The sequence below is a fragment of the Parasedimentitalea huanghaiensis genome (assembly GCF_009753675.1).
Lineage (GTDB): Bacteria > Pseudomonadota > Alphaproteobacteria > Rhodobacterales > Rhodobacteraceae > Parasedimentitalea > Parasedimentitalea huanghaiensis.
Genome location: NZ_WQLV01000014.1, coordinates 57672 through 114296 on the forward strand (window position 1 = coordinate 57672; position 56625 = coordinate 114296).

Annotated in this window: 57 protein-coding genes and 1 pseudogene (2 of these 58 running past the window's edge); 38 read left to right on the forward strand and 20 right to left on the reverse strand. The window is 51.4% G+C overall.

The annotated features are described in order from the left end of the window. The 4 genes from GO984_RS18645 to regB all read right to left on the reverse strand — a co-directional run. A protein-coding gene (locus GO984_RS18645; protein ID WP_157024101.1) for an aminoglycoside phosphotransferase family protein crosses the window boundary here: on the reverse strand, window positions 1-210 show its 5' end (the start). 780 nt of this gene lie to the left of the window's left edge; 210 of the gene's 990 nt are visible here — the first part of the coding sequence; the start codon lies at window positions 208-210; its stop codon lies beyond the left edge, outside the window. Continuing rightward, window positions 203-682 carry a tRNA (adenosine(37)-N6)-threonylcarbamoyltransferase complex ATPase subunit type 1 TsaE gene (gene tsaE, locus GO984_RS18650; protein ID WP_157024102.1) on the reverse strand — a complete coding sequence of 160 codons (480 nt, stop codon included), beginning with the start codon at window positions 680-682 and terminating at the stop codon, window positions 203-205. The genes GO984_RS18645 and tsaE overlap by 8 nt, the downstream gene beginning before the upstream one ends. Before the next feature lie 161 nt (window positions 683-843). Continuing rightward, window positions 844-2394: a PAS-domain containing protein gene (locus GO984_RS18655; RefSeq protein WP_157024103.1), complete on the reverse strand. Its 1551-nt coding sequence runs from the start codon at window positions 2392-2394 to the stop codon at window positions 844-846. Between the two features lie 88 nt (window positions 2395-2482). Next, entirely contained in the window at window positions 2483-3880 is a 1398-nt protein-coding gene (gene regB / locus GO984_RS18660) for a sensor histidine kinase RegB (protein WP_157024104.1), read from the reverse strand. 92 nt (window positions 3881-3972) lie between these two features. Here regB and GO984_RS18665 point away from each other — a divergent pair, with 92 nt between their 5' ends. Together GO984_RS18665 and GO984_RS18670 are read left to right on the forward strand one after the other, a co-directional pair. Continuing rightward, window positions 3973-4593: an SCO family protein gene (locus GO984_RS18665; protein WP_138162686.1), complete on the forward strand. Its 621-nt coding sequence runs from the start codon at window positions 3973-3975 to the stop codon at window positions 4591-4593. A 73-nt stretch (window positions 4594-4666) separates the two neighbouring features. After that, window positions 4667-5221 carry an ActR/PrrA/RegA family redox response regulator transcription factor gene (locus GO984_RS18670; RefSeq protein WP_138162685.1) on the forward strand — a complete coding sequence of 185 codons (555 nt, stop codon included), beginning with the start codon at window positions 4667-4669 and terminating at the stop codon, window positions 5219-5221. A gap of 19 nt (window positions 5222-5240) precedes the next feature. Here GO984_RS18670 and GO984_RS18675 read toward each other — a convergent pair whose 3' ends face one another. Beyond that, on the reverse strand, window positions 5241-5837 hold the full coding sequence (locus GO984_RS18675; protein ID WP_157024105.1) for an HD domain-containing protein: 597 nt from the start codon (window positions 5835-5837) through the stop codon (window positions 5241-5243). Window positions 5838-6046: 209 nt separating this feature from the next. Between GO984_RS18675 and GO984_RS18680 the strand changes: the two genes are divergently transcribed. Both GO984_RS18680 and ahcY read left to right on the forward strand, forming a co-directional pair. Further along, the gene (locus GO984_RS18680) at window positions 6047-6361 is read left to right on the forward strand and encodes a hypothetical protein (RefSeq protein WP_157024163.1); all 315 of its coding nucleotides are present in this window, start codon (window positions 6047-6049) and stop codon (window positions 6359-6361) included. 107 nt (window positions 6362-6468) lie between these two features. Further along, window positions 6469-7854, forward strand: a complete 1386-nt coding sequence (gene ahcY / locus GO984_RS18685; RefSeq protein WP_157024106.1) for an adenosylhomocysteinase — start codon at window positions 6469-6471, stop codon at window positions 7852-7854. Between the two features lie 73 nt (window positions 7855-7927). Here the strand turns inward: ahcY and GO984_RS18690 are convergent, their stop codons facing one another. Then, entirely contained in the window at window positions 7928-8578 is a 651-nt protein-coding gene (locus GO984_RS18690) for a hypothetical protein (RefSeq protein ID WP_157024107.1), read from the reverse strand. Window positions 8579-8582: 4 nt separating this feature from the next. After that, a complete protein-coding gene (locus GO984_RS18695; protein WP_157024108.1) occupies window positions 8583-8882 on the reverse strand; it encodes a hypothetical protein in 300 nt (99 codons plus the stop codon). A gap of 93 nt (window positions 8883-8975) precedes the next feature. On the opposite strand from GO984_RS18695, the gene GO984_RS18700 reads away from it, so the two are divergent. Beyond that, window positions 8976-9827 carry a LysR family transcriptional regulator gene (locus GO984_RS18700; RefSeq protein ID WP_157024109.1) on the forward strand — a complete coding sequence of 284 codons (852 nt, stop codon included), beginning with the start codon at window positions 8976-8978 and terminating at the stop codon, window positions 9825-9827. 126 nt (window positions 9828-9953) lie between these two features. Beyond that, entirely contained in the window at window positions 9954-10295 is a 342-nt protein-coding gene (locus GO984_RS18705) for a DUF2853 family protein (RefSeq protein ID WP_157024110.1), read from the forward strand. A 270-nt stretch (window positions 10296-10565) separates the two neighbouring features. On the opposite strand, the gene GO984_RS18710 is transcribed toward GO984_RS18705, so the two are convergent. From GO984_RS18710 to tsaD, 4 genes are read right to left on the reverse strand one after another with little or no spacing between them, the layout of a single operon-like run. Then, window positions 10566-10988, reverse strand: coding sequence for an EVE domain-containing protein (locus tag GO984_RS18710; protein WP_157024111.1), 423 nt, complete (start codon window positions 10986-10988; stop codon window positions 10566-10568). Continuing rightward, window positions 10988-11260: a YciI family protein gene (locus tag GO984_RS18715; RefSeq protein WP_157024112.1), complete on the reverse strand. Its 273-nt coding sequence runs from the start codon at window positions 11258-11260 to the stop codon at window positions 10988-10990. The genes GO984_RS18710 and GO984_RS18715 overlap by 1 nt, the downstream gene beginning before the upstream one ends. A gap of 1 nt (window position 11261) precedes the next feature. Continuing rightward, window positions 11262-12224, reverse strand: a complete 963-nt coding sequence (locus tag GO984_RS18720; protein WP_157024113.1) for an NAD(P)H-dependent glycerol-3-phosphate dehydrogenase — start codon at window positions 12222-12224, stop codon at window positions 11262-11264. Continuing rightward, window positions 12221-13318: a tRNA (adenosine(37)-N6)-threonylcarbamoyltransferase complex transferase subunit TsaD gene (tsaD, locus tag GO984_RS18725; RefSeq protein ID WP_157024114.1), complete on the reverse strand. Its 1098-nt coding sequence runs from the start codon at window positions 13316-13318 to the stop codon at window positions 12221-12223. The genes GO984_RS18720 and tsaD overlap by 4 nt, the downstream gene beginning before the upstream one ends. A gap of 88 nt (window positions 13319-13406) precedes the next feature. On the opposite strand from tsaD, the gene GO984_RS18730 reads away from it, so the two are divergent. The 3 genes from GO984_RS18730 to GO984_RS18740 are packed head-to-tail and all read left to right on the forward strand — an operon-like array spanning window position 13407 to window position 16893. Next, on the forward strand, window positions 13407-14120 hold the full coding sequence (locus tag GO984_RS18730) for a uroporphyrinogen-III synthase (RefSeq protein ID WP_245231174.1): 714 nt from the start codon (window positions 13407-13409) through the stop codon (window positions 14118-14120). Between the two features lie 51 nt (window positions 14121-14171). Then, the gene (locus GO984_RS18735) at window positions 14172-15404 is read left to right on the forward strand and encodes a COG4223 family protein (protein WP_342448110.1); all 1233 of its coding nucleotides are present in this window, start codon (window positions 14172-14174) and stop codon (window positions 15402-15404) included. Window positions 15405-15414: 10 nt separating this feature from the next. Next, window positions 15415-16893, forward strand: coding sequence for a heme biosynthesis protein HemY (locus GO984_RS18740; RefSeq protein ID WP_157024117.1), 1479 nt, complete (start codon window positions 15415-15417; stop codon window positions 16891-16893). Between the two features lie 93 nt (window positions 16894-16986). Here the strand turns inward: GO984_RS18740 and GO984_RS18745 are convergent, their stop codons facing one another. Continuing rightward, window positions 16987-17754, reverse strand: a complete 768-nt coding sequence (locus GO984_RS18745; protein ID WP_157024164.1) for a DeoR/GlpR family DNA-binding transcription regulator — start codon at window positions 17752-17754, stop codon at window positions 16987-16989. Between the two features lie 262 nt (window positions 17755-18016). Between GO984_RS18745 and GO984_RS18750 the strand changes: the two genes are divergently transcribed. The 6 genes from GO984_RS18750 to GO984_RS18775 are packed head-to-tail and all read left to right on the forward strand — an operon-like array spanning window position 18017 to window position 24556. Then, window positions 18017-19576, forward strand: a complete 1560-nt coding sequence (locus tag GO984_RS18750) for an ABC transporter substrate-binding protein (RefSeq protein ID WP_157024118.1) — start codon at window positions 18017-18019, stop codon at window positions 19574-19576. 15 nt (window positions 19577-19591) lie between these two features. Further along, on the forward strand, window positions 19592-20551 hold the full coding sequence (locus GO984_RS18755; protein ID WP_157024119.1) for an ABC transporter permease: 960 nt from the start codon (window positions 19592-19594) through the stop codon (window positions 20549-20551). Continuing rightward, entirely contained in the window at window positions 20548-21360 is an 813-nt protein-coding gene (locus tag GO984_RS18760; RefSeq protein ID WP_157024120.1) for an ABC transporter permease, read from the forward strand. Before GO984_RS18755 ends, GO984_RS18760 begins: the two co-directional genes overlap by 4 nt. Beyond that, on the forward strand, window positions 21360-22994 hold the full coding sequence (locus GO984_RS18765) for an ABC transporter ATP-binding protein (RefSeq protein WP_157024121.1): 1635 nt from the start codon (window positions 21360-21362) through the stop codon (window positions 22992-22994). The genes GO984_RS18760 and GO984_RS18765 overlap by 1 nt, the downstream gene beginning before the upstream one ends. Further along, the gene (locus GO984_RS18770) at window positions 22994-23833 is read left to right on the forward strand and encodes an alkaline phosphatase family protein (RefSeq protein ID WP_157024122.1); all 840 of its coding nucleotides are present in this window, start codon (window positions 22994-22996) and stop codon (window positions 23831-23833) included. Before GO984_RS18765 ends, GO984_RS18770 begins: the two co-directional genes overlap by 1 nt. Before the next feature lie 3 nt (window positions 23834-23836). Beyond that, entirely contained in the window at window positions 23837-24556 is a 720-nt protein-coding gene (locus tag GO984_RS18775) for an HAD family hydrolase (RefSeq protein WP_157024123.1), read from the forward strand. Here the strand turns inward: GO984_RS18775 and GO984_RS18780 are convergent. After that, window positions 24533-24931 carry an MAPEG family protein gene (locus GO984_RS18780; RefSeq protein WP_157024124.1) on the reverse strand — a complete coding sequence of 133 codons (399 nt, stop codon included), beginning with the start codon at window positions 24929-24931 and terminating at the stop codon, window positions 24533-24535. The genes GO984_RS18775 and GO984_RS18780 overlap by 24 nt on opposite strands. A gap of 569 nt (window positions 24932-25500) precedes the next feature. Next, window positions 25501-26187, reverse strand: a complete 687-nt coding sequence (locus GO984_RS18785) for a glutathione S-transferase family protein (protein WP_157024125.1) — start codon at window positions 26185-26187, stop codon at window positions 25501-25503. Window positions 26188-26307: 120 nt separating this feature from the next. On the opposite strand from GO984_RS18785, the pseudogene GO984_RS24015 reads away from it, so the two are divergent. Beyond that, window positions 26308-26484, forward strand: a pseudogene (locus GO984_RS24015) (helix-turn-helix domain-containing protein); the annotation flags it as partial. A 36-nt stretch (window positions 26485-26520) separates the two neighbouring features. Next, entirely contained in the window at window positions 26521-27231 is a 711-nt protein-coding gene (locus GO984_RS18790; protein WP_245231175.1) for a LysR family transcriptional regulator, read from the forward strand. A 2-nt stretch (window positions 27232-27233) separates the two neighbouring features. On the opposite strand, the gene GO984_RS18795 is transcribed toward GO984_RS18790, so the two are convergent. Then, window positions 27234-28439 carry an ROK family transcriptional regulator gene (locus GO984_RS18795; RefSeq protein ID WP_167740416.1) on the reverse strand — a complete coding sequence of 402 codons (1206 nt, stop codon included), beginning with the start codon at window positions 28437-28439 and terminating at the stop codon, window positions 27234-27236. A 126-nt stretch (window positions 28440-28565) separates the two neighbouring features. On the opposite strand from GO984_RS18795, the gene GO984_RS18800 reads away from it, so the two are divergent. Genes GO984_RS18800 through GO984_RS18825 form a run of 6 tightly spaced genes read left to right on the forward strand, consistent with a single transcriptional unit; the run spans window position 28566 to window position 34776 of the window. Then, window positions 28566-29807: an extracellular solute-binding protein gene (locus GO984_RS18800; protein ID WP_157024127.1), complete on the forward strand. Its 1242-nt coding sequence runs from the start codon at window positions 28566-28568 to the stop codon at window positions 29805-29807. A gap of 29 nt (window positions 29808-29836) precedes the next feature. Further along, window positions 29837-30724 (forward strand): carbohydrate ABC transporter permease, encoded by an 888-nt coding sequence (locus GO984_RS18805; protein WP_157024128.1) that lies wholly within the window; start codon window positions 29837-29839, stop codon window positions 30722-30724. A 2-nt stretch (window positions 30725-30726) separates the two neighbouring features. Further along, the gene (locus GO984_RS18810) at window positions 30727-31566 is read left to right on the forward strand and encodes a carbohydrate ABC transporter permease (protein WP_157024129.1); all 840 of its coding nucleotides are present in this window, start codon (window positions 30727-30729) and stop codon (window positions 31564-31566) included. Window positions 31567-31574: 8 nt separating this feature from the next. After that, window positions 31575-32729, forward strand: coding sequence for an ABC transporter ATP-binding protein (locus tag GO984_RS18815; protein WP_157024130.1), 1155 nt, complete (start codon window positions 31575-31577; stop codon window positions 32727-32729). Continuing rightward, window positions 32726-33748 carry a glucokinase gene (locus GO984_RS18820; RefSeq protein WP_157024131.1) on the forward strand — a complete coding sequence of 341 codons (1023 nt, stop codon included), beginning with the start codon at window positions 32726-32728 and terminating at the stop codon, window positions 33746-33748. Before GO984_RS18815 ends, GO984_RS18820 begins: the two co-directional genes overlap by 4 nt. Further along, window positions 33745-34776 carry an SIS domain-containing protein gene (locus GO984_RS18825; protein ID WP_157024132.1) on the forward strand — a complete coding sequence of 344 codons (1032 nt, stop codon included), beginning with the start codon at window positions 33745-33747 and terminating at the stop codon, window positions 34774-34776. The genes GO984_RS18820 and GO984_RS18825 overlap by 4 nt, the downstream gene beginning before the upstream one ends. 76 nt (window positions 34777-34852) lie before the next feature. Here GO984_RS18825 and argE read toward each other — a convergent pair whose 3' ends face one another. Then, window positions 34853-36007: an acetylornithine deacetylase gene (gene argE, locus GO984_RS18830; protein ID WP_157024133.1), complete on the reverse strand. Its 1155-nt coding sequence runs from the start codon at window positions 36005-36007 to the stop codon at window positions 34853-34855. 786 nt (window positions 36008-36793) lie between these two features. Between argE and GO984_RS18835 the strand changes: the two genes are divergently transcribed. The 5 genes from GO984_RS18835 (at window position 36794) to GO984_RS18855 (ending at window position 42649) form a co-directional block, all read left to right on the forward strand. After that, window positions 36794-37630, forward strand: coding sequence for a flagellar motor protein MotB (locus GO984_RS18835; RefSeq protein WP_157024134.1), 837 nt, complete (start codon window positions 36794-36796; stop codon window positions 37628-37630). A gap of 116 nt (window positions 37631-37746) precedes the next feature. Beyond that, window positions 37747-39048, forward strand: coding sequence for a flagellar hook protein FlgE (locus GO984_RS18840; protein ID WP_157024135.1), 1302 nt, complete (start codon window positions 37747-37749; stop codon window positions 39046-39048). A gap of 44 nt (window positions 39049-39092) precedes the next feature. Further along, the gene (gene flgK / locus GO984_RS18845) at window positions 39093-40538 is read left to right on the forward strand and encodes a flagellar hook-associated protein FlgK (RefSeq protein ID WP_157024136.1); all 1446 of its coding nucleotides are present in this window, start codon (window positions 39093-39095) and stop codon (window positions 40536-40538) included. Between the two features lie 3 nt (window positions 40539-40541). Then, complete coding sequence (locus GO984_RS18850; protein ID WP_157024137.1) at window positions 40542-41546, forward strand: flagellin; 1005 nt, start codon at window positions 40542-40544, stop codon at window positions 41544-41546. Continuing rightward, the gene (locus tag GO984_RS18855) at window positions 41546-42649 is read left to right on the forward strand and encodes a flagellar basal body P-ring protein FlgI (protein WP_157024138.1); all 1104 of its coding nucleotides are present in this window, start codon (window positions 41546-41548) and stop codon (window positions 42647-42649) included. The genes GO984_RS18850 and GO984_RS18855 overlap by 1 nt, the downstream gene beginning before the upstream one ends. Window positions 42650-43301: 652 nt before the next feature. Here the strand turns inward: GO984_RS18855 and fliP are convergent. Genes fliP through fliF form a run of 4 tightly spaced genes read right to left on the reverse strand, consistent with a single transcriptional unit; the run spans window position 43302 to window position 46588 of the window. Continuing rightward, window positions 43302-44045: a flagellar type III secretion system pore protein FliP gene (gene fliP, locus GO984_RS18860; protein WP_157024139.1), complete on the reverse strand. Its 744-nt coding sequence runs from the start codon at window positions 44043-44045 to the stop codon at window positions 43302-43304. Continuing rightward, window positions 44042-44338 carry a FliM/FliN family flagellar motor switch protein gene (locus GO984_RS18865; protein WP_138162646.1) on the reverse strand — a complete coding sequence of 99 codons (297 nt, stop codon included), beginning with the start codon at window positions 44336-44338 and terminating at the stop codon, window positions 44042-44044. The genes fliP and GO984_RS18865 overlap by 4 nt, the downstream gene beginning before the upstream one ends. Next, window positions 44331-44927: an ABC transporter ATP-binding protein gene (locus tag GO984_RS18870; RefSeq protein WP_157024140.1), complete on the reverse strand. Its 597-nt coding sequence runs from the start codon at window positions 44925-44927 to the stop codon at window positions 44331-44333. Before GO984_RS18870 ends, GO984_RS18865 begins: the two co-directional genes overlap by 8 nt. Beyond that, entirely contained in the window at window positions 44927-46588 is a 1662-nt protein-coding gene (fliF, locus tag GO984_RS18875) for a flagellar basal-body MS-ring/collar protein FliF (RefSeq protein ID WP_167740417.1), read from the reverse strand. The genes GO984_RS18870 and fliF overlap by 1 nt, the downstream gene beginning before the upstream one ends. Before the next feature lie 119 nt (window positions 46589-46707). Between fliF and GO984_RS18880 the strand changes: the two genes are divergently transcribed. From GO984_RS18880 to GO984_RS18925, 10 genes are all read left to right on the forward strand, one after another. After that, complete coding sequence (locus tag GO984_RS18880; protein WP_157024142.1) at window positions 46708-47229, forward strand: flagellar basal body-associated FliL family protein; 522 nt, start codon at window positions 46708-46710, stop codon at window positions 47227-47229. A 9-nt stretch (window positions 47230-47238) separates the two neighbouring features. After that, the gene (locus GO984_RS18885) at window positions 47239-47667 is read left to right on the forward strand and encodes a hypothetical protein (RefSeq protein WP_157024143.1); all 429 of its coding nucleotides are present in this window, start codon (window positions 47239-47241) and stop codon (window positions 47665-47667) included. Continuing rightward, window positions 47667-48278 (forward strand): MotE family protein, encoded by a 612-nt coding sequence (locus GO984_RS18890; RefSeq protein WP_157024144.1) that lies wholly within the window; start codon window positions 47667-47669, stop codon window positions 48276-48278. The genes GO984_RS18885 and GO984_RS18890 overlap by 1 nt, the downstream gene beginning before the upstream one ends. Window positions 48279-48355: 77 nt before the next feature. After that, entirely contained in the window at window positions 48356-49225 is an 870-nt protein-coding gene (gene motA, locus GO984_RS18895) for a flagellar motor stator protein MotA (protein WP_138162640.1), read from the forward strand. Continuing rightward, on the forward strand, window positions 49222-51603 hold the full coding sequence (locus tag GO984_RS18900) for a hypothetical protein (RefSeq protein ID WP_167740418.1): 2382 nt from the start codon (window positions 49222-49224) through the stop codon (window positions 51601-51603). The genes motA and GO984_RS18900 overlap by 4 nt, the downstream gene beginning before the upstream one ends. A 139-nt stretch (window positions 51604-51742) precedes the next feature. Further along, window positions 51743-52534 (forward strand): transglycosylase SLT domain-containing protein, encoded by a 792-nt coding sequence (locus GO984_RS18905; protein WP_342448111.1) that lies wholly within the window; start codon window positions 51743-51745, stop codon window positions 52532-52534. Window positions 52535-52606: 72 nt separating this feature from the next. Next, window positions 52607-54640, forward strand: a complete 2034-nt coding sequence (gene flhA, locus GO984_RS18910) for a flagellar biosynthesis protein FlhA (protein WP_157024145.1) — start codon at window positions 52607-52609, stop codon at window positions 54638-54640. Continuing rightward, the gene (locus tag GO984_RS18915) at window positions 54637-55413 is read left to right on the forward strand and encodes a flagellar biosynthetic protein FliR (protein WP_157024146.1); all 777 of its coding nucleotides are present in this window, start codon (window positions 54637-54639) and stop codon (window positions 55411-55413) included. Before flhA ends, GO984_RS18915 begins: the two co-directional genes overlap by 4 nt. Beyond that, the gene (locus GO984_RS18920; protein WP_157024147.1) at window positions 55410-56495 is read left to right on the forward strand and encodes an EscU/YscU/HrcU family type III secretion system export apparatus switch protein; all 1086 of its coding nucleotides are present in this window, start codon (window positions 55410-55412) and stop codon (window positions 56493-56495) included. The genes GO984_RS18915 and GO984_RS18920 overlap by 4 nt, the downstream gene beginning before the upstream one ends. After that, a protein-coding gene (locus GO984_RS18925; protein WP_157024148.1) for a hypothetical protein crosses the window boundary here: on the forward strand, window positions 56495-56625 show its start. Its footprint extends 265 nt past the window's final position; only the first 131 of its 396 coding nucleotides appear in the window; the start codon lies at window positions 56495-56497; the stop codon falls past the right edge of the window. The genes GO984_RS18920 and GO984_RS18925 overlap by 1 nt, the downstream gene beginning before the upstream one ends.

The following is a 56625-nucleotide window of genomic DNA, read 5'->3' on the forward strand; positions in this document are numbered from 1 at the left end:
ACACAAATAGCGGGCAATGTAGGTGAATGCCGTTATGTCTTCACCTTTTTCAGGGGGCGCATCCATAAGAACAGCGGTTTCCCCGGTTAAGGCATCAGTCAGTCTTTCATAGCATCGGTTTGAAGCATCGCCGGCCAGTGGTGCGCGGACGGCAGCACTCCAGGATGTCGTCTCCAAAAAAATAGAAGCCAGATGATAACGGTCAGTCATGTGTTGTCCGGTCAATGAGCGGCTGCCATTTGGCATCGCTCCAGGTGAAAGTCAGTTTGCGTGTATCTGCGTCATCTAGATCGAGTTCAAGGCGTAGATGCAGCGCGTTGCTTGGTGACAACTCCGCAAGTCTATCCGGCCATTCTACAAGACAAATGGCGGTTTCAAATGCTTCGATGAGACCCAGCTCTTCGATTTCGTCTAAAGACGTCAGGCGATATAGGTCGGCATGCCACAGTTCACCTGACGGGACATCGTAGGTTTGCACCAAAGTAAAAGTAGGTGATGGCACGTCTTCCGGAATATGCAACAGGGATTGGATAAGGTGGCGGGCAAAATGGGTTTTACCGGCACCGATGGGTCCTTCCAGCAAAATGCAATCGCCAGGACGAAGAGCCGCCGCGATAAGGGTGGCCAAATTGGCGGTTTTTTCAGGAGAAGAAAGCGTGCAAGTTACGGGGCTATGAATCATGCCCCTACAATGAACCCGCACGCCTGAGGCTGCAAGTTGGTTCGCGGACCTGCAACAGTTGTAAGTTAAGTGTTTCCACCTGACGTTCCGAGAGCGCTGTTAACTTCAGCACAGCCTCGAATCGTCAGGTCCATCAAGTAGAGATTGAGTTAGAAATCACGTTACCCGTTTTGGTGAGTAATCTTGAAGCGTTCCTGTTCCGGCGGCGCGATGGATGGGGCTGGGGTGCGGAATGTCACCATGGTTGCGCCATTCTGGACAGGGGATACCTTGCAAATAAGAGGGTTGCCGTTGCGTAGCTGGACGTGGGTCCACCATTGATCACGGTTCTCACGGCCACCGACGAAGTCACGCAATTCGCCCCAAGTCGGAGTAGCAGCGCACATGTTTTGCCAAACGCGGCAAGCATCAACCACCGATACCTTGGCAAAGCTGGCATCGGGATCCATTTGCCACAGATCGTGGTAGGCTTTGTTTGAAAACGTCATGGTGCCGTCATTGGCAAACACCGCAATCGCCTCATCCATCTGGTCCATAATAGATTGGCCCATTTCCAGCTCTGAGCGGAACTGACGAGTCAGAGTGATTTCGGCCGTAATGTCTTCGAAGAGAAATGCGACAGCACCATCGGGGTGTGGGCGACCGCTGACTGAATAAACCGAACCTGACGGCAGTGACCAAGTTTCCTGGTATCGACCTTCAGCCGCAGCCTCTAGCAAGTCCGCCATCTGATGGCGCCAGCTGGTATAGTTTTTTGGCTCTGGCATCATGCGTTGGTCGCGTAGACGATCAAAAAAGCTAAGCAAATTCGGGCGAGAGCTGAGGAAATTGGCGGGCAGGGCGGTGAGGTCGATGAGGACCGGGTTGAACAGCACCAGCTGGCGGTTGCGGTCAAAAATCGCGAGGCCGATCGACAACTGCGCGAAGGTTTTGGCCAATGTCTGTACAAAATTGCGCTGGGCAACCTCGGCGTCAACAACCGCATTGATGTCCACAGCGTGACACAGCCAGCCGGCTTCGGTCTCAGTGGTCGAAATATTGTACCATAGCTTCTTGTTGCTGTCCGGCAGGGGGATTGAGATCCGTTCGGCCTTACCACTGGTCATTGGTTCAGAGAGGTCTGAAAACAGGGGGTCAGCAAAATCTACGTTGCGGCCACGCAATTTCTGACTGAGGTTGTCGTAGGCAAGATTGGACCAGGTGACTTCGTCCTCTTCGGATTGTAGCCAGACAGGATAGGGAGCCTGATGTACGGCAGCCCGGAGAGTGGTCAGTTCTTGATCTAGTGCTTTATCCTTAGCCTCGGTTGCGCTGCGACGCAGCTGCACACGCGTGATTCCGTCGATCCACTCGCAGTGAGCCTCGTGGGATTCAGCTGTTGACGTTCCAGATAGTACTAACGGTCCGACATCTTTTAGAAATCCAGGTGATTGAGGTAAACCAGGGTAGCTGCGCGAGAGTTGATCTCGCAGAGTGGCCCAGCTGAAACCATCAGCCGTATCACCGATAAATTTGCGGGCGCCGGTGGACCAGCCAATCAGGTTGGCGTCATCGAACAGAAAAACGGCGTCAGTTCTGCTATCGCCAGTTAGCAGATCATGTTCCATACCCTTTTGGCCCACTGCAGGAGAGAGCCACCAAACAGCCACTGCTGCTGTGGCTACACATAGAGTTGCCAAAACAAGCCATTCGATTGAGACGATGTTTTGCATGTTATCCTGCCTAGTTGATCTGTTGTTAACCCTATCTTGCCTCAATAATAGTTAATTGATGTTTAACTGGTTGCCTAAAGGTGAATAGTTAAATTTCTATCGGTTTATTATGACCCATGGGGACTGCATAGTCACCCTCTAGCGCGTCAATCTTCTTGCGGGGCCATGAAACTTCGACGACAGCTCCAGGACGGTCGGTATGTATGCTGATATTTTGTGATGGGTCTGAGCCGTTGGCAAAGCGTAAACTAGCCCCGGTTCGCTCGAGCAAAGTCTTTGCAATAAACAGACCTAACCCCATCCCTTCGTACTCAGGCCGCATTTTACGGTCACTGTCGCTGCGACCACGGCGCATAAACGGGTCTCCAATTCTACCCAATACATGCGACGGATAGCCGCCTCCGTCATCATAAATTCGCACCAGGATGGTATCGTTAGTCCAGATCGAATCTACCCAGACATTGGCGCGAGAGTAGTCCACTGCATTTTGCACCAGATTTCGTAACCCATGGATGATCTCGGGTTTGCGAAGGATGGTGGGCTGTTGGACGTCCCCCCCTTCATCGGGACCTTCCTTGAAGTGAATGAATTTGCCGCGGTGCATATGAGGTTCCGCTGCTTCATGGATTACCGTAGATACCGGAGCCTGCCGCAGATGCAGGTCATCTTTCCCTGCCCGTCCCATATTCTGCAATATATCACGACAACGATCTGCTTGCTCACGGATTAGCGCGGCGTCAACGCGCAAGTCGGGCCGGTCATCAAGCTCTTCGATTAGCTCAGCACTGGCCAGTTTAATAGTGGCAAGAGGAGTGCCCAACTCGTGTGCAGCGGCAGCAACCACCCCACCAAGATCCGTCAGCTTTTGTTCACGCGACAAAGCCAGCTGTGTTGCGGCTAACGCGTCCGACATTGACCGCATTTCTGAGCTAATTCGGTGCGAATAAGCCCCCAAGAACATCACAGCGATGATTATGGCAATCCAGTTGCCAAAAACAAAGACATCAGGAATGCGTAAAACAAATCCCTGAGCGGTGCGTAATGGCATGTGGAACTCGGCCATCAAAGTCACCAGAATTATTGCGGTACCACCAATGATCAGGGTCGAGCGTAGTCTCATCATATTCGCTGAGATCGTCACCGGGCCCAATACCAACAATGCAAAGGGGTTGTTCAAGCCGCCTGTAAGGTACAGCAAAAAAGATAGCTGCAGCAGATCAAACAGCACGGTCAGAAAGTTTTCAAATTCGGATAAACGTTTGTTCTCTGGGAAAACAAACATCGCTACTAGGTTTCCAACTACCGAAACACCAACAGCAAAATAACACAGGCCCAATTCCAACTGCAGGTTGTACAGATTCTGGGCAACAGCAATGGCAGTGATCTGACCGCCGATGGCCACCCAACGCAACAAAATTAGTGTGCGCAGACGAATCCAATGGCTACGTTCTTGCCCGCTCATTAGGCCGATAAAAGACTCGCTCATGACGCTCAGCTCCGGTTGCATCGGCTGTATTTGTTGATAGGTCTGACTTCAACAACGATCAACATATCTCTTAGCCTTCAAGGTGTGACCTCATGACCCGTTTATATGCCGTCATTGCTTCCGTTTCCGTTGCTGCTCTGTTGGGCGGTGTCTGGGTTATGACCCAACGCGGACAGGATGGCGACAAGTTTGCCCAATGCCGTAGCAGTCAGATTGCCGGCGGGACAGCACAGATTGGTGGACCGTTTGAATTGATAAATGCCAAGGGTGAGACGGTTACTGACAAAGATGTGATCACTGAGCCATCGTTGATATATTTTGGATATACCTTTTGCCCAGACGTTTGTCCTATGGATACTGCTCGCAATGCCGAAGTGGTTGATGTGCTTGCTGAGCGTGGCCAAAGTATTACTCCTGTTTTCATCTCGATTGACCCTGCGCGAGATACACCTGAGGTTGTGGGCGATTTTTCAGAAAACTTGCATGAGCGCATGATCGGACTGACTGGATCAGCGGAGCAGGTCAAGGCCGCCAGCCGTGCATATAAAACCTACTTCAAGGCGCAACCTGCTGATGATGAATACTATCTGGTCGATCACTCGACCTTTTCATACTTAGTGATGCCCGATCAGGGGTTTGTAGAGTTTTTCCGCCGCGACGAGGAACCAGAGAAAATGGCCGACCGGGTCGGTTGTTTTTTGGAAAACATGTAGTTGTTTGACGTTTTATGCAGGCCCGGTAATATTCTTGGCCAAGTAGGACTAATTTTGGCGCAAAGGACCTAGTATGGCCGAAACTGCCTCGCAGGATATTGGACCCGACAAATCACTATTGTTGGTTGATGACGACGAACCCTTTCTGCGGCGGTTGGCCAAGGCGATGGAGAAACGTGGCTTCGAGGTTGAAACTGCAGGTTCGGTTGCTGCGGGTCGTGCGATTGCCACAGCCCGCACCCCCGCCTATGCAGTTGTGGATCTGAGGTTAGAGGACGGCAATGGGCTGGATGTTGTCGAGGTTATCCGAGAAAAAAGACCTGACAGCCGAGTCGTGGTTCTAACTGGGTACGGTGCGATTGCTACGGCGGTGGCCGCGGTTAAGATTGGCGCGACAGACTACTTGAGCAAACCGGCGGATGCCACTGATATTACGAATGCATTATTGGCCCAGCCTGATGAGTTGCCGCCACCTCCGGAGAACCCGATGAGCGCCGATCGCGTGCGCTGGGAACACATTCAGCGTGTCTATGAGTTATGCGACCGGAATGTCAGCGAAACAGCGCGGCGTTTGAATATGCACCGAAGAACGCTGCAACGGATTCTTGCAAAACGTAGCCCAAAGTAATTGCAACGCAGATGCCGGCTTACACCAACTGGGCAAGCAGTTCGAGGTGGCGGGCGACATAGCTTGTGCGGACCTCCACCGGTGGTCTCAGTTGAATTTCCAATTCGCCGATAAGAGCCAAATCAGGTTTGCCAAACAGTTTGTCGGCTTCTTTCTCCGAAAACCCGGCGATCTGTACTGCTTCCATCCAGGCACTGATACGGTCGGCCTTTTTGATTTGTTTCTTAACTGTGATTGGAAGAGTTGCAGGCAATCCAAATCTCAGGTGAATAGCGGCGATCAGGCGAGCGTCCAACTCTCCGTAAGATGGGCCAACAGCAGCTTTAACCGGCGAGATCATGTCTCCGATTACATATTCAGGAGCATCATGTAGCAGCGCGGCCAATCGCCATTTCACAGCTGCCTTGGGATTGATACGGCCAAAGAGAATTTCGACGAGCAGTGAATGCTCGGCCACTGAATAGGCAAAATCACCTTTAGTTTGCCCATTCCAGCGGGCCACAAAGGCCAAACCATGTGCTATATCATCAATTTCTATATCAACCGGAGTAGGATCCAGAAGATCCAACCTACGTCCTGAAAGCATACGTTGCCAGGCGCGCGATGGTTTAGCCATTTAGTTGTTCCTCCCAAAAAATTATTAGGCCTGAATCCACCGAAATGCTTCTTGATTTCAGGTCAAGATCACAAAATGGAAACAAGGTGTTGAAGCGCCGTGCTTTGAAAAAAGAGTCCCAAATACTATATTTATATACACAAAGGGGTCGTGCAGTCCCTCATGGGAAGCCCTTTTGGTCGTCGAACCTGTATCAAGAGGAGTATGTAATGTTCAAGCGATTGCTAGGTGTTTCCATTATCTTTGGTATGGCTGCAACAGCACCTCCGGCCTTGGCCGCCAGCTGTGGAGTTCGCGAAGATGTAATCTATCAGTTGGAAAACAAATACTCAGAAAAACTGACCTCAGGCGGGCTTCAAACCGCGCCGGCGGAAAACTCTATGGTTGAAATTTGGTCATCGGATCAGACCGGTACCTTTACAGTGCTGATGACCCAAGCCAACGGAATTAGTTGTATTGTAGCAGTTGGTACCGATTATTTTGATGTTGGCCCGACAAAAAGGCCAAAGGGTACGGCCAGCTGAATTACCAAATTTGAATTACGAGACTCAATCCGAGCATCTTCGTTGCTTGTCAATCATTGCGATGTTAGGGCCTTTCTAACTTATCAGAAACCGGATTGGAGACGACGATGGCCGGAGATTATTTTGTCAAGGATATCGCGCTGGCCGAGTTTGGCCGCAAAGAACTAGATATTGCTGAAACAGAAATGCCTGGCCTGATGGCTCTGCGCGCTGAATATGGTGACAGCAAGCCACTGAATGGTGCGCGGATTACCGGTTCGTTGCACATGACGATCCAGACAGCGGTTCTGATTGAAACTCTGGTTGCACTGGGTGCTGACGTGCGCTGGGCTTCGTGCAACATCTTCTCCACTCAGGATCACGCGGCTGCGGTGATTGCCAAAGCCGGCGTTCCGGTTTTTGCTGTTAAGGGACAGACACTGGAAGAGCATTGGGACTATTTGGACAAGTCATTCATGTTCCCCGAAGGTGCGAACATGATCTTGGACGATGGTGGCGACGCGACCCTGTACATCCTGTTGGGTGCACGGGCTGAAGCCGGTGAAGATCTGGGTGTTCCAACCTCCGAAGAAGAAGAAGCAATCCACGTACAGATCAAGAAACGGATGGAAGCATCTCCAGGCTGGTTCACCAAGACCCGCGAAGCCATTCAGGGCGTTTCGGAAGAAACCACTACTGGTGTTCACCGCCTGTACGAACTGGTCAAGCAAGGCCAGTTGCCATTCCCCGCGATCAACGTGAACGACTCGGTCACCAAGTCGAAGTTCGACAACAAATACGGCTGTAAAGAATCGCTGGTTGACGGCATCCGTCGCGCCACTGACACCATGATGGCCGGTAAAGTTGCCGTTGTTTGTGGTTACGGCGACGTTGGCAAAGGTTCGGCTGCTTCGCTGCGCGGCGCTGGTGCCCGTGTGAAAGTTACCGAAGTTGACCCAATCTGCGCCCTGCAGGCCGCAATGGACGGTTTCGAAGTTGTTGTGCTGGAAGATGTCGTCAACAGCGCTGACATCTTCATCACCACAACCGGCAACAAAGACGTGATCCGTATCGAGCACATGCGCGAGATGAAGGATATGGCGATTGTTGGCAACATCGGCCATTTTGACAACGAAATTCAGGTCGCAAACCTGAAAAATCACAAGTGGACCAACATCAAAGAACAGGTCGACATGATCGAGATGCCTTCGGGTAGCCGTTTGATTCTGTTGTCCGAAGGTCGTCTGCTGAACCTCGGCAACGCCACTGGCCACCCATCGTTTGTGATGTCGGCTTCGTTCACCAACCAGGTTCTGGCTCAGATCGAGCTGTGGACCAAAGGTGATGAGTATAACAACGACGTCTACATTCTGCCCAAGCACCTGGACGAAAAAGTTGCACGCCTGCATCTGGATCGTATCGGAGTGAAGTTGAGCACGCTGAGCAACGAACAGGCATCCTACATTGGCGTTTCAGCCGAAGGTCCGTTCAAGCCAGAGCACTACCGCTACTAAGTAGAACACTGTTTGAAAGTTTTGGGGCCGCCGTGGTTATATACTACGGCGGCCTTTTTCATGGGTTGGAAAATTACTGCTCTGCTGCGCCCACTAGATAGGTGAAACCAGTCAGATGAGCGCGGTTAAAGGCGCCAACTTTTTCCAGCATATCCTGATTGTTGTCGCGGAACGCAGTCGCTTGATCGGCCGTTTCATAATATATGACAACCACTTCGTCCGGCGTGGCCATACCCATCGCATCATCGACGTTTAGGAAAGCCTCGTTGATCCAGTGACCATCGCGCTGTTCAGCAATGGAACCCAAGGTCGCCAAATCAGCATCCCGTTGGGTGATGTCGCTGTTGTTATAGTAGCCAAGCTTGAGAATATACTGACGCCCTTCAATACCCGCAGAGTCAGATGCTGCAGGGAATAGGGACAGATCCCCTTCGAATACCGCTACGGGTCCACTCAGTTTAGTGCGAGAGTCAGCGTTCGCTAAAACTGGATTGTCGCAAGTCAAAACCGTATAACTGGTTGGGTCGTCGACCTTAATAGATCCCTGTTGGGCATATATCGGACCGCTGCGATAGACTGAACAACCCAGATCTTGGGCGGTTTGCGTGCTGAGGCCGTTAGTTCCACTATACAGAGCGACAATGGCGTTTGATTGGCTGGCGGTGGCGGCGTTAACGCCAACTGTCAGGAAACCAGCAGCAACAAATGTTTTGAGAAGTTTCATGTCTTTATCCTTTATCCTGAAGGTCAATTGAAACGCGGCTGTCCTTGAAAACCTCGCTTGGAAAACGGTGGACTGGCGTCATCAATGAACGTATGGCTGCGATCGGGCGTGCGATGAATTCGGTGGGATGCGCTGGGACAGGCATCGCGGGTGCAAGGCCGACAAAGGTTGCAGTGAATTCCTCTTTGGTCCAGCGATATTGAACTTCGGCGGCTTGGTTGCCTTGGTGAACCAATCCTAGGTTCATTTCACCATTCAACGGGTCGCGGATATCCGCAGTGAGTAGGGTAACTTCGTAAGTCATGTTGGCTCCATATTTGACTGAAGCCAATGTGCGCTGATTGCAGGGTGGATTAGAACTATCCAAAAATGAGACGATGTGGTTAGAATTTGATCCATGAAGAACTGGGATGATCTACGTATTTTTCGCGCAATGGCCAAGTCACGTTCGATCCGAGCGGCGGCTGCGGAGCTTAAGACGACTCACGCCACGGTCTCGCGGCGAGTGCGAGCGTTAGAGGATGACCTTGGAAGCGCGTTATTTGAGCGTCGCAAAGAGGGATATGTCCTGACAGCTTTTGGCCAAAGCATGATGGATTTGACGCAGAGCGTGACCGCTGGCGTCGAAGCCATTGATCGCTTGGCTTTTGGACAAGATGGAAGCTTGGCAGGCCCTGTTCGTTTGTCTGTTCTTGAGGATCTTTATTACAAAGTCCTGGCAGATCCGCTTGATAGTTTTATGCGTTCCCATCCAATGATTGAGCTGGCAATCGAAACGACATCCAATTTTCGCGATGTCAATCGACGTGAGGCAGATGTTATAGTCCGTATAACCAGTGATCCACCGGAACAGGCAGTAGGCCGCAAGGTCGCTGATAGTCCGCTCGCGGCCTATTGTTCACATGGCTATCTTCGCAACAGGCCGGTCGTTGATCGTTGGATTGCTTTGGATTATCCGCCGACAGTTGCGCCATTGCTGAATGCGAGGCCTGCGTTTCTAGCTAATTCACTTACGGTAGTGGCTGATGTTCTGCGCAGAGGCCAAGGGATTGGGTTGTTGCCTTGTTTTATGGCTGAGAGAGACTGTGACCTTGTTAGGCTGCACGAAGTTGATTTGATCCCTGACAAAGAAATCTGGACACTTACTCATGTGGATATCTTGCATAACCCGCGTGTCCGTCTGTTGATGGATCATCTGTATCACGCTTTTTCGGATCAGCGGGCGCGTATCGAGGGTCGCGCAGAGTAAATGGCATTGGGGAATGCCATTCGAGTTTTCCCTTTGTTTAACAAGCCAGTGCAACTAGGGTTAAACGCACTGGGAAAAATCCCATAACAATTTCTGAATTTCAACAATCCTAATGGAACCGAAATCATGGGCAAGAGAGACGATCTGATCGCGCAATACGCGGATGATTTGAAAAATAAATGCGGTGTGGACGCTGATTTGGACCTGCTGACTAAAGTGACCATTGGTTGTGGTCCGGCAATCTACAACGATGATGCCTCAACAGTTGCGGCGTCACAGGACAGCGAACTTGAAACTGTAAAACAGAATTTCCTGATCAACAAATTGGGACTGTCCGACGGTCCTGAACTGATGGATGGAATTAACACAGTAATCGAAACCTACGGAAAATCAGAGAGAAACAAGTACCGTGCTGTGTTCTATTATTTACTGACCAAGCATTTTGGCAAAGAGTCCGTCTACGGCTAAACCCGTCTGCGTTCAACGATATCTACGCCCGCCACTGTGCGGGCGTATTGCATTTTAGCGGTATTGTAACGGCAATTGCTTTGCGGAATCGGTTTGGTTCAGTCTATCAACGTATTACGGTCAGGATGGCCAGGAACCAGATATTTCATACGCGTGTGGTGGATTGGGAGCACGCGGGGTGAGAGGGAAGGTCCTGAGCAATCGGACCTTCCCTTTTTCACATTTTCCCAAACCGTAAGATGTTCGATGCCACTTTTCCTGCGCGGCAGATTAGTTAGCGTCCGTCTTGCCCAAAGCGCAGATCGCTCTCCACTCACTTGGGCTTACAGGTTGCACCGATAGACGTGAGTTTCGAACCAGAACCATTTCTTCCAACCGTGAGTCACTCTTTATCTGATCAAGGGTCACTGGCTGTACAAAACCGCGTACGGCTTTGATATCCACACATTCCCAGCGATCGTCATCGGTGGTGCTGTCAGGATGTGCCTCGGCACAAACCTCAACAATACCAACGACCGACTTTTCTTTTTGCGAATGATAAAAGAAACCACGGTCGCCAACCTTCATCTCGCGCATAAAATTACGGGCTTGATAATTGCGTACACCGTCCCATTCCTCACCTGCATCGCCTTTGGCCAACTGGTTGTCCCAGCCCCAAGTTGAAGGTTCGGATTTGAACAGCCAGTAAGCCATTAGCCTATGACCTTCTTCCAGGTAATCAGATCAACGGTTTCGAAAAGACCGGCCTTGGCATAGGGATCATTGTCGGCCCAGGTTTGCCCGGCGGCCATGTCTTCGACATCCAGAATGACCAGAGAGCCAACCATGTTGCCTTCTTGATCCAACAGCGGGCCCGCTTGCGCGACTGCACCGGTGTCCTCGATATAGGCAAGATGTGCTGTGCGATTATCGAGCCGGGTTTGAAGGGCACCGGGTTTGTCGCGGGCAATCAAAGCAATTAGCATTTTATTCCTCTTTTAATGGTCTTGCTAATAATTGAGCTGCTGCATCGGCAATCGTCAAGCGTTGGCTGACCAAATTGGTTACCGTTTGGGTGATTGGCATGTCGATTTTCATTTCATCGGCCTTTGCGGCGGCGGCGCGGGCGGTGGCTGCCCCTTCGACGGTTACTGACGGATCAAATGTTTCCCCACGGCCAATTGCCAGACCAAGCTGGTAGTTGCGCGATAGATCAGAGCTACAGGTCAATGTCAGATCGCCAAACCCAGATAGACCCGCCAGAGTTTCGGGCCGGGCACCACATGCCATGGCCATTCGCTGTATTTCTGCATAACCTCTGGTCATCAATGCGGCTCGCGCGCTGTCACCCAATCCCGCACCAATCACAGCACCGCAGGCAATCGCCATTATGTTCTTCAACGCACCACCTTGTTCGGCGCCTATGGTATCAGTGGTGCGGTATAGGCGCAAATTTGTGGTGGTCAGCTGCTGTTGCAACACTTTGCCCAGGTTGGCGTCCTCACAAGCCAAGGTCAGCGCAGTCGGGAGGCCACGGGCAATATCTGCGGCAAAACTGGGTCCGGTTAATAGCGCTGGGCGCGCATCAGGTAAGGATTCGCGTATCACCGAAATAGGTCCTAAACCGGTGTTCAATTCTATCCCTTTGCAGCAAGCTACCAGAGTTTTATCTCTCAGAGATTGGCTGTTTTGTTCCAGTACAGTGCGTAGCTTTTGCATCGGAACAGCTAGCAACAAGATCCGACTATCCACTGCAGCGTTTAAATCTGATGTGATGGTTAGATCGTCAGGCAAAACGACTCCGGGCAACCGGCATTTGTTGACGCGCGTGGTCTGCATGTCCGAAGCCAGATCCTGATTGCGGGCCCACAAATTCACTGGACCATTACTCGCAAGAGAGATCGCCAAAGCCGTACCAAAGGCTCCTGCTCCTAGCACAGAAACGCTCATGCCTTGGCACCTTTGCGACCGCTGCCAAGCATTGACGGGCTATTTAGGTCCAAGGGCCATCGTGGTCGTGCAGTTAGGTCCATCCCATCTGATGACCCAGCTTTAAAGCGTTCCAATCCAGCATAGGCAATCATAGCTGCATTATCTGTGCAAAGTTCCAGTGGCGGAGCGGTGAAAAAGGCGCCCATTTCGGTACAAACAGTCTCTAACTTGGAACGTATTGCAGTGTTTGCAGCTACACCTCCAGCAACAGCCAAGGTGGGAGTTGCAGGGTTTTCCAACAAATATAGACTCATGGCGCGTCGAGTTTTGGCAGCTAAAACGTCAACGACGGCAGCCTGAAATCCAGCGCATAGATCGGCGCGATCTTGACGGGTTAGCCCCCCCTTTGGGGCGGCGACCTGGTCACGCATTCGCATCAACGCAGTTTTCAATCCCGAAAAGGATAGGTTGCAGTCAGGGCGATCCAGCATTGGTCGCGGAAATCGAAACCGCTTCGGATCGCCAAAAGCGGCCTCGGCCTGAACTGCTGGTCCGCCGGGTTGTGGTAACCCCAGCAAGCGAGCAGTTTTGTCAAATGCCTCGCCTGGAGCGTCGTCAATGGTGCCGCCAAGGCGGGTGAAGTCATCGGGTCCACGCGCAATTAGATATTGGCAGTGACCGCCAGAGACGAGCAAGATCAAATAGGGGTAAGAAATGCCATCGGTTAGCCTTGGCGTGAGTGCGTGGCCTGCTAGGTGATTGACCCCGATCAACGGTAATCCGGTGGCTGCTGAAATACCTTTGGCGCACATGACGCCCGACATGACTCCACCAATGAGCCCAGGACCAGCGGTCACAGCAATTGCATCTAGTTCATTCAGCTTTTGCCTGGACGCATCCAAAGCTTGCCGTACGCAGATATCCAACTTTTCAGCATGAGCGCGGGCAGCAATTTCTGGTACCACGCCACCATAGGCATTGTGCAATTCGCTTTGCCCGAACACGATTGAAGATAAGACTTCCGGCAACGTGCTATCAACCTGCCGCACTACTGCAGCTGCCGTATCGTCACAGCTACTCTCAATTCCCAGAATGGTCAGTGTTCGTGTCATCGTCTTACCGTTGCATCACAATGGACCCGCAGCTACCACCTTACCAAAGTGCAAACAATCCCGGGAGAGCGGTATGGTGGGCCTGCTGATGACACGACCATATGATGCAGCGCAGCGCTTTGTGTCAGAGCTACCGGCTGCGTTGATTGGTGATTTGGAGGTAATCTATTCACCCTTACTCCAAGTGAAGCCTTTGAATGAAACAATCGACTTGGATGGGTTCAGCGCGGTTGTTTTCACTTCTTCCAATGGCGTATCGGTGGCAGCCAAGTCCCTGGGTCGTGTTGGTCTGCACGCATTTTGTCTTGGCGAGCGCACAACATTGGCGGCGGAGAAAGCGGGATGGCAGTCTCAATTCTGCGGCATGACTGCGGATGATCTGGTTTCTGACTTGCTGAAGCGTAGACTCAGCGGGAGAATACTGCATCTGCGTGGGCAGCATTCGCGTGGTGATGTTGCTGCTAGGCTGTCAAAAGCAGGTTTGGATTGCCGGGAGAAAGTGATCTATGATCAGTTAGTGTTACCCCTGACCAACGAAGCGTCGACCGCATTGTCTTTATCAAGAGATTTGGTGGTGCCACTTTTTTCGCCCCGCACTGCGCGACAATTTGCCGATCTTTGCCCACAGGGTGCCCCGATCCACTTAATTGCAATGAGTGACGCTGTCGCAAGCCAGCTCAAGCTATTGAAATATAAAGATTTGAAGATATGTATGAACCCCGATGCTCTGTCTATGGAGCGATTGGTTCGTCAAGTTGCAGAGCAACTAGTGCGGGTTGAGAGCGGCGGGTTGGCGCAGTAGTGTCGCTCAGATTCGAGCGTAAGAATTTTGAGAATCGGCTGGGAGGCTGGCGTGGCTGACAAAAATAATTCCGATCTGGTGAGTGAGACAAGCCCGAACGACGATCTAAACAAGGCTGATATGCCGGAAGCGCCGGCTGAGGTTTTGGATGACAGTGTGGTGACTAAGCCAGCACTAATTGTTGAGGATGAGTCTGAGGTTGAAAGTACTCCGGTCGATGAGGATCAGGTTGCCGCCGATTCAATTTCTGCCGAGCCTACAATCAGCGTTGAGCGCGTGGTTGAAAAGCGAGGTGGGTTTGGTATGGCCGTTATTGGCGGTGTGGTAGCCGCCGGGCTTGGATTTGTTGCCGGTCAGACGCAGCTTCTGAACCCAATTTTGCCAGAAAGCCTAAAATCCGTATCGGCAAAAGAGTTTAAACTCTTGATTGGGGATCAGGCCGAAATGAACGAAGTTCTTGCGGCGTTGCAGGTTCAGGTTGAATCCAGCAAGACCCCTGACCTATCCGGTGTCACGACGCAAATTGCGGAAATCTCTGTTCAGATTGCTCCGTTGGAGGCAAACTGGAACTCTGCCAAGGTGCAACTTGAGACATTGTCAGATGATGTGATCACGCTGACGAAACGGTTGAGTGACCTAGAAAAGAGGCCAATAAGTGAAGGTGCCTCTCCAGCGGCAGTAGCGGCCTATGAGGCAGAGCTATCTAAACTGCAGGAGAGCTTGATTGCACAACGTCAAGATGTTGAACGGATGGTTGCTGAAGCCCAGGCGTTGGACGCTGCCAGCGCAGAAGCAGCCCGCATTGCCAGCGCACAGACTATGGTGGCGCGCCTGCGTTCGAACCTGGATTCTGGAACTGCGTATGGTTCGATCCTGACCGAGCTTGAAAGCGTCGGCGTCACGGTCCCGGAGGCCTTGCTTGTGTCTGCCGATCAGGGTGTTGCAACTTTGACCAATCTAGCAAGTGATTTTGTACCTGCCGCCCGTGATGCGCTTTCCGCTGCGCGCGAAGACAGCTCCGGTAGTGGCGGTCTGTTGGCTTATGCCCAGAGACATCTTGGAGCACGATCTGTCCAACCACGCGATGGCGACGATCCGGACGCCATTCTATCCCGTGCAGAGGCAGCTATTTTCACAGGTGATTTGGATAGGGCTTTGGCTGAGATTCAAGCTCTGCCTGAGTCCGCTCGATCAGTCATGCTGGACTGGGAAACTGACGCCAAAACACGCCAGGACGCCGTCGCCGCTGTCGATGCCCTGGCCCATAGCCTGAACGCCAATTAAGGGAGCTACCATGCTCTGGTCATTGTTGAAGATCCTCGTTTTTGTTGCCCTCATTGCGCTTATGGCCTTTGGCGGTGGAATTTTAATGGAAACTGCAGGTGGTGTGCAAATCACTGTTGCAGGCACCGAGTATACCTTCGGCGCGTTGCAGTCAGTCATAGCGCTGATGGTATTGGTTGGATTGGTTTGGGTGTTCTTGAAGCTGATGTCGCTTTTGGTGGCAACATTGAAGTTTTTGAACGGCGATGACACTGCATTGAGCCGTTACTTTGACAAGGGTCGCGAGCGTAAAGGATATCAGGCGCTTGCTGATGGTTTGATGGCTATCGCTTCGGGAGAAGGACGCTTGGCAATGGCGAAGGCTGCACGGGCCGAAAAATTTCTGCAAAAACCTGAATTGACCGATCTGTTAACTGCGCAAGCTGCGGAACTTTCCGGGGACACCAAAAAAGCTGCCGAAGTCTATAAAAGGCTTATTAGCAACCAAGCCACTCGGTTTGTCGGAGTGCGCGGGATCATGAAGCAAAAGCTGTCCGAAGGTGATACCGAGACAGCCCTCAAATTGGCCGAAAAAGCAATTGCAATGCGGCCCAAGCATGAAGAAGTTCAAGATACTTTGCTGAGACTGCAAGCTCAGGCCCAAGATTGGGCTGGGGCTCGCAGTACCTTGGCGACCAAGCTAAAGACCGGCACGTTGCCGCGTGATGTCTTCAAGCGGAGAGACGCGGTACTGGCCTTGTCAGCTGCTGGGGCCATCGTTGCAGAAGGTGCCACACTGCAACAACAAGAGCAGGCTATTGAGGCGAACCGATTGTCTCCCGATCTTGTGCCTGCGGCAGCTATGGCCTCTCGGGCGCATATTGCGAAGGGTAAAAAACGCAATGCTGCTCAGGTGTTAAAGAAGGCTTGGGGCGCGCAGCCCCACCCAGATTTGGCGCACGCTTTTGCCGAAATTGAGCCAGAAGAAACCGGGCAACAGCGGGTGGCAAGATTTGCACAACTAGCAAAGCTGCAGCCAAAGCACGATGAAACCAAGTTGGTGATGGCGGAATTACATATCGTGGCTGAGGATTTCCCCGAAGCGCGCAGAGTTTTGGGTGATTTGTTCGAGCGTGCCCCGGATGCTCGGGCATTGACTTTGATGGCCGCAATTGAACGCGGCGAGGGAGCCTCGGATGCAGTGGTGCAGGGTTGGTTAGCGCGCGCCTTGAATGCACCACGGGGTCCGCAGTGGATTTGTGACAGTTGTCACCACATCCATGCCCATTGGGCGCCGGTCTGTGAGCATTGTTCCAGCTTTGATACCATGACATGGACTACTCCGGACACCCCAGAAATTACCAGTGCTACGGGTGTACATATGTTACCGTTGATTGTTGGCGTCCAAGCTGAACAACCTTTGACAGATGAAAGCGCCGAAGAGGCTGAACTGGTCGTAATCAAGCCAGTTATACCAGATGCTGTGATCGGCGATCAGGAAGCAAAATAGTTTTCCTTTGCGGCGCATAAGAACAATTTTTTGCGCTGCAAATACTTATCTTTGCTGACTGGTGGAGTACATAATATTCCCAGACTGGGAAACTTATTCGGAAATCTTTGTGTCGGTCCCTTGCAGAAGGATTTCTCGGAGATTTCCATCTGGCAGAGTGTCTGTAACCAGAGCGTCCACATCTGATATTGGCCCAAGGGGCACCAGTCCGGCGCGATAGAACTTAGACGAATCCAGTGCTAAAACGGTTCGTGCAGACAATTCCATCACGGTACGCACATTGACGACTTCCCAGTGGTTATCGTCACCCATAATGCCATCCGTATCAATTCCGCTGGCAGATATTACGGCTACGTCAAAATGAAAGCGACGGATGAAGTCTGTACTGAAGTCACCAATAACAGAGCCGTCTATATGGCGAATAAAGCCGCCTGGGATGGCCATTGTAAAATCAGTCCGGTCTTTCAACGCAATTACTGCGCCAAGGTTGTAAGTAACAATCTTTAGATTTTCGCGAACATTAAGAGCTTCGGCAACCGCGACGCAGGTGGTCCCAGCATCAAGGAAAATGCTGTCCCCGTCGCTCACCATTTCTGCGACGCGTTGAGCAATTCTTTGTTTGGTATTCTTGGATTCAAACCGACGCCTTAAATAGTCCTGACTGTCCAAACCCCCGAGAAACGCAACACCACCATGTGTTCTGCGAGCAAGTTTTTTTTGGTCCAGCTCAGTAATGTCTCGTCGGATGGTTTGTTCAGACACCGAAAGTTTTGTGGCCAGTTGTTCTAGCGATTCATAGCCGGATTCTTTTAGGTAGCTTAACAGTTTAGATTGACGGACGCCTTTTTTCCCGACCGACATCAAAAAACCTTTCCTATTATGATTTCTGCAGTGAGGATCTGTAAGGTCTCACAATGTCAAGTTGAGCTGCCTCAGGGGAATAAAATTTCAAATTCGTGAGGCTGTTGACATACATTGTTAAAGATGTGACAAAAAATGTAAAGTAACTTACAAAAAGAAGATCGCAAACCGCCGATGGCGATGTGCGGAACAACAACGCCAACATGACTCTCGGTGGGTCTAATATTCACTGACCGAAAAAAGTCATGGCAAGGAGGATCTAATGTCAATTTCTAAAACCAAATCTACCCGTATGTCTCGCCGCGCTTTCCTAGGTTACACAAGTGCGCTCAGCTTTGCTGCCGTACTTGGGCAGGTTCACCCTGTTCAGGCAGCTGAGCCAGTAAAAGGAGGGCATTTCGTACTGGGTCTTAAAGGCGGCGAAAGCACAAACTCATTGGATCCAGCCCTGTCCGCCAGTCAGGTTCCATTCAATGTTTTGCGTGGTTGGGGTGAGACTTTGCTCAACGTTGCGCCGGATGGAGGGCTTGAATATCGCCTAGCGGAAAGCGTTGAAGCAACGGATGATGGTCAGTCTTGGCATTTCACAATCCGGTCCGGTGTGAAGTTTCATAATGGTGAAACCATGACAGCGCAGGATGTGCTGAAAACCATGGAACGCCATTCAAACGAAGATTCTAAATCCGGTGCGCTTGGCATTATGCGTGGCATCGATAGCATGTCAGTTGAAGGCAATGTTTTCACTGTTAATTTGACCACTGCCAGCTCAGATCTGCCTTACCTTCTTGCAGACTACCACCTTGTGATTCAGCCGAATGGCGGCATGGACGATCCGGCGGCTGGTATCGGCACAGGACCATATAAGATTACGGAAAACGAGCCTGGCGCACGTCATGGGTTCGAAAAGTTCGCTGACTATTGGGATGATAGCCGCGGCCATTACGACACTTATGAAATCATTGTCATCAATGATGACACCGCCCGTGCTGCTGCGCTGCAGTCGGGACAGGTTAACGCAATCAATATCGTTTCGCCCAAAACAGCAAAATTGTTTGGCCGCGCTCCTGGCATCAGCATCGAAACGACTTCCGGTCGCGGCCATTATGTCTTTGTAATGCATGTGGATACACCACCATTTGACAACAAAGATCTGCGGCTTGCGCTGAAGTATTCCGTTAACCGCGAGGAAATGGTCGAAAAAGTTCTCAATGGCTATGGTGCCGTTGGTAACGACACGCCGATTAACGATGCCTATCCGTTGTTCGATGAAACCATCCCTCAGCGCCAATTTGATCTTGATAAAGCGCGTGAGCATTACGAAGCCTCGGGCCATGATGGGTCACCGATCATTCTGCGCGTTTCTGATGCGGCTTTTGCGGGCGCACTTGATGCTGCCGCCTTGTTCCAGCAAAGCGCTCAGGCAGCGGGTATTCCGCTTGAGATCAAGCGCGAGCCAGCTGATGGCTACTGGTCCGAAGTTTGGAACAAACAGCCATTTGCCGCGTCTTACTGGGGTGGCCGTGCGGTACAAGATCAAATGTACACTACCGCATACTTGTCCACAGCTGACTGGAACGACACTCGCTTTAAAAACGCAGATTTTGATGAGCTGCTGCTTCAGGCGCGTGCTGAGTTGGACGAAAACAAGCGTAAGGACGTCTACGGCCAAATGGGGCGCTTGCTCAATGAAGAGGGCGGCCTGATCAACCCGATGTTCAACCAGTTCATCGACGGTGTTTCGGCCAAGGTCGCTGGATGGGAGGCTAATCCGAACGCAGAGATGATGGACGGGTTCATCGCATCCAAGACTTGGTTCGAATAAGCGGACCTCGGACAGATGTCTTTTGTCGTGATCAAATTGGTGTCCCAGCGCATAGCGCTGGGACTTTTGTTGCTTTTGGCGGCAACTGTACTCATCTTTATCGGCACGCAAATCCTGCCTGGCGATGTGGCGCAATCAATTCTAGGTCAATCAGCTACGCCTGAGGCACTGGCGAACCTTCGCCGTGATCTTGGCCTAAACGAACCAGCACTGAATCGATATTTCAGTTGGCTTGGCAATGCATTGCAGGGTGATCTTGGTACGGCCCTGACAAACGGCAAAGACATCGCTGAATCTATTTCAGGTCGCCTGAATAACACTCTGTTTCTGGCGGCTTGCGCCGCGGTGGTTTCCATTCCGCTGGCAATTTTTCTAGGCTTGCTGGCCGTTCGTTACCGCAATCGCTGGCCTGACAAAATGATTTCGGCGATCACATTGGCAACGATTTCGGTCCCCGAATTTATCCTTGGCTATATCGTAATGTACTTTGTAGCTGTAAAGCTGCAGTGGCTACCTTCGGTTGCAATTGTGCGTCCGGATATGAGCGTTTTTGATCGGTTTGAAGCCGTTGCTATGCCGGTCATTGTGCTGACTTTTGTAGTGTTGGCTCATATGATGCGGATGACGCGGGCAGCCATTCTGAATGTCATGGAAAGCGCGTATATTGAAACGGCCGAGCTGAAGGGCCTATCGGCGTTCCGCATTATCGCTAGCCATGCCATGCCGAATGCTATTTCACCAATTGTAAATGTGGTGATGTTGAATCTTGCTTACCTGGTAGTAGGCGTGGTCGTGGTGGAGGTTGTCTTTGTTTATCCGGGTATGGGCCAGTATCTGGTTGATCATGTCTCTAAGAGAGATGTGCCGGTTGTTCAGGCTACAGGCCTGATTTTCGCAGCAGTCTATATCCTGTTGAACACAACGGCTGACATCATTGCCATATTAGCCAACCCGCGACTGAGGCATCCGAAATGATCCGTATTCCAACTAGCGCTTTGATTGGCCTTGTCATCACTGCGGCATACTTTCTGGCGGCATTGTTCGCGCCACTAATTGCCCCCTTCGGTGTCGGAGAAATTGTTGGCGACGTCTGGGAACCAATGTCTTCGAAGTTTCTCCTTGGCACTGACGGAATTGGTCGAGACCTGCTGAGCAGGATGATTTATGGGGGGCGGACGACAATATTTGTAGCACTAGCGGCAACGATTTTATCTTTCACATTGGGAACCATTTTGGCGCTGACAGCTGTGGTTGTCGGAGGCTGGGTTGATATGGCTCTGTCGCGGTTTATTGATCTGATCATGTCAATTCCGACGCTGATTTTTGCATTGGTTGTGTTGTCAGTTATGCCAGTCACCATATTGGTTCTTATCCTGGTGATGGGACTATTGGACGTGACCCGGGTCTATCGTTTGGCCCGAGCTGTGGCTCAGGACATCAATGTAATGGACTATGTCGAAGCAGCACGTTTACGCGGCGAAGGCACACCTTGGATCGTGTTTCGGGAAATCCTGCCAAATGCCCTGTCACCACTAGTAGCAGAACTGGGCATGCGCTTCATTTTCATGGTGCTGTTTGTCTCGACATTGTCTTTCCTAGGTCTGGGTATTCAACCACCTGACGCCGATTGGGGCGGTATTGTGAAAGAAAACAAAGAAGGTATCGTTTATGGTATCCCTGCGGCGCTGATCCCGGCATTTGCCATCGCTACCCTGGCAATCTCTGTGAACCTCGTGGCTGATTGGGTGTTGTCCCGTACCACCAGTTTGAAAGGGGGCCGGTAATGTCCGAGCTTCTGCGTGTTCGTGATCTGAAAATTGGTGCACATGTCATACCGCCAGACGGCGATCCCTTTGATATCGAAATTGTCCACGGTGTTAGTTTTGACCTCAAAAAAGGTCAGGTTCTGGGCTTAATCGGAGAGTCTGGAGCAGGAAAATCAACCATTGGTCTTTCTGCACTGGCGTACGGTCGTGGCGGGGTTGAAATCACCGGTGGTGAGGTTTTTATCAACGGTAGCGATATCCTGAAAGACTCGTTAGGGAACCTGCGAAAACTGCGCGGTCATGTGGTGACCTATGTGTCCCAATCGGCTGCGGCGTCTTTTAACCCTGCTAAAAAGCTAATGAATCAGGTGACTGAGAGTTGCATCCAGCACAATTTGTGTAGCCAATCAGAAGCCGAAGAACGAGCAGTGACATTGTTTCGCAAACTCGGGTTGCCAGAACCTGAAACCATTGGTGATCGCTATCCACACCAGGTGTCTGGTGGACAGTTGCAGCGTGTGATGACTGCGATGGCTCTATGTCCTCAACCAGACCTAGTGGTTTTTGACGAACCAACAACAGCACTTGATGTCACGACACAGATTGATGTGTTGGCGGCAATAAAGGAAGCAATCCGCGATACCGGGGTTGGTGCGCTGTATATTACTCACGATCTAGCTGTGGTTGCGCAGGTTTCTGATCAGATCATGGTTCTACAAAATGGCAATACCGTTGAATATGGGGATACTGAGCAGATCATTAACCGGCCAGCAGAGGCCTACACTCAAGCCCTTGTTTCAATTCGTTCTGCCGAACATGCGGAAAAACTTCCAACGGATGCGCCTGTCCTGAAAGTCGACGGTATTTCTGCCCGATATCCCGGCACCAAATTCGATGTTTTGAACGATGTTTCGCTTGAGCTACGGCCCGGTCAAACATTGGCAATAGTTGGAGAATCCGGTTCAGGAAAGTCGACGCTGGCTCGAACAATCACCGGATTGCTACCGCAGCGAAGTGGAGAGATTACGTTTGATGGGCGTGGGCTGACGCAGACACTTGCTGAACGCAGCAAAGAAGATCTGCGCGAGTTGCAGATGATCTATCAAATGGCTGACGTCGCGATGAACCCACGTCAGACAATTGCTATGATTATTGGACGACCCTTGGAATTCTACTTTGGTTTGCGCGGCAGCGAGCGTGACAAGCGTGTTCGTGAGCTGATGGACGAAATAGAATTGGGCCCTGAGTTCCTGAGCCGCTATCCGGCTGAGCTATCTGGTGGGCAGAAACAGCGAGTTTGTATTGCAAGGGCGCTGGCTGCCAAGCCCAAGCTGATTATCTGTGACGAGGTGACCTCGGCGCTTGATCCCCTGGTTGCAGATGGCATTCTCAAGCTGTTGCTGAACCTGCAAAAGATTGAGGGGGTAAGCTACCTGTTCATCACCCATGATCTGGCGACGGTAAAATCAATCGCAGATACAATCGCTGTGATGCATCGCGGGAAAGTCGTTCGCTATGGACCAAAGTCACAGGTGTTGTCACCACCTTTTGACGATTACACAGATCTATTGTTGTCCTCTGTTCCGGAAATGAAATCTGGTTGGTTGGAAGATGTGATTGCACACCGCAAAATGGAAAGCGCTGGAAACTGATGCAAAATAAGCTGTTGCTGATCATCTTGGATGGTGTTCCGCTGAACAATTGGCCCCTTTTTGGTAACCTTGAGGGGTGGGTAGACTCGGGTGAAGCTCGAAAGTGGACGATGCGTTCTGTTCTGCCTTCAACTTCGGCCAGTTGCTATGCTTCAATCCATACTGGGGTGGCTCCGGCCATCCATGGTGTGACCGGCAATGACAATGTGTTCCGCGTTGATATGCCTGATGTCTTCAGTGAAGTTCGGAAGGCTGGGCGCACTACTGGGGCTGTAACGCATTCGTTTTGGTCTGAGTTTTTCAACCGATCCCCATTCGATCCAGTGCGTGATCTTGAATATGATGAAGCCGAAAGCGCTACGATCAACCATGGCCGATTTCATACGATGACGGGGTATAATCTGATCAACCAGACAACACCTTCTGATGCAGATTTGTTTGCCACACTGACGATGCTGACTGAGCGTTATGGAATTGATTACGGGATCCTACATACCTGCACCCTCGACAGTATGGGGCATAGATTCCGCCATGATTGCCAGGAAATGGATCAAGCAATTTTCCACATGGATGAGAAGCTAGCTCCGTATATCTCTCGTTGGCGCAAAGCGGGCTATGAGGTCATAGTGACGGCTGATCACGGTCAAAACGAACGCGGACATCACGGTGGACGCGGGTCCTCGCAGCAGGATTTTGCGATCTACTACTTTGGCGAAGCTAATGGCGCGCCGACAGATACGTTGCTTGACCAGCGACAGCTTGCGCCAACTATTTTGCAGCGTCTCGGAGCCCAAGTGCCTGAAACAATGCGGGCGCAGTCCTTTTTGAGCGCGGACTAATTAATGTCTAAACCTTCGGAATATAAGGCGGTCTTGTTCGACAAGGATGGAACGCTGTTCAGTTTTACTGCGACGTGGGGTACGTTCTGTGATCGTATGATTTCCCATTTGGCAAGCACAGATGAGACCCTGAAAGATCGCCTGGCAGAAACTGTGGGCTACGATCGCCATGCAGGGCAATTCAAAACGGGCTCGTTAATCGTGAGCGCAAGCGCTGGTGAAGTTGACGAGGCCTGGGCCGATCTAGCACCCAATCACGATTTGGCTGCTGTTGAGACGTTGACCCGGCAAGAACTCAATTCTCTACCGCTGGTGCCAACCTGTGACCTGAATAAGGTTATGGGAATGTTGAAAGCACAGGGGTTAAAGCTGGGTGTGACGACCAATGACTACGAACAGGGCGCAATCAGTCAATTGGCTGAAGCCGAAGTGACATCGTTGTTCGATTTTGTCTGTGGCTCTGATAGCGGGTACGGGCGTAAACCAGGCCCAGGTATGATTCACGGCTTCTGCGAATTAAACGGGCTGACCCCGGACGAGGTTATTTTTGTTGGCGACAGCACCCATGACATGCACTGTGGCCGCAATGCCGGGGCAGGTCTCTGTGTTGGGGTTTTGACAGGTCCTGCCACCAGAACCGAACTGGAAACAACTGCGAATATCGTTCTGAGTTCGGTCGCACAATTGCCTGACTTCTTGCTAAATCATACCAGTGGTGAGTAGTGCGTAAGCGATATAGAAAGACGAAAGCGTACCCATCAAAAAGGCCGGGATGCGGATAAATGTCACGCCGGAGTAGTACAACACCGCAAACGCAGCTCTGCCAGCAACAAATATGAGCGCTGCCATCTCAGGGCCCGTTCCCTGCAATCCAGCAACGGCTGCGGCGGCCAGAACTGGGACCCCGTATGCGGCAGCTTCAATCTGATTTTGATACGCGCGTTGAATACGGAGGGCTAGAGGTGAACGTTCAACTGGCCCCCTGTTTGCTGAAAACCCATAGCCAAAACCTTGGGTGGCATAGGTAAAGAAGATCTCAACCCCCAGCATGATGAGGGTGAGAAGTCCAAAAAGTACTAGCGCCGTGATAAGGGTCATAGGTAGTTCCTTGTTTTAAAGGTGTTGGTCAGAGCTACTTCGATCCGGACTAGTGTTTCGACCGGAACGCGAGATTTCAGGGCATGGGGGCCCTTTTGGTGGCTAAGTTGAGAAGGCTTGCCTGGGTGGTTTAACATCGAACATTTTCGGTTGATGTGGCTGGCCTGCAGCGGTTCTACATTCTCTCGCAACCGTTGCAGAGCGCCCTGCCCGACCAATGTTTCTGAATAGAAAACCCGACCCTATTTTTCCTGATCTTCCTTCGCTCACGTAAATCCCCATTGTCGCACTTCATTCTATCCGACCGGATATTATTGATGTATCTATCCAATTGGATAGTAATTGCAACGTTGCAGAGCATATCTAGAAGCCAGCTCACTAAAGGTTGATCCTCACAAGTAAAGACGCTTGAACGGTCTTCGAAAGACTAAAGTTCAGGTGATGCTTGCCGGTTGGAAAGCCACTGTCTGCGCCTGACCAATTTGTTGGTGAGCTTCAGTCGTCCAAGGCTAAAACTCGCTGAGATAGGCAGAGGGGCAGGTGCCCACTCTGCCCAACTTAGTACGGGCTTAAGCAATGGAGTGGATTTCGCCCAATCCGACCACAGCCTTTACAAAGCCGTCGAATTGTTTCTCCGGTGCAAATGGTTCAGGGTTCAACAAACCTTTTTGCAAGGCTGGACGACGTGAAACTTGTGTCCACCAGCGAAGAAGATTGTCATTCTTTGACAGGGGTAGCTCCGCGCAGGCAGGATGGATTTCACATAGGCGAATCCAGGGTGCAACGGCCATATCTGCAATTGTAAACTCATCGCCTGCCAGATAGTCACGGCCTTGAAGGCGGGTGTTCAATACACCCATAATGCGTGAAACCTCGCCAAAATACCGGGTGGTGACAGCAGGAAACTTGTTTCCCCAAGCTGCTGCAAAAACCAGATACTGACCAAACATTGGCCCTAAAGAACCCATTTGAAACATCAGTGCTTCGATGGTTGCAGCTCGTTTCTTTGGGTCTTCGGGCAGGAATAGCCCGGTTTTTCCTGCGAGGTAAAGCAAGATCGCACCGGATTCGGTTAGGACAAAACCATCGTCAATCAACACTGGGATCTTTTGGTTTGGGTTCATTGTGGTGAAATCTGGTGTTGTTTGTTCACCGCCCAAAAATACCTGGTGCATACGATAATCGAGCCCCATTTCTTCGAGCGCAATCGAAATTTTCAAACCGTTTGGAGTCGCGTCGGAGTAAAGATCCAGCATTGTTACAATCCGTTTTTGGTGCGCAGATGGACTATCCATTGCGTCTACCAGAACGGTATCGTGTTCGAATTTCCCAATCTATTCTGGAAAAACTCAGAACGGTGGTGCAAAAATCAACCGATGGACAGTTGGGATGACATACGATTCTTTTTGGCAGTTGCCCGATCTGGCTCGGTCAGAGGCGCATCGGTAGGACTGGGTGTGAACCACTCTACGGTCTTACGGAGGGTGTCGAATCTAGAAGCACAGCTGGGCGCGCTATTATTCGAAAAACTACCTTCAGGTTACAAGCTAACACCTGCGGGTGAGGAAATTCTAGATCTGGCAATTTCCATGGACGAAGATTCGTCGTTGCTTCAAACACGGGTGTTCGCCAGAGATCAAAACCTAACCGGTCCACTAAGAGTTGCCTTGCCACCGTCACTGGCTAGCGAGCTATTGATGCCCGACTTTGTAGCATTTACCCAGCTTCATCCTGAAATTGAATTACAAATTGTTACGTCATACGAGGCCGTCAACCTGACAACCCGACAGGCTGATCTGGCTATAAGGCTTGTTTACGATCAGCTGACCTTGCCGCAGCACTTGTTTGGAACACGTCTACAGAATGTTCATCGCAGCGTTTACATCTCTCGTGAACTTCAAAATCGAATTCTTAACAATTCACAAAGCTCAGCTAGGTGGATTTTGAAGGAAGAAGATGGTCCAGCACCTTCCTGGGCAGCCAACGCAGAACTGGAAACTGGCGGTCCGCCGATAAATGTCAGCGACATGGCCTCTCAGCTTTCTGCTGTAAGGGCAGGGATGGGGGTGACCATTTTGCCCTGTTTTGTCGGCGACTTGGATCGTTCTTTGGCTCGGGCTCCTGGAAGCATTAACAAATACTATGGAACGTTGTGGGTACTGACGCATGGCGAAACGCGCAAAACCAAGCGTGTTCGTCTGTTTAGTGAATTTATCAAGGCACGCATTGCTGTCTATTCCGCCTTACTTAGCGGTGAGGCATACATTGATGATGCTTCCAAAGGCTCTCTGACCAAATGAGTTTACAGGACAAGTCTGGAAACCGAAGGGGCAAAATGAGCGTTCATAGAAACTGCTGATGCTCCAAGCGCGATGGATGACAAGCCAGCCGCACCATTTCGAATCCGCTTGTCATCACTTCGTTGAGACAAGGACCCAAGGAAAGGCGTAGCCTTCTCGATCAATAAGTTGAGGAAGTTTTCGGGTGCGGTTCCTCCGATAATAATCGTCTCTGCATCGAGCATGGCTTCAAGGATATTCACAGCTTGATGAAACCTGGGAATTGCAGCATCAATCCAGTCGATGACCGTTTTGTCTCTCGCGCTCACCAAGTCGGCGATTTTGGTGAATGTCGCAATGTCATCACCAGGTAAACTGAGACAGCGGCACAGTGCGTCTATAGACAGATATCGCTCCAGACATCCGAAGTTTCCACATGGGCAGGCTTCGCCGCCAAGTTCGACAACAACGTGACCAATTTCCCCTGCATTTCCAAAAGTTCCAGCATAGGGATCTCCTTTTAGGACAAGCCCAGCCCCAAGTCCGACACCGAACTGCAGAAATGCAAAATTGTCTAATCCCTTGCCTGCACCGTAGAAACCTTCACCCACTGCAGCAGCGGTCGCGTCGTTCTCCAGTACAATCGGAAGCCCTAGTTGTTGTTCCAATAGAGCCAGGTTTTCTGGTGTGCCAAATTCATGAAAATTGGTCGGATCGCCTTTGGGTGCATTCCTAATGCCGAACGGTCCAGCGGCAGCCAGTCCACAACCGACCACGGTCGGATAAAGGTTGCTGTGTTCGTCTCGAAAACCAGACACCAGCGTTGCGATCGCAGAATTTGCAGCATCTGAAGTGGTGGAAGTCAGGTCGCAAACTGATTCCCAGATCTTTCGACCATCAAGATTGCAAACCACAGCCGTAGCCCGTGTTCGATCCACATGAATACCAAAACTCAAAGCCGCATCTTTGTTTAAACAAACTTCCATTCCCGGGTGGCCGCGGCCAACAATTTTGCTTGCCGTCATACGCACCAGGTCCAGCTCTTCCAGCAACGCGACGATGTTCTGAATGGTCTGCCGAGATAGTGATGTTACCTGGGAAATCTTGGTGCGCGAAATTGGCCCCTGCGTACGAATAACCTCAAGAACAACACTGTGGTTGTGCGTCTTGGCTTTTCGAAGATTGGTCCCAGAAGTTCTAAAGGAATGAGGTTTTTCAGAATTGTCCATAATCGTCCTGCGAATCTTTTGTCTGCACAGAAGCATGATCTATTTTTTAAAACAAATTGACAAATAAAATGGAATCGACATAACTTCGGCCCATCAGAGCACTCTGCTCACCAAAGGGAGGAAGACATGAAACTGAAGACACTCATGGCTGTAACGGCGTCTGCCGCGGCTCTAATGACATCTGCAGCAATGGCCGATACCACATTGAACGCCTTGTTTATGAGCCAGGCAGCCTATAGCGAAGACAACATTAAATCGATGACGGCCTCATTTGAAGCGGCCAATCCGGGCACGAAGGTTGATTTGGAATTTGTCCCGTACGAAGCCTTGCATGACAAAATAATTGCAGCCTCTGGCGCTGGAGACGACGGATATGATGTTGTTCTTTTTGACGTAATCTGGCCTGCAGAATTTGCTGAACGTGGGTTTTTGACTGATGTCAGTGACCGGGTAGCAGCTGATCTTACCAGTAAGATTTTTGACGGTGCTTGGACCACAGTTGAATATGACGGCAAGCGTTATGGCATGCCTTGGATTTTGGACACCAAATATCTGTATTACAACACCGAGATCCTTGCCAATGCTGGCATCGAGACACCACCAGAAACTTGGGCTGAAGTTCTGGAACAGGCCAAGGTGATCAAAGACAAAGGGCTGGTTGAATATCCATTGGTCTGGAGCTGGTCGCAATCCGAGGCGATGATATGTGACTTTACCACGCTGACCGCAGCTCATGGCGGTTCGTTCTTCGATGACGGAAAACCAGCATTTGAAACCGGCGGCGCGAAGGCTGCGTTGGACTATATGAAAACGTCGCTTGGTGACGGGCTGACCAACCCATCGTCGCTAGAGTACTTCGAGGAAGATGTGCGCCGGGTGTTCTCGGCCGGTGATGCTGCCTTTGCGATGAACTGGACGTACATGAACTCTCTTGTGAACGATCCGAACGAAAGCAAGGTTGCTGGTAAAGTTGGCGTAATGTCGGCCCCGGGTGTGGATGGTGTGTCTGAAGCATCAGCTGTCAACGGTTCAATGGGACTCGGCATTCCATCTAACAGCCCACATGCAGATCAGGCCTGGGCCTTTATCAACCATCTAACCAATCAGTCCACTCAGGAAGAATTTGCAAACCTGAGCCTGCCGATCTGGAAAGCGTCCTATTCGCAGTCCGCGGTGACTGACGGTCAGGAAGATCTGGTTGCTGCTGCGGACAAGTCGATCGCTGTAATGTACCCGCGTCCGTTGGTTGCCTCGTACACCGAAGTGTCGAGCATTTTGCAAAAGCACCTGCATGGTTCGCTTCTGGATCAGACAACCTCTGAAGAGGCTTTGGCCAACGCAGCCAAACGCGTCGCGCGTATTCGTTGATCTGAAAACCTAAGAAGGGAGAGCACTAAATGTCTGCAATCAGTAGATCACGCGAAAAATGGGTTCTGTTGTTTCCGGCAATCCTTGTGCTCTCTCTCATCACCGTTCTACCGTTCTTGCAGACCGTTTGGACCAGTTTCACCGATGCTGAAATCACCGCGCGTGAACAACAGGTCAACTGGATTGGTTTGGAAAACTACATTTGGGCGCTTACTGATCCGGATTTTTTGGAAGCGCTGGGCCGGACCATGTACTTCACGGTTGTTTCAGTCGGGTTGGAAGGTGTGCTTGGTATTGCCGTGGCTCTTCTGCTCAATCAGAAGTTCCGTGGCCGTTGGTTTCTGCGTGTCATCATCATCCTGCCCTGGGCTGTACCAACTATTGTGAACGCCGTTGCATGGCGCCTGATCTATCACCCTGACTACGGCGCGTTGAACTCACTGCTACTGCAACTCGGCTTTATCGACAGCTATACAAGCTGGCTGGGCGATCCCGATCGTGCGCTCAACATGGTTATCCTAGCTGACGTCTGGAAGAATTTCCCACTGGTTGCCTATATCGCATTGGCAGCGATGCAAACCATTCCAGGTGACCTGCTGAAAGCGGCAGCAATCGAAGGGGCAGGGGCCTGGAAGCGGTTTCACTCAATCACACTGCCGTGGATTATCGGCCCAATGTTGGTGGTCCTGATTTTACGCACAATCGAAGCCTTCCGCGTCTTTGACATTATCTATGTGATGACCCGTGGTGGCCCCTCAGACGGAACCAAAACCGCCAGCTTCTATGTCTACCAAGAATACTTCAGCTATCTGAGATCGGGGAGCGGAGCATCATATGCCGTGGTGGTTGCCGGCATCAGCGCCGTATTGATTTTAGCCTACTACGCGGGCATTCGCCGCGACCAACGAGGGGCTTGATCATGCATCGCTCTCTTTTCGCATCCTTTGCACTGTATTCCGCCGCGCTGCTGCTTACGTTGTTTACTCTGGCCCCGTTGGTTTGGTTGGTTCTGATGAGCATCAGCAGTCCAAACGACTTGACCAGCGTACCGCTGAACTGGTGGCCAACTGAGGTTGATTTGTCCCGATATGGCCACCTGGTGGACCTTAATAACGGGGCAGGCCATCGGTTTCTTGCGGCTTTGCGTAACAGCCTGCTGACGGCAGGTGGTGCGACGTTGATTGCTCTAATCGTGGCGGTTCCTGCCGCTTATGCGTTTTCCCGTCGGGGGGCTTCGCTTGCCCTGCTGTTCGTTTTTCTTGCAACCATCATGATGCCGCCAATCACCTATGTGTTGCCACTGTATGAAATCTTTGGTGGTCTTGGCGCTTTGAACAAAACCACCACCCTGATCATTGTCTACAGCGCCATGTTGCTGCCTTTTGCCACTTGGCTGATGAAGAGCAACATTGATGTGCTGCCGGTTGAGATTGAACAAGCCGCGTTCATGGAGGGGGCCTCTACAGCATTCACCCTACGCCGTGTCGTCTTGCCACTAGCACTGCCTGCAATCGCGGCGACTTGTATGCTGTCTTTCTTAGTGGCTTGGGACGAGTTCTTTTATGCGTTGATTTTCACGAGTGATCTCAGTGCGAAAACCCTACCGGTGGCCATAGCTGACTTTTCAGCTGGCAGGGTTACTGACTATGGAGTGATCGCATCTGTTGGTGTGCTCGCCACCCTTCCGCCGGCCATTTTGGCAATCTGCTTTCAGCGGTTCATCGTTTCCGGCCTTGCCGCTGGAAGTGTCAAAGGATGAGCCCCAGCATGACAAATAACCTCCAGAAAAAAGAGAGAACTGCGGTGTCCTCTAATCCTATCCTAGCTGTCGAAAACCTTAGCAAAAGCTATGGCGACTTGAGGATCCTAAAAGATGTAAGCGTTGCAATAGAGGCCGGGGATTTCCTTGTTCTGGTTGGCCCCTCGGGGTGTGGTAAATCCACATTGCTTGGCTGTATTGGCGGACTGACTGAAGTTACATCGGGCAATATTCAGATCGACGGGCAGGATGTGACCCACACCGATCCTGCAAAACGCGACATTGCGATGGTCTTTCAATCCTATGCGCTGTTTCCGAATATGAGTGTCGGAGACAATATTGGATTTGGTTTGGAAGTGCGAAAAGTTCCCAAAGCTGAGCGGGACAAAAAAATCAGTCAAGTTGCTGAATTACTGAAGATTGAACCGCTTCTTGATCGCGCGCCAGCGCAACTTTCAGGTGGTCAGCGTCAGCGCGTTGCGATGGGCCGGGCGCTAGTGCGCGATCCAAAATTGTTCCTATTCGACGAACCGCTCTCTAACCTTGATGCCAAGCTGCGGGTGACGATGAGGACAGAAATAAAACGTCTGCACCAGCGTCTGAATGCATCCATTATCTATGTTACCCACGACCAGATCGAAGCGATGACCCTGGCCACCAAAATTGTGGTGATGAAAGATGGTGTGATCCAGCAAGTTGGTACACCTCGTGAGATCTATGATACCCCAGCCAACATTTTTGTTGCTGATTTCATGGGCTCTCCGGCCATGAATATTCTGGTTGCCGATGTCACAATGGATGGCCTGATGGCAAGGATCGAGATTGCGCGTGAAGATGGGCAGGAACCTTTGATATTGTACGATCCTAACCCCGGAGAAGGCATTGCTTCTCGTCCTGCGGGGGCGTTGAAAATTGGTTTGCGCCCAGAGGCGTTGACTGATCTTGGTTCTCGTTCGGTAAATGCGGAACAGCAATTTGATTGCCTGCTTGATGTGGTTGAGCCAGCAGGTTCGGATACCTTTGCAGTGATCCGTCTTGGTGGCACCGAGGTGACTGCCCGGATGCATGGAGATGTCGACGTGAATTCAGGTGACACAGTGCCCATCTGTTTTGATCTCTCCAAGATTTCTTACTTCGACCCAAAGAGTGGAGAACGTCTATGACCAGCGGGCCAATTTTGGTTGCGGATATTGGTGGGACCAACACTCGGTTTGGGCTTGCCGGCCCAAGTGGGATTTTGGACGGAACTTTGAAAAGATATTCGAATAACGACCATGCCAACTTCTACTCTTTGGTCGCAGAATATCTAAACTTGCAAGAGGTCGAGAGATGCTCAAAGGCTTGCCTAGCGGTGGCCGCACCAGTGGAAGATGATGCAATTACTCTGACAAATCGTGATTGGCATATTAGCAAGGCCGGTGCACGTGAGGTAACTGGCGCGGACGATGTTAGGTTTCTCAACGACTTTGAGGCGCTTGGCTTTGCCATTGACCGTTTGTCCACCGATCAAGTTCTCCATGTCGCAGGGCCGAAAGTAGCTACAAATTCTGATGGTGCCCGGCTAGTCCTTGGAGCGGGCACCGGATTTAACGCGGCTGCGATAACTTGTGGAGTGGATGGGCACCCAAAAGTACGAGCAGCAGAATGTGGCCACATGACCCTGCCGGTTGAAACCACGAATGAGCTCTCATTGCGGGACCACCTGGCTCAAAATCGCGGCCGAGCTTCGGTCGAGAGGGCGCTGTCCGGGCAGGGTGTGCTGGAAATATATGAATGGGTTTGTGGCCAGGCCAACATCATGCCGCAAAATTATACAGCTCAGGAAATTGTTCATCTGGCCATCGAAAAGCGTGATGAGTCCTGTGAGACCACCGCGAAAATACTGGTGAGGCTGCTTGCAAGAATTGCTGGCGATCTCGTACTTGCCTTTCTCCCTTTGGGCGGTCTCTACCTTTCGGGCGGCGTTACGCGCGCGTGTAGGGACTTGATATCAGACGATCTTTTCTGGCAAGAATTCACCGCAAAGGGGCGCCAAAGCAATCTTTTGCGTTCGATCCCAGTGTTTCTGATGACGGATGATCACACAGCATTGGAAGGCTGTGTAACAGCGATGATCGGACCTCTGTCGTTTGGTCATCTGCCTAATTCAATGGCGGCACAGGTTGCAGGAATTAGAACATGACAAAAAATGTCAGCCAGATGCGGCGTGAAATATTGGAAATACCTGAAACCATAGAACGTTTACTGGTAAATGGCGGTCATAGTATTGCAGTTACGGCATCAAACCTACGCGCACTGGATCCTGCATTTGCAATTACAGTAGCGCGAGGGTCCTCTGATCATGCTTGTTCCTATTTGAAGTATGCTGCTGAAATCGCGCTTGGTATTCCTGTAGCATCAGTTGGTCCCTCGATTGCCTCTCTTTATGGCGCGAAAATGCGGTTGAAAGGTGGGGTCGTTCTTTCCGTTTCGCAATCAGGTCAAAGCCCAGACATTGTTGAAATGACCCGGTCTGCCAGACGAGATGGGGCGCTTTCGGTCGCTATCACCAATGCCCCCACATCACCGTTGGCAACCAGTGCGGCCCATTCATTGGATATGATGGCTGGACCCGAGTTGAGTGTTGCCGCGACAAAAACATTTGTTAGTTCGATGGTGACGGGGCTGCTACTGCTGGCTGAGTGGGGCAACAATGCCAGTTTGCGCCGTGCGATCCATCACTTGCCAGCCCAGTTGGAAAAGGCGATCGCAGTGGATTGGCCCGAGGTTCGTGCCGCTATTGGCAGCCATCAATCCTTATTCACGTTGGGTCGAGGACCGGCTTGGGCAATTTCAAATGAAGCGGCATTGAAATTCAAAGAAACCTGCCAAATCCATGCGGAAAGCTATTCGTCAGCTGAGGTCTTGCATGGCCCTGTATCAATTGTTGGTCAAGGGTTCCCTGTGCTTTGTTTTGCAGCCGAAGATGCCGCTGAGGCCGTCCTCGCCGAAATGGCAGACCGAATTTCCGGGCAGGGTGCGCAAGTTTTTGCAACTTCAAATCGGGTTGTTAGGGCGCAGAGCATTGATCATGTAAGAACGGACCACCCGCTGACGGATCCTATCAGTCTTATCGTCTCGTTCTATGCAATGGTTGAGCAGTTAGCTCAATCGCGAGGAGGCAATCCTGATGCCCCTCGTCATCTCAATAAGATAACAGAAACGGTTTAACTCGAAAGCGTGCACTTGGAATTCCGCCATGGCTTGTGGGCGGCCTTCAAAAGCACATAGCCCCTCTACAGGGGGCTTAAACACATTGAGCGATCAAGTTTGACAGGAAGAGGCTACAGCTTTCCAACTCTGAAACTTTGATGAATTCGTCTGGCTTGTGGGCGCGGTCGATATTGCCGGGTCCAACAACCACAGTTGGAATGTGGACCTCTGCGAACAGCCCAGCTTCGGTGCCAAAGGCAACTTTCGAGTGGTTGTTTTTCTGGCTTAACGCCTTGGCGGTAGCAACAATGTCGGCATCCGGGCGGGTGTCCAGACCGGGTGTATCTGACAAGGTTTCAAAGTGAATACTACAATCCGGCTTCACTGCTTGCATCTGAGGTTCCAAAGTTTCTTTCGCAAAGGCCCGTACTTGCTCTACCAACTCTGCAGGATTGTCTGCAGAAATTGCTCGGACCTCGAAATCAATCTGGGTATGGTCGGGAACGATATTGACCATTGATCCGCCATGGCTCACGCCAACATGTGCCGTGGTGTGGGGGACGTCAAAATAGGGATCTCTTGCACCGTTCTTTTGCAGATCGCGCCCCAGATCAGAAATGAAGGTGGTGAGTCTGGCAGCGTATTCAACAGAATTGACCGCGGTAGGTGCCAGCGAGGAATGCGCTGTAAAACCCTTGATGACAACACGTTCAGCTCGTTTAGCTTTGTGACCAATAATTACACTCATATCGGTAGGCTCGCCTACAAAGCACCCTTTGGGTAAGGCCTCCCACTGTGCGATGTCCGCAATAGCAGTTCGAACACCGATGCAGCCCACTTCTTCATCATGGGACAATACAATATGTAAAGGGGTCGCCAGAGGTTTGGCAGTCATTTCAGGTACAGCGGCAAGTACGCAGGCGACATAGCCTTTCATATCTGATGCACCACGTCCCAGAACCATACCGTCGCGGATTTCGCCTCCAAAAGGGTCGAAACTCCAGTCCTGATCGTCGACTGGAACCACATCGACGTGGCCGGACAGGATGTAGCCGGGCACAGTTGGGTCACCAATTGTTGCAATCAGATTAGCTTTTTTGCCGGTATCGTCGTAGATTCGCCGTGCCTTCACTCCGAAAATTTCAAGATAGGTTTCAACCCAATCCAGCAGCTCTAGGTTGGAACGATGGCTGACCGTGTCGAACTGGATTAGTTGCGACAGAATATCGGCGGCGGATAGTTTGGACATTCAAATAGCCTCGGAAAATTGATCGTCAGGAGTGGTGAATTTAATGTGCCGCATGACATTGCGGGTCTGCGTTGATGGCGGGCGGTCGGCTGGCAGAACAAAGCTGGTGCGATAGTGTCCCGATTGGCCGTGTCGTGACCTTCGGGCCCGACACAGACCATCTTGGATTTCCTCCATAGGACCAACTTTACCCCTGATTGTTGGATCATAGCGAGGGTGAGGCCAAGGTCGTGTCGTAACTCCTATACGCCAGCGACGATCTGTTCCATTAGTTAAATCCGCACGCAAAGCTTCCTACTCTCGAATAAATGTGCCGATTCTCACGCATGACCGCAATGTCTTCTTTTTTGGATCCTAGCAGAGCAGGATGCCGTGACATTGAGTTATAACTATCGCGCATATCATTTTTGTTTGTGATAACAAATTCGGATCTTCTCTTACAAGATTGGAGCCTGATACCTGGGGTGGTAGCATGTAAATCAATCCTCAGCCAAAGGCAGAAAATTTGGTAACACTGATGGCAGATATTGGCGGGGTTACCTTCTTTCAAACCTAGGCCGTGCTGAAAAGACTGTCTCTTGCTAGGGTAAGGTTTTGGTGTTTGGCGTCGCCGACTTGATCAGAGGTCGCCGTGTAAAGAATTCGGTATGAGAACTGCTCTATATCTGCTTTGCGGCTCTGAAAACTCCGTTTCTAAACCTTAACTGCCGGCAAATTTATCTGTTAAGGCATGTTTAAGACCCTCACTGCTATGCCGAATATGGGTGAATAAAAAGGTGGTGGATTATGAGCGCACAAAACAGTGTGGCGCCCATTATCATCAAGAAGAAAAAAGTCATTAGTGGCGGTGGCCACCACGGTGGTGCATGGAAAGTAGCTTATGCTGACTTTGTGACCGCGATGATGGCCTTCTTCATGTTGATGTGGCTCCTAAGTGCAACAACGGAAAAGCAGCGTAAAGGTCTTGCAGACTATTTCTCGCCGTCTATTCCAATTAGCCGAGTTTCTGGTGGTGGCAACGGCGCCTTCAGTGGTGACAGCATGTTCTCAGAGGACGTGATGCCGCAGACTGGAACTGGCGCATCAAATGCGAATCCGGTTGACGCGCAGCAGGCGCGTGGAGAAAGCGGCTTGGATGCGAGTGCCGAGGAGAAGGCCGAGACCGCAGAATTCAAGTCAATCGAAGAAGCCCTTCAAGGGCGCGGCGGCGAGAGCATGGTCAGCGTTGAAATGGCTCGCCACATCGTGACGCGTGTCACTGACGAAGGCCTGATCATCGAAATGTTCGCAACCGAAGACGCCCCACTATTCGAAGAGGGCAGGGATACACCGACGCAGTTGTTTCGCGACTTGATGCGGATGGTGGCACGGGTGACTGGGGTTGTAAGTAACGATATCGCCATTGGAGGACATATACGGTCACATCCTGTTGTCCTGGCCGACAATCCAGTTTGGGAATTGTCGAGTTCCAGAGCTGATGTAACGCGCAGGCTTCTCGAATCGGGTGGCATGAGATCTGCCAGAATTGACCGAGTAACAGGTCATGCTGACCGCAAACTGTCGTCGCTAAACCCGATGTCTGAGCGAAATAACCGCATCGAAATAATACTTTTACGCAAGTAAAACAAAGAAACCACGGCTAACAGATAGATCGAATTTTATCTGTTAGCCGCCCGTTAATGGGCATTGCGTTACCTGTTGCTTCAAGAATGATCTGATGCAGCAGAAAGGCGTATCTTATGACTTTATCATCTTCGCTGAACGCTGGCGTAGCCGGACTTTCGGCGAATGCCAGCAGATTGGCCTCAATTTCCGATAACATCGCAAACTCGTCGACCGCAGGTTACAAGCGGGTACAGACTGATTTTCACTCTATGGTGATTTCATCAAGTGGCGGCAACTATACCGCAGGCGGCGTACGGGCGACGACCACCCGTTTGATTGATGAACGTGGTTCTCTGATTTCAACGACTAATCCAACAGATCTTGCTGTGCGTGGTCGAGGTATGTTGCCGGTTGCTTCAGTTACTGAGGTTGGCGCGAGTACTGCTGAACCAAATATGATGCTAACTACAACGGGTTCATTCCGAACGAATTCAGAAGGGATGTTAACAACCGAAAGTGGGTTGGTGTTGCTTGGCTGGCCTGCCAATGCCGACGGATCTATCCCATCTTTTCCACGCGGGACCTCTTCTGGCTTGGAGCCAGTTCAGTTCAATGTGACACAGTTGACGGGTGAGCCTACTACGTCGGTTGATCTGGGGATAAATCTGCCGGCCGCCTCAACTATCTCTGGCGCTGCTGGTGATGTGGAAAACCTGCCGATTGAGTATTACGATAATCTCGGGAACACTGAGAATATCGAGATCGCGTTCACGCCAACAGTACCTGGAGCAGGCGCGTCCAATGAGTGGACGATGGTCATTACGGATTCTGCATCGGGTGGCGCAGTCATTGGCGAATATGTCATGACATTTACAGACAGCCAGACCGCAGGCGGCGCATTAGCCACGGTTACCACGACGTCAGGTGGCGCATATGATTCCTCCACCGGCTCTGCGATTGTGAATGTCGCTGGCGGCCCAATGGAGATCAATATCGGTGAAATCGGTAGTAGCGCTGGTATTACCCAATTGGCGAACCAGTTTAACACAGCTGGTGTTACAAAGGATGGATCACCTGTTGGGACATTTACTGGTGTAGAAGTTGGGGCCGACGGTCTCGTCCACGCCAGCTATGATAATGGCGCTTCTCGTGTCGTTTATCAGGTGCCGCTAGTCGACATGGCGAATCCTAATGGTATGATTTCGTTAGATTCTCAGACCTACATGCCGTCAAATGATAGTGGCGCCTACTACTTGTGGGATGCAGGGGATGGCCCAACCGGCGAGGTTCGCGGGTACGCCCGTGAGGAATCCAAAACCGATGTAGCCACAGAACTGACCAATATGATCCAGACACAGCGGGCATATTCGTCAAGCGCGAAGATCGTTCAAACCGTGGATGAGATGTTGCAGGAAACAACCAACATCAAGCGCTAATCACGCTGAAATCTAACGATCCGGACACATAGAAAAGGCAGAACATGTCAATTACCACAGCACTCAGCACCGCGATGACCGGTTTGACTGCTGCCGGCCGCGCGTCGTCGGTGGTATCAGAAAACATAGCAAACTCGCTGACTCCAGGTTACGCTCAACGTAGCCTGGTCCTCTCGAGTGGTGCTGCTACACCGGGTGTCCGGGTCGAAGGAATACAGCGCAATGTCGATCCCGCAGTTCAAGCTGGTCGGCGCGTTGCCGAAGCTGAACACGACAATATCAAGGCCCAGGCTGATTTCTATACTCGGTTATCAGGGCTTGTAGGGTCAGTAGATGATCCGTTTTCGATAACTTCGCGGCTTTCCAATTTTGACGGTAGCTTGATTGAAGCAATCTCGCGTCCCGATTCAATGCCGCGCCTAAATGATCTATCTTTACAGGCGGAGGCTTTGGCCGACACCATTTCAACTGCGGCTGAAGGTCTGCGCGACCTGAGGACCACTGCAGAGCGGACAATTGATGCACAGGTCGATACCGTCAATCAGGCTCTGAAGGATGTACAGAAACTGAATGCTCGAATCATGGTTTCTCAAGCCGGTGGGATGAGCACAGCCGCAATGTTGGATCAGCGGGGCCAATTGATAGATCAAATCAATCAAATCATCCCAGTGAACGTCGTCCAACGGGACAACGGTCAGGTGGCGTTGTTCTCCCAAGGTGGCGCAATCCTCCTGGACGGAAACCCAGCTGAACTGAGCTTTGATGGCAAGCCTGATACAATGCCGCACATGACACAGGCAAATGGATTGCTGTCTGGTCTTGAGATCAACGGTATCGCGGTTGAAACAGATCCTGGCGGGCCATTGCGTGGCGGCTCGCTGGCTGCGCAGTTTGAGCTTAGGGACGAGATTTCGGTTGAAGCACAGGAAGATCTGGACGCGATGGCGCGTGACCTTATCGAGCGGTTCCAAGATCCAGCAGTGGATGCCACGCTAGGTGCCACAGACCCGGGATTGTTCACAGATAGTGGCGCATTCTTCGACCCAGTAAATGTCATTGGTATATCTAACCGTATAGTATTGAACGAAAAGGTGTCCATGGATGGCGATTCCGAAACTTGGCGGCTTCGGGACGGTTTGAATGCTGCCGCGCCAGGAAATGCTGGTGACGCTCGACTGTTGCAGAGCTACACAGCAGCACTGGATGCAACACGTTCGGTCACATCCCCTGGTTTAGGAACGACAACCCTGAACGCCTCTACATTAAGCGCCAATCTTCTGTCGCATTTTAGCCAAAACACCAACGCGGCTGACCAGGCACTCAGCTTTGCTTCGGCCAGCTTCAGTGAAATGAGCCAAATGGAATTGGCACAGGGCGTGGATACCGACGCAGAGCTTCAAAACCTCATGTTGATTGAGCAGGCCTTTGCCGCCAATGCTAAGATGATGACGGTTGTTGATGAGCTCATGGACACACTTCTAAGGATATAATAGATGAATATCACATCTCTTGGAGACATGGCGCATAACGTGTTTCTGCGCAACCGAACTGCAGAACTGAAAGAGAATCTGGGCACGCTGACGCAAGAGCTCAGCACGGGAAAGGCTTCCGACCTCAACCAGCGCCTCGGGGGGGATTTCACTTACCTGTCTGACATTGAGCGTAATCTTTCACGCCTTGAATCTTACAAAATTTCAGCTACTGAATCTTCGTTGTTTGCTTCTTCGGCGCAGAGTTTCATCGCAAAGATTGACACAAATGCTGGGGCGCTTAGTAACGATATCCTTGCCACGACTGGTGCCACGAATGACAACACCACAAATCTGTTGTCGGGGCAGTCACGCCTGTATCTCGAAGAATCGATTCGGGCTCTCAATGGTCAGGCTGCTGGACGCAGCCTATTTGCCGGCACTGCAACAAGTGACGTTCCCTTGGCTGATGTTGATACGCTGATGTCAAATCTGGTAACCGAGGTTTCAGGCCTTACCACAGCTGCGGACATCATCACAGAAGTGAAAGCTTGGTTTGCTGATCCAACCGGCTTTGATGCCATCATGTATCAGGGTTCAACGACATCGATGTCGTCAGTAAATGTTGGCCCAAATGAGCAGGTTGATATTTCGCTTCGCGCTGACGATGACGATTTCAAGCAAGCGATGCAAAGCTTCGCAATCGGTGCACTGGCGACAGAGCCCGGCTTGGTTCTAACAGTTGGAGTTAAAGGCGACCTGCTGGCTGGTACCGGTACGGAGCTGCTTGAAACCCGCAATCGACTTACCAATGTACAGGCCGATCTAGGCTTCACAGAATCTAGAATTGAGGAGGCGGCAATTCGGAATGCCGCTGCGATGACCAGCCTGAGCCTGACACTGAATGAATTGACACAAGCCGACCCATTCGAAACTGCAACACGTTTGGAAGAAACCCAATTCCAACTCGAGGCACTGTACTCGGTGACCGCACGTTCGTCCCAACTGTCCCTACTGAGGTACATGTAATGATCACGTATATTCGTATTTTGTTGGCTTGCCTGATGCTGCCTACGATGCTGCAGGCTTCGGCAATCCGCCTTAAAGATCTGGTGGAGTTTGATGGTGTCCGTGGGAATGATCTGGTTGGCTACGGTTTGGTGGTGGGATTGAATGGCACCGGCGACGGGCTGCGCAATTCTCCTTTCACCGAAGAAATCATGTCAAACATTCTGGAACGTCTGGGCGTTAACGTTACAGGCGAACAGTTCCGACCCAAAAATGTAGCCGCGGTGTTTGTAACGGCTAGTTTGCCCCCATTTGCCCGAGTGGGTGGGCAAATCGACGTCACAGTTTCAGCCATCGGTGACTCTAAGAGCCTGCTAGGCGGTACGCTGGTTATGACGCCTCTTAATGCTGCGGACGGGCAGATATATGCCGTTGCCCAGGGTACAATTTTGGCAGGTGGTGCCGTCGCCGAGGGTGATGGCGCTTCGGTTACTCAAGGTGTGCCGACATCCGGTGGTATTCCGTCGGGTGCCCGTGTGGAACGAGAAATCGAATTTGATTTGGCATCTTTGTCCACAATGAGGCTGGCCCTGCGAGAGCCAGATTTTACCACTGCAGGCCGGATTGAGCAGGCCATAAATCGCGAATTTAACTCAAATGTAGCTCTGATGCGCGATTCTGGCACTGTCGAAATAGATATCGCTGGTACCCGGGCCCGCTCCACCGCACATGCAGTGGGTCGGATTGAAAATATTCTGGTCGAACCAGAGCGCAAGGCGCGGGTGGTTGTTGATCAGAGGTCGGGTACAATTGTGATGGGCAATGATGTCCGGATTTCCCGAGTTGCAGTTGCGCAGGGGAATTTGACGCTGAGGATCGAGGAAGCACCACTAGTGGTACAACCCAACCCATTCTCGGATGGTGAAACCGTCGTGGTACCGCGTACTGGGGTCGCAATCGACGAAGAAGAAGGTATTCAATTGGCTGAGGTCCCAGAAACTACCTCGCTTTCCGAAGTCGTGGCGGGCCTGAATGCACTAGGCGTCTCGCCTCGCGACATGATTGATATTCTCAAAAGTTTAAAAGCTGCTGGGGCGTTGCACGCTGAGTTTGTTGTCCGCTGACGCAAACACGGAATAACAACATTCAAACCCGGCCCAAAATTCAAGGGCCGGGTTTTTGAATCCAGGAAGTTGATGTTCGTGGGAATTAGGACAGGCTTCCGGTGTTCTGCTTGGCTTTTAGTCTGGTTCGTTCGCAGCGTGCACGCAATTTAGACTCTTTCAGATAGATGACAGGGGTGAAGCCCAAAGTCGCCGCATTTCGTGGAGAGTTTGGCAACTCAGTTTAGATTGAATAGCCGCCCGTTTCTAAGAGGGGACAGTCCTAGAAATTAGGCGGTCAAATTAGTTTCCGGAATGATGCTGCTGTTGGTGACACGACTTAGATGATCAATGTTGTCAGCCCATCTGGAAGATCGGCAATGTGCTGGTTTTCATTTATAAAACCTGGCACGTCGTAGGATCATCTTTGAATCGCGCTTTTCGAGGCTAGACGGGTCTATTAGTGAGGGTGAGAGTTCATCCAGAGATCGCTGCTTCAGTCAAAGCTTATCACGTGTTTCGCTACCATTGGACGTCTTGGTGGGGCGTGGATTGCATAAGAAATCACGCCAGAGATGGTTTTTCCATCTAATTGTTAGATGGGACCTGACGTAAACAGGCCTCCGGGTGGAGATCCAACCAGAGGCCTTTACGGTAGATAGGTTGATCTATTTCAGGGGTAATAACTGCGAACCAGCGCACTGGCGATTAGGCTCCAACCATCAGCAACTACAAAGAAGGCCAGTTTGAAGGGCAGGGAAACCACGGCGGGTGGAACCATCATCATCCCCATCGACATCAAGATTGCGGCCACGACAAGGTCGATGATCAAAAATGGCAAGAAGACCAAAAATCCTATCTGAAAAGCTCGGGAGATCTCGGACAGCAGAAAGCTGGGAATCAGGACCGAAAGTGGCGCGTCTGGGGTTGGGTCGATCCCTTGCAAGCCAGGCCGCAGATCTGACATTGCATAGAACGTATCTGGATCTAGTCGGGCAGCCATAAAGGCGCGAAATGGCTCCAGGGCGCGGGTCATAGCCGCCTCAACACCCAACTCCTCTTCGATCAAAGGGCCAATGCCGTGAGTCCAAGCGTCTGTAAACACGGGTTCCATCACAAAGTAAGTCAAAAACAGTGCCAGGCTGATGATAAGCATATTGGGCGGAGCTTGCTGCATGCCAATGCCTTGCCGAACAATCGACAACACCGTTACTAGAAATGGGAAACACGTGATCATGATAGCTAGGCCAGGAGCCAAACTAAGCACGGTAAGTAATAAAATTAGCTGTATTGAACGGGCGGAAATTGATCCGTTGTCAGCCAAAGACAGGTTCAGCTCTTGAGCCTGCGCAATCTGTGGCATCGCCAGCAGCGTCAAAGCTGCCAGCGTAACAATTAAAAAGGACTTTTGCGTCATCCCAACCCGCTCTGCAGATCTGCAATTTCCGTGAGACGAACCGCCAGCTGCCCGGCCTGATCGCCTTCCATCTCTTCCAGTTGGCCGCGGGCAACCAGACGGTCGCCAACATAGAGGTCAACAGGGTCTTCCACTCGTTTGTCCAGCGTCAGAACAGCATTTTCACCTAGATTAACCAAATCGCGAATAAGTGGTCGGGCCTTTCCAACGGAAACAACCACCTCGACGGGAACCGAATTGAACGGATTGCCGGTGTCAGAAGTTTTTGTCTTGAGATCGGAGTTGTCATCCATAGTTGGCGTCCTCTTTGACTTGATAGGAGAAGGCATCGACTGAATCACGGATCGAGTCGAGCAATGCTGCACTGTTTATTTCTCGTTCAAGATTGCCAACGCGCAGGTAGGCCTGGCCCGGCGCGAGGTCTGCTGATTCGCGCACTTTTACCTCGACGGAGAAGCTCTGATTCAGCGCTGACCGTACCCCTGCAGCTTCACCTGCAGCTACGGAAATCACCAGTGGTTGAGTGGTTTGGCCCTTTGCCATATCTGTCAGTTGATCAACAATGTGATGACCAAAACTAGCTGCCATAGCGTCAGGCAAAATAGCGCTGGTCAGCACCTTGAGCATCGGATCAAGCGATTCGATCAATTGGCTCTGAGCTTCGTGAAAAGTAAAACTCATGTCTTCGAGTGAATTCGCCAGTGTGGCTGATATCTTGGTGGTTTCACTGTCCTGGGCACCGACCGCGTCGTCCCAGCCTGCTGTGTAACCATTCTCAAACGAGACCAGCTTTTCTTCTTCCAAAAGTTCATCCGAAACCGTCTGTACCGGTTGAACTTTGCCAGCATTTCCAAAATCTTCTAATAGGTGAGCAATAGTCATCAAGCTTTCTCCTCGCTCTCTTCAAGCCAGCCGCGTAGAATTTCGACAGTTTCTTCTTGGCGATCACCAATCATGGCGCGTAAGCGGTCGACGGGATCTTCTGAACCGCCTCCCAATGCAGGTAGTCCACCCATGCCACCCATGTCACCGATACCACCCATGCCGCCCATGGCGTCGAACTGGCTAGGCGCACCGTCATCGATCTCACCTGTTAGTGCCATGCCCATGCCCATACCCATGTCAGGGTTGCTCATCATGTCTCCACCACCAAGTTGTGGCAGATCAGCCAGAGGCTCTGGACCTTCCAATGCCCCTTGTGGCGCTTTGTTGGACAGGATTGGCTTGAGAACGAACAGCCCCAAGATCAGACTAACAAATGCCAGTGCAGCAATCTGGATTAAGGACATGGCATCAAGATAGATATTGTCCAACATAGATGTGGATACGACTGTGCCCTGAGGTTCGATTGTCGGTAGTTCCATTGATCTTAGTGTAATGACGTCACCACGTTCAGCGTCAAAACCGATGGCTGCTGCGATCAATTCCTGCATAGACGCCAGTTCTTCTTCAGGGCGAGGTGTAAATTCGGTAACACCAGCCTCGTTGGTGGCGTTGAGCCCGTTTACCAGCACGGCCACGGTCAATCGTTTAATTGCGCCAGGGCCACGCGTGATTTGGAGCTCAGTTTCCGAGATTTCATAATTGATTCGTTCGCGAGTTAAGCTGGTGTTGGCTTTGGAACCATCACCGGAAGCAGCGTCACCATCAGGTATGTTGGAAGCCACTGTAACTTCGCCGGATTGATTGCTCGAAGAATCGGCACGCTCTTCTACGTCCGTACTTATAGCTATGCGACTTTCCGGGTCGACGCGCTTTTCCCGAATGGATTCGGTATCAGTGACGATATCAACACTGACCTCGACCACTGCGTTACCCTGTCCAACGCGAGCCTCTACCAAGCGAATGACCCGGTCGCGAATCGTTTGCGATCGATCGTCAGAACCCGTGCCTGTAGCTGCCGCCGTTTCTGGTGTTCCGATCAGCGAGCCATTGGCATCTATTACCGCGACATTTTCAACAGAAAGGCCAGTCACCGCCGAAGCGACTAGAAAGCGAACTGCGTTGGCCTGGGCCGGGGATATCGGGGATCCCATCGGAACAAGCGAAACCGAAGCAGTTGGCTCGACACTACGTTGGAAGGGGTTTGAGCCGGTGTTGGCGATATGCACCCGCGCCTGCGTAACATATGGGCTGGCAACAATTGTGCGGGCTAGCTCACCTTCTTTAGCACGCCAATACGCAGCATCGAACATTTGAGACGTGGTGCCAAACCCGCTGAGCGAATCAAGCAGTTCATAGCCACGGTTCCCATTTGCCGGCAAACCTTCGCTGGCAAGCGTCATACGCAGCTCGTCGCGTTGTTCGACCGGGACATAAATCGACCCGCCTCGTACTTCATAAGGAGTACCGCGCTGTTCCAGCGACTGTACCACTTGACCTGCCGAGCTGCTGTCCAGCCCGGCATAGAGTAATTTCATCGTGGGCGTATTCGCCACACGGGACATTGCAAGCACGCTGAGAATCATGATGACCGTGGAACCCACGATGATCAGACGCTTGCGCGTATCCAAACCTGCCCAGACATTCTTGATCTGCTGCACTTTAACCTCCGTCGAACCGACATTCTGCTCGGCTTGCAACCGTTTTGAATGATTGGCCTTAACATTCGGTTAGCCACTCTGAGGTTATGAAGAGTTTGTTCGACGTTTTAGGAATTGTCATGACAGACGCTACAGCAGATCTAGAAGAAGCACCGGCCAAGCCGAGTAAGATGCCCCTGATCATTGGAGTTGTGCTGGCTATTGCTGGTGGTGGTGGCGGTTTTTACGCTGTTCAATCGGGATTGCTTCCGCTTGGTAAAACAGCTGATCCGCAAACGACTCATGCGGTAGAATCAGCACCAGCCGGGGTGGATAGTGGTGAGACGGCGGAAGATATCGCCAATCTGGCCTTTATCGAAATGGACCCAATTGTGATTACGCTGCGTAAGGCAAGCGGACTAAAGCATTTGAGGTTTCGGGCACAGTTGGAAGTTGACGTGGCTCACCAAGCCGAAGTCGAAAAGATTCTTCCGCGCGTTGTCGATGTACTAAACAGCTATCTTAGAGCGTTGGAAATAGCGGATCTGGCAGATCCGATGGCTTTACCGAAACTGCGAGCGCAGATGCTACGGCGGATCAACATTGCTACTGGACAGGGGCGTGTTCGAGATCTGCTGATAATGGACTTCGTATTGAACTAGGAGGACAGGATGGAAATGATTGCAGATATCCTGCTTGTTGCGGGCGCCCTCGGGGCTGGTTTTTATTGTTTTGTGTTGGCACGCCGACTTAATCGCTTCAACGATCTCGAAAAGGGTGTCGGCGGAGCGGTTGCAGTGTTGTCTGCCCAAGTTGATGATCTCAATAAATCGTTGGTGGCAGCTCGCGCAACGTCCGATGGGTCGAGCAAAGCGTTGGGTGAGCTAACTGCTCGTGCCGAATCGGTTGCTCAGCGATTGGAGCTGACAATGGCGTCGATGCATGACTTGCCAGCAGCCTCAACTGTTGCCCGGCCAAGTGAGGAGAGCGATGCCCTGGCTACAGCTCTAAAATCAGAATCAGCACCAGAAGAAGCTGAGAAACAATCTGCAGGTTTGATGTTTGTACGTCATAACCGCAATCAAAGTCGGGTTGCCTGATGTCTAATACTCTTAAACCCAAAAATAGCCGCCGGACACGAGTTGGTACTTTGTTTATGTTGGCGGTGCTGTTGATTGGTTCTGCTGCTCTGCGATTGGGGTTTGAGGCTGGACCAGCGATTGCACGTGAAGTGGCGAGCCTTCCAGAGGCTGACCTGCCTTCAGGTGACGAAGTCGTGCAGCACGAATCAGGGCCGTCTTCGGTAGAATTCCAGCACATGCTCGCGGCATTTCAGCAAAGAGAAGAGGCTTTGGCTGCACGTGAGGCTGAGATCGAGGACCGGGTCAAAGCGATGGAGCTAGCCGATCAAGCTATCACTCTCAAACTTGCTGCTCTAGAGGCCGCAGAGGTGAAGCTAGAAGAGACACTTGCCTTGGCTGACGGTGCGACCGAAAACGATTTGTTCCGCCTGACTGCCGTTTATGAGCAGATGAAGCCAAAACAAGCGGCGCCACTATTTGAGGAAATGGACCCTGGGTTTGCCGCGGGCTTCCTGGCTCGAATGAAGCCCGAGGCTGCAGCCGGTATCATGGCCGGTCTTAGCCCGCAGGTGGCCTATACCATCAGCGTAGTGCTGGCTGGGCGAAATGGTTCTGTACCAAAAGAGTAAAACCTACTCCGAAGCTTAGGAATTTTTAAGAAGACTCACCTAAGTTTCTAGAAAGTAATGAATTTCGGAGAATCCTTATGATCGGCATTGTTGGCATTGTAGTGATCTTTGTCATGGTATTCGGCGGCTACCTTGCCGCTGGCGGCAAGATGGGAATCATTGTCAAAGCCATGCCATTTGAAATGATGATGATTGGCGGTGCGGGTGTGGGCGCCTTTATGATCAGCAATGACATGGCTGGTATTAAGCACACCCTGAAAGATATGGGTAAAGTGTTCAAAGGCCCCAAGTGGAAACCTGAAGACTACCGTGACTTGTTGTGTTTGCTGTTTGGGCTCATTCGAATCGCTCGCGCAAACCCAGTTGAAGTCGAGCAGCACATCGAAGATCCTGAAAATTCTACAGTGTTTGGAAAATACCCTCGTATTTTGGCAGACAAAGAAGCTGTGAACCTGATTTGCGATACCATGCGTTCCGCCTCGATGAACTATGATGATCCGCATCAGGTAGAAGAGGTTCTGGAAAAACGTATTGAAGCCAACCACCACCATGCAATGCATTCAAGCCATGCTCTGCAGACACTCGCTGATGGTCTGCCTGCGTTGGGAATTGTTGCGGCGGTTCTTGGTATTATCAAAACTATGGGGTCAATTGACCAACCGCCCGAAATTCTGGGTAAAATGATTGGTGGTGCTCTTGTTGGAACCTTCCTTGGCGTTTTCCTTGCCTATGGTTTGGTGGGTCCTTTTGCTGCAAAAGTAAAAGCTGTCACCGAAGAAGATGCTCACTTTTATCAACTTATTCGCGAAGTATTGGTAGCAAACCTGCACAATCACGCAGCAGCAATATGTATCGAAGTTGGTCGTCAAAATACGCCCTCACACATCCGTCCGGGATTTTCTGAATTAGAAGAAGCCCTAAAGTCTGTGAAACAGGAAGCCGCATGATCCGCCAGGCACTCGCATTTTTGGTCACCATGATGGTGGCCATCCCGGCCCAGGCCGAAACCATTGTCGCCCGCTCCGGCGAACATGATGGGTTTTCCCGTCTGGTTATGCGTTTGCCTGATAGAACCAACTGGTCACTGACACAGTCAGGAACAACGGCAACATTGAAAATTGACCGACCTGAAGCTATTTTTGATACCGCTCAGGTTTTCAACTTCATTCCCCGTACCCGTTTGCAGTCCTTTCAACAAAACGGAGCAGGGGCACCGCTACGAATTCAACTTGGATGTGAATGTGAACTGAAGTCATATGTGCAGAAAGATGGCTATCTGGTCATTGATGTCCGTGATGGAAAGCCCGGGCAAACTTATTCATCTTCAAGCGGCGTCTTACCTTTGGGCAATCTAGCCGGAGCTTCAGGGTACCGGTTCGACCTAGCGCCAGGACGTATCGAACAATCTCGGACCGAGCTGAATTTGGCTGCAGCATTGGCGAGTCGCGCCGCAATAGTTGGCCACTCTCTAAGGGAACCTCAAGTTCAAACCGAGCCAGCGCCGCAACCTGTTGTTACCTTGCCGGACCCGGTGACGCCGCTGCAAACGCAAGTAGCGTTGGATCAGGAAGAGGCAACTCTGCCTGATGTGAACTTGCTTTTTGATCTTGATGAAACCGCGCGCGCCGCAGCGGTGAATGCATCTGAGCATCGCTTGCTGCAGCAGATTGGGCGCGCTACCAATCAGGGTCTACTGGATCTAGTCATGACTGAGGTCAGCGACGAACAAGTGCCTACTATGGTTGCACCGTTGGGCATTCAGGACCGACCGTTGAACCCATTGGACCATTTGTCTGTGACAACAGCTGTTGACCGCGACATGGGTCTTATGCCGCTGCATGATCAAGGCGCGGCTGAGAAATTGCACTGTACACGAACCAAGGATCTGGCCGTTTACGATTGGGGTAGTGAATTGTCTTTTGCCGATCAGATTGGTCCGCTTCGGTCTGAGCTATTCAAAGAATTCGATCAGATCGATTTGGATGCTGCTGTTTCCTTGGCCAAAACCTATCTATATTTTGGGTTTGGAGCAGAAGCCCGCATTGTGTTGGCAATGCTGCCTCCGGGCGTAGCCAATACGGAAGTCCTGTCTGCGCTGGCGGTGCTGCAAGATGGTGGAAACTTGCCCATTACACATCCCTTTGCCGGCCAGCAGGGATGTGATGGTGATGTCGCGTTCTGGGCGGCTATTGCTGACGGTGCAATAAAGAACAATGCAAACGCTGAGGCGATTCAGCAAACATTGGCACGCATGCCTGTGCACCTGCGCGTACATCTGGGGCCAAAAATCAGCACTATGTTTTCGGAAAAGGGTGATGAGCATATGGCTGCTTCGGCTTTGCGGTCTATTGACCGGTCCGGCGTCGAAGAGGTGCCCGATATTAACTTGGCCCAGGCGGCATTTGCCGATCTGACCGGCGATACCGAAACTATGGCCGATGAATTGAAGGAAGAAGTTGCGGAGCGTACTGAAAATGCACCGCGGGCATTGATGGACTTGATTACGCTGAGCTTTGAAGAACGCAAAGCCCTATCTCCAGATTTGCCAGATCTAATCGCGTCTTATGAGTTGGAGAGCCGTGATGGTGAACTTGGTGCTGAGCTGCGCCTTACTGAAGTCATGGCACTGGCGCTGACAGGTCAATTTCAAACGGCGTTTGAAGCACTGGAAAATCTGTCTGAACAAGACGGACCGATTGCTCGTGTTACAGCGATGGAACCACTGATGACGTTGCTGACTGAGCGTGCAGATGATGTGACGTTCTTGAATTATGCGTTGATTTTCGCCGAACAAGCCACCCCTAAGGAAGCCACTCCAGTGGCTGAAATGATGACTCGGCGGTTGCTTGATTTGGGGTTCTCCGAGCAGGCGCAATCGCTACTGGTAAAATTGGCGCTGGAACCAGCTGATGAAACACGTCGATTGATGATGGCAGAAGCAGCTCTTGGCATGGATCTGCCACATCGGGCATTGGTTGAATTGATGGGGCTGGATGGCGCCGAGGCGAACAAACTTCGGGCAGAGGCTTTGTGGCGAAACGGAGAGTTTGACCGTGCGGGTGAATATCTGATGGTCGAGCAAGAAACCGACGCCGCTGCCAGGGGGTTTTGGCACTCCGAAAACCTGGATGCAATTGAACCCGGCGAAGGCCAGTTCGGCCAGGTCGCCGAAGTGACTGCTCAATTGGATGTACAAGTGCAGGAACCAGCTGAAATGACTCCTTTAGCCCATGCACGGGCCTTGGTTGAAAGCAGCGTTGGTACGCGTGATAGCATTGAAGCCTTGCTACGAGGGGTAACACGTGACCTTGAGAGTTCAAATTAGGCGGACACAGGGAAAATGCCCAAATTGATTTCTATCAGACCGCCCAAATTGGGCGGTCTTTTGGTTAACGCGATAACGTTTTGTCAATCCTCTGAGCCTACTTTGAAGGGAGGGTGAAACCTGAGTTGGATTGGGCAGAATGCCGAAGAAAAACAAAGAATTGAACCGCAGTAACTGCGTACCAGATGGTGCATTCCCACAAAATCAGGGAATCGCTGCTGGGTTGCTATGTCTGACTGTGATTTCAAGTTTGATGTCACCGGCCCTAGTTCAGGCCTCTACGCAGCGTGTGGCGGCCTTATGTGATTTGGCCGCACAGAGAGCTGCGCGTGATCAGGGGGTACCCCTTGATGTGCTCCGCACCATAACACGGACGGAAACCGGACGTGGCGGCAACCAGGGTCTCCAGCCTTGGCCTTGGACCGTCAATATGGAAGGGGCGGGGAAGTGGTTTCAAACCGAAGATGAAGCTCGCGCATATGTGTTCTCACATTTTAAGCGAGGGGCTCGTAGCTTCGATGTCGGGTGTTTTCAAATCAATTTCAAATGGCATGGCGCCGCGTTTGATTCGATCGATCAAATGTTTGATCCCGTTGCAAACGCGCAATATGCAGCCAAGTTTCTGAAAAAACTTCATGCGGAAATGGGTGACTGGTCTAAGGCCGCAGGTGCCTATCATTCGCGCACCCCTACCTACGCAAACCGATATACCGCACGTTTTGACCGTATTCGGGCCGACCTGTCACCTTCCACCGTAGTTGCTGCATTGCCTGGCCGCGAACGCCGTCAACGCACATCTACTGGACCGCTGCCTTTGGCAAGCCTTCACGCACCTGCACCACTGATTGCGCAGGGATCTGTTTCCATGGGCTCTTTGGTGCCGATGGCCGGATCCGTTGCATCCGCGCGTGCCCTGATCATGTTTGAATGAAAGCTCACAACCGTGCCAAATTTTTCAACTAAAGAGCTGTTCAGCCCAACTGTTCTACTTGCCCTCGCCTTGATGGCGGTCATTGTGATGATGATCCTGCCTATGCCAGCTTGGGTGTTGGATGTTGGGTTGGCGGCTTCTTTTGGCCTGGCCATTTTAATTTTCACCCTCACGCTGTTCATTGAACGGCCATTGGATTTTTCAGCGTTTCCAACAGTTCTTCTGGCTTCGCTGATGCTGCGCTTGTCGTTAAACGTGTCTTCAACCAAGTTAATCATCGGTCAAGGGCACACCGGTACTGACGCAGCTGGTAATGTGATTGAGGGTTTTGCCCAATTTGTCATGGGTGGCAGCGTGTTCTTGGGTTTGGTGGTCTTTGGCGTGCTGCTGATCGTCAACTTCATGGTTATCAACAAAGGCGCTGCGCGGATGGCCGAAGTTGGCGCTCGTTTTGCTTTGGATGCGATGCCAGGTAAACAGATGGCGATCGATGCGGACATGTCCGCTGGCGCAATTGACCATGCAACCGCCAAAGAGCGGCGTGAACGTGAACAGCAGGAAACCACTTTCTTTGGTTCGCTCGACGGTGCATCAAAGTTTGTAAAGGGAGATGCGGTTGCAGGGCTGTTGATCACCATGATGAATTTGGTGATGGGGCTGGCGATGGGGGTCTTGGTCCAGGGGATGCCTGTTGGCGCTGCCTTTGAAACCTATGCTATTCTGACTGTCGGCGATGGCTTGGTATCGCAGATCCCATCTGTCATTATTTCCATCGCTGCGGCGCTGCTGTTAGCCCGGGGTGGCAATCAAGGTGCAACAGATGTTGCGCTTACAGATCAGATGGGCAAACACCCCGCAGCGATGGCGACCGTTTCTATTTTGATGTGCTTGTTTGCGCTGGTGCCAGGGCTGCCATTTTTGCCCTTCTTCATGGGTGGCAGCATTCTGGGGTTCTTTGCTTACAGATTGTACAAGCGGATTAAGGACAAGGAAGAGGCCGAGATCGAGGAGCAGATCGAACAGGGAACGGAAGCAGTAGCGGCCAAACCCTTGGGTGACATCTTAGACCTGGACGACGTGCATCTTGAGTTTTCCCCGGATCTGGTTGGAATGGTACTGGATGCAGGCACCGGGCTGGATACCCGGATTGCCAATATGCGGACACATGTGGCGAGTGTTTTTGGTTTGATTCTGCCCGAAATTCGGTTGACGGACGAACCAGAGCTGCAAATGGGGACCTATGTGATCCGTGTGCAGGGTGTTGAACAGGCGACTGGAACCCTACATCCGGACATGGTGTTGGCGCTGATGCCCGATGCACACGATTCGCTGCCTAGCGGCACTGATGTAACCGAACCTGTTTACGGTGCGCCAGCACGCTGGATTTCAACTAAACATCAAGAAGATGCCGCGCTGATCGGCGCTACGATTGTGACGCCGCCGGAAATTTTGGCCACGCATTTGCTTGAAGTCATGAAGCAAAACTTCTCACGTTTGCTAACTCTGAAGTCTCTTCGTCGTTTGTTGACCGAGATGACGCAGCTGTCCGATGATTTTCGTTCTGAGGCCAACAAGAAACTTTTGGATGAACTGGTCCCTGATAAAGTGCCAGTAGATACGCTACATTCGGTTCTGAGGTTGTTGCTGGATGAGAGAGTTTCAATTCGAAACATGCCGCTGATCCTGGAATCGATAGCAGAGGCCAGGCTACGCAGCACTCAACCCGAGATGATTTGTGAGCACGTAAGACAGCGTCTTGGTTTTCAGCTGGTAGCAGAGATGAAGCGCGAAGATGGTACCATTCCGTTGGTGCAACTGGCGCCGGAATGGGAAGATACATTCTCGACCTATCAGATTGAAACGCAAGGGGGCGGGATGGATATTGCTCTGCCGCCGGATCTATTCAACCGGTTGGCCGAAGGGATGTCAGATCGTTTGAACATGATCACCGAACAGGGGATTTTCCCCGCCGTTGTCACGTCGACTCGTCGCCGTCGGTTTTTAAGGACAATCCTCAAGGCCCGTGGAATTTCCAACCCCGTGCTTTCGTTCGAAGAAATCGGGCTGGATGCGCGTCCGGCACTGGTCGGTATGGTTGCCGCATGACACCATTTTTGCCAGCCGAACTAGTGGCATTTTTGGGGGCTGGTTTCTGGCACGGTGCAATTGTTTTTTTGCGCGTCTCAGCGTTAACTGCGCTGCTGCCAGGATTTGGTGAGCAATATGTATCTATGCGGATTAAGTTGGTTATCGCAGTGGCGTTCACCTTTATCGTGGCGCCCGCATTGCCAACTTTTCCTCAGCCAGATGGAATGATGCACTACGCCAGTTTTGCAGTGACTGAGTCGATCATTGGTCTGGCGCTGGGCGTTACCATTCGGTTTTTTGTACATGCACTTCAGACCGCTGGGGCTATGGCCGCACAGGCGACTTCGCTATCTCAGGTTTTGGGTGGAATTGGGTCCGAGCCGATGCCCGCGATCGGAGCGGTGTTGCTGATCGGTGGCCTGGCATTGGCGATGATGTTGGGCTTGCATGTCCGTGTTGCCGAATTCCTTATTTACTCTTATCAGATGTTTCCTGCAGGCGAGTTTCCGAATGGTGGCAGTATGTCCGAGTGGGGTGTTCACCGCGTCGCTCGCGCCTTTTCACTTGCGTTTACTCTGGCTGCGCCCTTTCTTATCGCTTCGGTGCTGTACAACCTGACACTAGGTGTCATTAACCGTGCCATGCCGTCACTCATGGTTGCTTTTGTTGGTGCCCCAGTTATCACTTTTGGTGGGTTGTTTATTCTGATGGTTGCCAGCCCGATGATCTTGAAAGTTTGGAGTGAGGCGTTGATGACATTCTTTGGCAATCCCGGTGGCGGGATGCCATGAGTGGTCAGGACGATGATACAGATAAGACATTCGATCCGACGCCAGAAAAACTACGCAAGGCGCGCGAAAAAGGTGAAGTAGCTAAATCCACCGACCTGTCTGTGGCCGCTGCATATGCTGGATTGGTCGTCGCGTTTTATGGTTTTGGAGCTGAGTCTGTCCGCTCACTTGGGTCCGCATTGATGACCTTGTTGGATCAACCTGACAAGTTGGCACCGTTGTTTTTTGAAGGTCCTGCTGCGGCGCCAGTCGGTGGGCTGCTAGCTAGCGTTAGCAGTGCAGTGTTACCTTGGTTCCTAGTCCCATTTTGTTTGGTTCTTTTGTCGATTGTTGGACAGAAGGCGCTGGTGTTTGCGCCTAGTAAGTTGGCGATGAAACTGTCTCGGATTTCGGTGATCTCCAACGCCAAGAACAAGTTTGGACGTGCAGGCCTGTTTGAATTTGGCAAGAGCTTTACCAAGCTATTGCTGTATTCGATCTGCCTTGGCTTCTATATGAACATCCGGCTACCTGAAATGGTTGCCGCATCAGCAACCAGCTCTTTTACGGTGGTGGCTCTGCTCGCGCAATTGGGGATGGAATTCCTATTTATTGCTTTGCTGATCTCCCTTGCTATCGGCGTAGTTGATGCAGGATTTCAACATGCGGAGCATCATCGCAAGAACATGATGTCGCGCAAGGAAATCATGGACGAAACCAAAGATTCTGAGGGCGACCCGCATATGAAAAATAAGCGTCGTCAGCGTGGTCAGGAAATTGCCATGAACCAGATGATGGCGGAAGTGCCCAAGGCCGATGTGATTATTGTCAACCCGACCCATTATGCGGTGGCGCTGCAGTGGGGGCGGGAGCGTGGAACTGCGCCGATATGTGTGGCTAAAGGTGTAGATGAAGTTGCGGCCGCGATCCGTCGTGTTGCCAACGAAAATGCAATTCCAATTCACAGTGATCCACCAACAGCGCGGGCATTGCATGCCTCAATTGAAATTGGAGGCGAGGTTCTGGAAGAACACTATGCACCGGTGGCTGCGGCGATTCGTTTTGCGGAACATATGCGTCAACGAGCCAAAGGGCAGATTTGATGAATCAAAAGATGTTGGATCAAATGGCGGCTGTCACTGAAGCGCAATATCTGCGTGAACACGCCAAGATAAAGCCTATCCTGGATGCAGAATCGGCGTTACGTGGAAAATTGACCAAACTTGACGCACA

Coding starts and splice junctions, on each gene's coding strand:
- GO984_RS18905 (WP_342448111.1), top strand. CDS start 51,743: ATGCCGAAGAAAAACAAAGAATTGAACCGCAGTAACTGCGTACCAGAT.
- regB (WP_157024104.1), bottom strand. CDS start 3,880: ATGAGCGAGTCTTTTATCGGCCTAATGAGCGGGCAAGAACGTAGCCAT.
- GO984_RS18810 (WP_157024129.1), top strand. CDS start 30,727: ATGCATCGCTCTCTTTTCGCATCCTTTGCACTGTATTCCGCCGCGCTG.
- GO984_RS18700 (WP_157024109.1), top strand. CDS start 8,976: ATGAAGAACTGGGATGATCTACGTATTTTTCGCGCAATGGCCAAGTCA.
- ahcY (WP_157024106.1), top strand. CDS start 6,469: ATGGCCGGAGATTATTTTGTCAAGGATATCGCGCTGGCCGAGTTTGGC.
- tsaD (WP_157024114.1), bottom strand. CDS start 13,318: ATGACACGAACACTGACCATTCTGGGAATTGAGAGTAGCTGTGACGAT.
- GO984_RS18715 (WP_157024112.1), bottom strand. CDS start 11,260: ATGCTAATTGCTTTGATTGCCCGCGACAAACCCGGTGCCCTTCAAACC.
- GO984_RS18675 (WP_157024105.1), bottom strand. CDS start 5,837: ATGGCTAAACCATCGCGCGCCTGGCAACGTATGCTTTCAGGACGTAGG.
- GO984_RS18695 (WP_157024108.1), bottom strand. CDS start 8,882: ATGACTTACGAAGTTACCCTACTCACTGCGGATATCCGCGACCCGTTG.
- GO984_RS18690 (WP_157024107.1), bottom strand. CDS start 8,578: ATGAAACTTCTCAAAACATTTGTTGCTGCTGGTTTCCTGACAGTTGGC.
- GO984_RS18855 (WP_157024138.1), top strand. CDS start 41,546: ATGATCACGTATATTCGTATTTTGTTGGCTTGCCTGATGCTGCCTACG.
- tsaE (WP_157024102.1), bottom strand. CDS start 682: ATGATTCATAGCCCCGTAACTTGCACGCTTTCTTCTCCTGAAAAAACC.
- flhA (WP_157024145.1), top strand. CDS start 52,607: ATGGCGGTCATTGTGATGATGATCCTGCCTATGCCAGCTTGGGTGTTG.
- GO984_RS18730 (WP_245231174.1), top strand. CDS start 13,407: ATGACACGACCATATGATGCAGCGCAGCGCTTTGTGTCAGAGCTACCG.
- GO984_RS18760 (WP_157024120.1), top strand. CDS start 20,548: ATGATCCGTATTCCAACTAGCGCTTTGATTGGCCTTGTCATCACTGCG.
- GO984_RS18770 (WP_157024122.1), top strand. CDS start 22,994: ATGCAAAATAAGCTGTTGCTGATCATCTTGGATGGTGTTCCGCTGAAC.
- motA (WP_138162640.1), top strand. CDS start 48,356: ATGATCGGCATTGTTGGCATTGTAGTGATCTTTGTCATGGTATTCGGC.
- GO984_RS18865 (WP_138162646.1), bottom strand. CDS start 44,338: ATGGATGACAACTCCGATCTCAAGACAAAAACTTCTGACACCGGCAAT.
- GO984_RS18790 (WP_245231175.1), top strand. CDS start 26,521: ATGGACGAAGATTCGTCGTTGCTTCAAACACGGGTGTTCGCCAGAGAT.
- GO984_RS18915 (WP_157024146.1), top strand. CDS start 54,637: ATGACACCATTTTTGCCAGCCGAACTAGTGGCATTTTTGGGGGCTGGT.
- GO984_RS18720 (WP_157024113.1), bottom strand. CDS start 12,224: ATGAGCGTTTCTGTGCTAGGAGCAGGAGCCTTTGGTACGGCTTTGGCG.
- fliP (WP_157024139.1), bottom strand. CDS start 44,045: ATGACGCAAAAGTCCTTTTTAATTGTTACGCTGGCAGCTTTGACGCTG.
- GO984_RS18655 (WP_157024103.1), bottom strand. CDS start 2,394: ATGCAAAACATCGTCTCAATCGAATGGCTTGTTTTGGCAACTCTATGT.
- GO984_RS18755 (WP_157024119.1), top strand. CDS start 19,592: ATGTCTTTTGTCGTGATCAAATTGGTGTCCCAGCGCATAGCGCTGGGA.
- GO984_RS18870 (WP_157024140.1), bottom strand. CDS start 44,927: ATGACTATTGCTCACCTATTAGAAGATTTTGGAAATGCTGGCAAAGTT.
- GO984_RS18785 (WP_157024125.1), bottom strand. CDS start 26,187: ATGCTGGATCTTTACTCCGACGCGACTCCAAACGGTTTGAAAATTTCG.
- GO984_RS18665 (WP_138162686.1), top strand. CDS start 3,973: ATGACCCGTTTATATGCCGTCATTGCTTCCGTTTCCGTTGCTGCTCTG.
- GO984_RS18850 (WP_157024137.1), top strand. CDS start 40,542: ATGAATATCACATCTCTTGGAGACATGGCGCATAACGTGTTTCTGCGC.
- GO984_RS18900 (WP_167740418.1), top strand. CDS start 49,222: ATGATCCGCCAGGCACTCGCATTTTTGGTCACCATGATGGTGGCCATC.
- GO984_RS18825 (WP_157024132.1), top strand. CDS start 33,745: ATGACAAAAAATGTCAGCCAGATGCGGCGTGAAATATTGGAAATACCT.
- GO984_RS18885 (WP_157024143.1), top strand. CDS start 47,239: ATGGAAATGATTGCAGATATCCTGCTTGTTGCGGGCGCCCTCGGGGCT.
- GO984_RS18805 (WP_157024128.1), top strand. CDS start 29,837: ATGTCTGCAATCAGTAGATCACGCGAAAAATGGGTTCTGTTGTTTCCG.
- GO984_RS18670 (WP_138162685.1), top strand. CDS start 4,667: ATGGCCGAAACTGCCTCGCAGGATATTGGACCCGACAAATCACTATTG.
- GO984_RS18820 (WP_157024131.1), top strand. CDS start 32,726: ATGACCAGCGGGCCAATTTTGGTTGCGGATATTGGTGGGACCAACACT.
- GO984_RS18765 (WP_157024121.1), top strand. CDS start 21,360: ATGTCCGAGCTTCTGCGTGTTCGTGATCTGAAAATTGGTGCACATGTC.
- GO984_RS18880 (WP_157024142.1), top strand. CDS start 46,708: ATGACAGACGCTACAGCAGATCTAGAAGAAGCACCGGCCAAGCCGAGT.
- GO984_RS18815 (WP_157024130.1), top strand. CDS start 31,575: ATGACAAATAACCTCCAGAAAAAAGAGAGAACTGCGGTGTCCTCTAAT.
- GO984_RS18800 (WP_157024127.1), top strand. CDS start 28,566: ATGAAACTGAAGACACTCATGGCTGTAACGGCGTCTGCCGCGGCTCTA.
- flgK (WP_157024136.1), top strand. CDS start 39,093: ATGTCAATTACCACAGCACTCAGCACCGCGATGACCGGTTTGACTGCT.
- GO984_RS18745 (WP_157024164.1), bottom strand. CDS start 17,754: ATGTCGGTCGGGAAAAAAGGCGTCCGTCAATCTAAACTGTTAAGCTAC.
- GO984_RS18840 (WP_157024135.1), top strand. CDS start 37,747: ATGACTTTATCATCTTCGCTGAACGCTGGCGTAGCCGGACTTTCGGCG.
- GO984_RS18890 (WP_157024144.1), top strand. CDS start 47,667: ATGTCTAATACTCTTAAACCCAAAAATAGCCGCCGGACACGAGTTGGT.
- GO984_RS18680 (WP_157024163.1), top strand. CDS start 6,047: ATGTTCAAGCGATTGCTAGGTGTTTCCATTATCTTTGGTATGGCTGCA.
- GO984_RS18795 (WP_167740416.1), bottom strand. CDS start 28,439: ATGGACAATTCTGAAAAACCTCATTCCTTTAGAACTTCTGGGACCAAT.
- GO984_RS18920 (WP_157024147.1), top strand. CDS start 55,410: ATGAGTGGTCAGGACGATGATACAGATAAGACATTCGATCCGACGCCA.
- GO984_RS18750 (WP_157024118.1), top strand. CDS start 18,017: ATGTCAATTTCTAAAACCAAATCTACCCGTATGTCTCGCCGCGCTTTC.
- GO984_RS18835 (WP_157024134.1), top strand. CDS start 36,794: ATGAGCGCACAAAACAGTGTGGCGCCCATTATCATCAAGAAGAAAAAA.
- GO984_RS18710 (WP_157024111.1), bottom strand. CDS start 10,988: ATGGCTTACTGGCTGTTCAAATCCGAACCTTCAACTTGGGGCTGGGAC.
- GO984_RS18740 (WP_157024117.1), top strand. CDS start 15,415: ATGCTCTGGTCATTGTTGAAGATCCTCGTTTTTGTTGCCCTCATTGCG.
- argE (WP_157024133.1), bottom strand. CDS start 36,007: ATGTCCAAACTATCCGCCGCCGATATTCTGTCGCAACTAATCCAGTTC.
- GO984_RS18780 (WP_157024124.1), bottom strand. CDS start 24,931: ATGACCCTTATCACGGCGCTAGTACTTTTTGGACTTCTCACCCTCATC.
- GO984_RS18705 (WP_157024110.1), top strand. CDS start 9,954: ATGGGCAAGAGAGACGATCTGATCGCGCAATACGCGGATGATTTGAAA.
- GO984_RS18775 (WP_157024123.1), top strand. CDS start 23,837: ATGTCTAAACCTTCGGAATATAAGGCGGTCTTGTTCGACAAGGATGGA.